Raw genomic sequence first — 56,145 nt, 5'->3', positions numbered from 1 at the left:
CACTGGTCGAAATACAGGTTGCCGCCTGCCCATTCGGCTTCGCCGCGTTGCAGGTCGACGGTTTCGGAACGTGCGAAGCGCTTGGCTGGCACCAATGGCCGGCCGAAGTCGTCATTGAATGCGACGCGGTAGCCGTCCAGGCCACCGAGGTAGAACCCGGCAACCGCCGGATCGGTGGCATCCAGCCGGCCAAAAGTCACATCCATCGGCATCCAGCCATACGGCGCGATGTACAACTGGCCCCAGTCGTGCAGATTCCAGTAGGACTGCACGCCACCGTTGTCGGCGAACATCATTCCCGACTGCCAACGCGCCGGGATGCCATTGAGGCGCAGCAAGGTCATCAGCAGCAGGGTCTGCTGGCCACAATCGGCATGACCGGCATGCAAGGCGTAATCGCTGATGTTGCTGATGGTCGAATACTCGCGCGCACCGGCCCACGGAATCTGGTCGACAGCCGCGAAGAGTTTTTGCGCGATGCGCCATGGATTGGTTTCATCGCCGACGGCACGTTTGGAGAACGCCTTGAGGTCGTCGGTGAACACAATATGCGGCGGGCGCTGCGCCACGAACGGCGCGAGTCCCGGCGTCACTTTGGTTGCCACGACTTTGTCGGCATCCACATCAAGATGGCGCGCGCTGATGGTGACGTCATAGGTCACCGAAAATGTCGTCGGCTGCCCGGCCACGGCGGGCTTCTCGAAATGTACCGTACGCTGCACGGCGGACACTGGGGCGATGACATGCGTGGCCGGTTCGCTGGACAGCAGGCGGATATCGTCCTGTTGGCCAGGAATCGAACGTGGGTATGGAATCCAGGCGCTGACCGTCTCGCCAGCGGGTACCGCGTCGGCATGCACGGTCAGTGTCTGGGTGATGCGCAGGCGCCGTGGCAGCACGTTGTCCGCATGGGCAACCCGCGTCGCTTCGATCACTGCGCGATGGTGCGGATTGATCGATTCCAGTGGGCTTTCGACGAAGGGTTTCGGATCGGCGCGACGTGCACGGGCTTCCGAACTCAGCCGGAACAAATTCGACGTAGCGCGGTTGAAATACAGCCGCTTGCCATCGATGTCCATTCGTTCCAGCAGGCCCTGCCCGTCCCAGCGCGCGAACTCGGCATCAGTGAGATCAGGAATCTGCCTGCGCAGGCGTTCGCGGACCTGGGCAGCATCCTGTTCGAAGTCCAGCCCGATCCGGCGCATGCGTTCGCGCTGGAATGCCAGCACCCGTGCATCCAGCGGCGTGGCCTTCGGCATCGCGGTTTCGATCGCGACGCGTGCACCGGAAAAGTCGCCATGGTCGATACGGGCGATCACCGCCTGCACGACGGGGCTTTCGGAATATTCCGCACCCACGGCTACGGGGTCCTGGTTCTGGTCGATCGCGGCAACCGCAAGCGTCGCCGTCATGCCGCAAGCCAACAGCAAAGCCAATGGCAGGGCGCGCCCATGCCGTTGACGCAGCGGTTGACGCGGCGATGGCCTGACGATGGCAACATGGCTTGGAACATCACGCACCAGACGCGTCCCCCGACGATCCGTGTAGTGATGCTTGTGTAGCACGCAGCCAAGGGCTGGTCAATAATTTATTCTTGGCGTATAAATTTACTGAATCAGTTATTCCGCACCACATAATCACCTGACACTCTGGCCGATCCGCGGCACGATTTCGGGCGCAGTCAATGAAGGAATGCGAGTCAACATGAGCAAGTCCAGCGCACGCATGCGATCCCCAAACGACACTACCCCGACACTGCGCGCGGGATTGCCTGCCTCAATGCTGCCTGCATCAATGCTGATCGCGACGATGTTGGCACTCGCCACGTTCGTCACTGGCTGTGCCAGCCAGCATGTCGCCGACACGCGCGCCGAAGCCTTGCCGCAAGCCACGCTGGGTGTGCCAGGCGTCGGCGAAGCGCAACTGGATCCCGGCTTCTGGATCCAGCGCCAACCGGCCGCGGACAAACCCCTGCTGGATGCCGAAACGGTTGCCGCACGCAACGCGGATTTGTTCGCGCGCGATGCATCGATGCATGGCCTCTCAGCGATGCCAGCCATGCTGACCGGCACGCAAGTGCGCGCATGGATCGAAGCGATGTCGTCGCGGCCGACGCGCACGCTCTATGACATGCAAGGCAAGGAAGTCCCGGCATCCACGCTGGATGCACTCTTCGCCAACATGGCGCTGGACACGATTCCCGCTAGCCAGTCCACCCGCTTCGGCCTGGTAGTCGCGCGCGCGCCGCTGCGAAGCTTTCCCACCCTGCAGCGCGCGTTCTCCAGGCAAGGCGACACAGACATCGACCGCTGGCAGGAGAGCGCCGAATTCCCCGGCACGCCGGTAGTGATCGCGCATGCCTCCGCTGATGGTCAGTGGCTGTTCGTGGTCAGCCCGCGCTATGCGGCGTGGACCCCTGCGAAATTCATCGCCGAAGGCACCCGCAAACAAGTGCTCGCCTATTACACCGATGAAGCACCGTATCGCGTGATCACCGGCGCGAAACCACGCTTGGTCTATACACCAGACAACGCGGCCCTGTCAGAACTGCAACTGGACATGGGCACGCGCCTGCCCGACATCGGCATGCTTCGCGTCGCCACCATTCAGAGCCAAGCGCCGGCCTTCCATTGGACCGTGAGCGTGCCGCTTCGGTTCGACGACGGAAACCTCGGGTTCGCATTGGCCCTGCTGCCGCGTACCGCCGACAGCCACCTTGGCCCGTTGCCGCTGTCCCGCGCCAACATCATCCGCCAGGCTTTCAAGTTCCTTGGCGAACGCTACGGCTGGGGCCACGACTACAACAGCCGCGACTGCAGTGGTTTCGTCTCCGAGGTCTACGCCAGCATGGGCTTGATCCTGCCACGCAATACCAGCGCGCAGGCAGTCAGTCCGGTGTTCCGGCGTACCCATTTCGAAATCACTGACGGACGCGGCGCTCGGATGGCGGCAATCAATGCGCTGGACGTGGGTGATCTGATCTACATCCCCGGCCATGTGATGATGTTCATTGGCCGCATCGGCGACACGCCCTACGTGATCCACGACACCAATGGCGGCACCGTGCTGGATGCCGATGGCACGCTGCACTCGCTGAAACTCAATGGTGTCTCGGTGACCCCGCTGACGGCGCTGCATTTCGATGCCGAAACCGACTACATCGACCGCATCACCAATATCGTGCGCGTGGTCCATACCCCATGAGCCGCATCCAATGAGCAATATCCTCATGAGTAGTAGCAAATGAAGATCACCGAAATCCACTTCGGCATGCTGCGGGTCCCGCTGAAGACCGCGTTCAAGACCGCGCTGCGCACCGTGGAACAGGTCGAGGACGTGGTGGTGATGGTACACACCGACACCGGCCATATCGGCTACGGCAGCGCACCGGCGACCGCGGTCATTACCGGCGATACCCACGGCTCGATCATGGACGCCGTGCGCCATTACATCGCGCCGCGCGTGATCGGTCTGGACATTGCCGACCTCAACCGGATCACCCACCTGGTGCAGTCGGCGATGGAGAAGAACACCAGCGCCAAGGCCGCAGTGGAGATCGCGGTCTACGACCTGTGGGGCCAGCTGTACGGCGCGCCGCTGTACCAGTTGCTGGGTGGTGGCGCTCCGGTGATCACCACCGACATCACCATCAGCGTGGACTACATCGACAAGATGGTGGCCGATTCGCTGGACGCGGTTGCACGCGGCTTCGAATCGCTGAAAATCAAGGTCGGCAAGGACATCGGCGTCGACATCGAACGTACCAAGGCGATCCACGCCGCGGTCGAGGGCCGCGCCCTGCTCCGGCTGGATGCCAACCAGGGCTGGACCGCCAAGCAGGCGGTGTTTGCCCTGCAAACGCTGGAAAACGCGGGGGTGAAACTCGAACTGGTCGAACAACCGGTCAAGGCGCATGACCTGGAAGGCCTGCGCTACGTGACCGAGCGCGTGCACACGCCGGTGATGGCGGACGAAAGCGTGTTCGGGCCGATGGAAGTGATCGAGCTGATCCGCATGCGTGCCGCCGACATCGTAAACATCAAGCTGATGAAGACCGGCGGCATTTCCAACGCGGTGCGGATCGCCGATATCTGCGGGTTGTACGGCGTGGACTGCATGATCGGCTGCATGCTGGAATCCAGCATCGGCGTGGCCGCTGCAGTGCACCTGGCCGTGGCGAAGTCGGACGTGATCAGCAAGGTCGACCTGGATGGCCCCTCCTTGTGCCGCTACGATCCGGTTGCCGGCGGGGTGATCTTCAACGAGTCCGAGATCAGCATCACCGATGCGCCGGGCCTGGGCATCCGTGGTATCGACGGCCTGATGCCGCTCGCCGAACGCGCAGCCTGAGGCTGGGCGATGTCGGCACTGGTCAAGATTCGCTCCGAACGCGACCGGATGTCGGCGATCGAACGCCGCATCGCCGACTTCGTGCTCGACAACGCCCACCTGCTGCGCGACTACTCCTCGCAGCAACTCGCCGATGCGGTTGGGATCAGCCAGTCGAGCGTGGTGAAGTTCTGCCAGAAACTCGGCTTCAAGGGCTATCCCGATCTCAAGCTGTCGATCAGCGAGGCGCTATTCCGCACCGACAACGGCAACACCGACACGCAACCGGTGCCGGCCAAGACCCAGGATCCTGCCCGCCTCGGCATCGACCTCTGGCGCTGTAAATCGCAGGCTGAAGAAGCGACGCGCCTGATCAACCCACCCAAGGCCCTCACCGCCGCCGCGGATGCGATCGGCAGTGCCAATACGGTGTTCATCATCGGGCTGGGCGAAGACGATATCCATGCGCGCGCCTTCGCATTGCGGCTGGCGCTGTTGGGCATCCTGACCGTGCACAACTTCGATCCTGCGCACATGACCGCCAGCCTGTCGGCAGCCAAGCCGGGCGACGTGCTGCTGATGTTCTCCGAACACGGCATGCAGCCGGCGCTATGCCAGCTGGGCCGTCATTTCCGCGAGCAACAGGGCCGCGTGGTCACGATTACCCGGCACAGTTCCAATGCGCTGCGCGCACATGCCGACGTGCCCCTGCTGGTGTCGGCGCATGACGAGCGCCCGCACATCGAGCCACTGCTGTACCACTCCGCGCTGAAGCACCTGCTGGATCGCGTGTTCATCCTGCTGTGCGAGGCCGATGGCCAGCGCCGTACGCGGCTGCAGGAAACCCTGGCACGCATCAAGCCCCTGCTGGAATCCTGACGGGTGACCGTATCGCGCGCATGCTTGCCGCCATTGCCTCTTCTCCACCATTCCTCTTCCATCCGGAACCTGACCATGCCGATCCGCCGGACCGCATCCTTCCTGTTGCCCATGTTGCTGGCAACGGCGTGCACTCACGTTCCAGCGAACCACGCAGACAGCGACGCGCACCATTGGGCCAATGCAAGCCAGATGGTGCTGGTCACCACCGCCGATTGGGACAGCACCAGTGGCGAACTGCGTCGCTATGAGCGCGACGCAAATGGCTGGAAGCAAGTAGGCGACGCCAGTTCCATTGTGGTCGGGCGCACCGGCGTTGCCTGGGGCATCGGCCTGAACGCCGAACACGGCGATGGACCGGTCAAGCGCGAGGGCGATGGCAAGGCGCCCGCAGGTGTGTTCGCGATCGGTCCCGCGTTCGGCTATGCGAACAATGCCCGCACCGGGCTGGACTACAAGGCGATGGGCATCAACGACTGGTGCATCGACGTGCCGGATTCGGCCTACTACAACCAGATCATCGATCGCGGTCTGGTAAAGGCCGCAGGGCTAGATCAGTCCACCGAGCCGATGCGCCGCGACATCCATGCCAATGGCGACCAGCGCTATCGCGAGGGCTTCGTGATCGAGCACAATGCCGCCAATATCCGCAATGCCGGCAGTTGCATCTTCGCCCATCTGTGGGCCGCGCCGGACAGCACCACTGCAGGTTGCACCGCGATGGCACCAGCCAGCATGGATGCCCTGCTGATGTGGCTGGACGAGAAGCGCAAGCCGGTGTTCGTGCAACTTCCGCAAGCCCAGTACACGCAGCTGCGCGACGCATGGAAGCTGCCACAGATCACCAGCACGGAGCACGCACGATGAGCCAGACCAAACGCGTGATGGCCGGCCTGGTCGCCGGCATCGTGCTCGGCATCCTGCTGGCATGGCTGGATACGCCACTGGCCATCCGCACTGCCGACATCGTGCAGCCGTTCGGCAAGCTCTGGCTCAACGCGTTGCAAATGACTGTGGTGCCGCTGGTGCTGGCACTTGTCATCGTCGGCGTGAACCAGGCCAGCGACGCCGCGCAGTCCGGACGGGTCGCGCGGCGCGCAATCCTCATCTTCATCATCTTGCTCACCGCCGCGGCGGTGATGACCGCGGTGCTGGCGCCACTGATCCTTTCGCAACTGCAGCCCGATCCCGCGGTGGCCGCGGCATTGCGTGGCCATGAAGCCGAACTTCCGGTCGTCACCGGTGGCTGGGCGGATGCGCTGACCGCGATCGTCCCCAGCAATGCGGTGGCTGCTGCCGCTGCGGGCGCGATGTTGCCTCTGGTGACTTTCGCGCTGTTCTTTGGTTTCGCGCTGACCCGCATCGATGCCGAACCGCGCGCACGCGTTGTCGGTTTCTTCCAGGCCGTCAGCGACGCGATGATCGTGATCGTGCGCTGGGTGCTGTGGGCCGCGCCGGTCGGCATCTTCGCGCTGGTGCTGGCACTGACCGCACGCTCCGGCATCGGCATGCTGCAGGCACTCGGAATTTACATACTGCTGGAATGCGCGCTGTACCTGCTCGCCATCGTGTTGCTAGTCATGGTGGCGGTAATGGTGGGCCGTCAGAACCTAGGCCATTTCATGTCCGGGCTGGCACCGGTGCAGGCCGTGGCGGCGAGCACGCAATCCTCGCTGGCCACATTGCCGGCAATGCTGGAAAACGCAGACGGGCGCATGCGCTGGCCGCAACGGGTGTCCGCGCTGGTGTTGCCGATGGCGGTCTCGCTGTTCCGGATCACATCGCCGATCCAGTACATCGCCACCGCAAGCTTCATCGCATGGACACTTGGCATCGACCTCACCACGACCCAGTTGATCACCGGCATCGCCCTGTCGGTGCTGGTCAGCATGGGCTCGGTCGGCCTGCCCGGCCAGGCGATCTTCATCGCCACCAACTTGCCGGTGTCACAGGCGATGGGCCTGCCGGTCGCACCCCTGGTGTTGCTGATGGCGGTAGATGCGATCCCCGACGTGCTGGCCACGGTGGGCAATGTCACTGCCGACATGACCGCGACTGCGCTGGTTGTTTCGCGTTCGGACGAGGCCGCTACCCCGCCCTCTTGACAGCCTTCGCTGCACTGCAGCACAGTGCAGCCATGCACATTCGCGTGACCATGACTACGACCATTACCACCGGTACAAGCCCGGTGCGGTCGGTCATGCGCGGATAAGACATCCACCCGGCCCCGCACCTCGACAGAGGCGGGCCGCTTCAAGCCCTCCCCTGATGCGATGCGGGGCCTCTTACGGAGGCTCGATGGACGCACCACCGTTGCAGGACACTCCCCAGGATTCGCCCGCCAGCACTGCAGGCGTGGATTGCCGCGTGCACAAGTTCGGCGGCAGTTCGCTGGCCGATGCCGGTCGCATCCGCCATGTCGGCGAGCTGATGCTGGCAGCCGATGAACCCCGGCACGCCGTCGTGGTTTCAGCCATGCATGGCGTGACCGATGCGTTTATTGCGATTGGCGATGCCGCCGCGTGCGGCGACGACTGGCAAGCGGCGCTTGCCAACTTGCGCCAACGCCACGTCGAAGCCGCTGAAGCCTTGCTCGAAGACAGCCACGCCACACGGCAATGGCTGGACCAGCAGTTCCAGGAACTCGACGACGTGTTGCGCGCGATCGCCCTGTTACGCCAGCCTGGCCATGCCGCGCTGGCGCGCATCCATGGCATGGGCGAAATCCTGTCCTCCCATCTGCTGCATGCCTGCCTGCGCGAGCGCGGTGGCGACTATGCGCGGCTGGATGCGCGCGAGGTCCTGCGCGTGCGCCATGGTGAACTCGGCGCGATCGTCGACTGGGACGCCAGCGCGGCACGGCTGGCCGAATGGCGCCAGGCGAATCCGCAACTTCGCGTGGTGGTAACCGGCTTCATCGCCAGCGATGCGGACGGGCAGCCAATGGTGCTCGGCCGTAATGGCAGCGATTTTTCCGCCGCGATTTTCGCATCACTGTTCGATGCCGACGAAGTGCATATCTGGACCGATGTCGATGGCGTGCTGTCGGCCGATCCACGACTGGTGCCGGAAGCAGTGTCGCTGCCTGCATTGAGCTACCAGGAAGCCTGCGAGCTGGCCTACTTCGGCGCCAAGGTGATCCACCCGCAGACCATGACCCCGGCGATGGCACGCGGCCTGCCGCTGTTGATCCGCAACACTTTCAACCCCGGTTTCGCAGGCACCAGGATTGATGCGGAAGGAGGTGCTGACAGTGATGCCAGCGGCCCGGTGAAGGGACTGACCCTGAATTCCGCGCTGGCCCTGGTCAGTCTGGAAGGCGCTGGCCTGATCGGTGTGCCGGGTACTGCCGAGCGCGTGTTCGCCGCCCTGCATGCGGCGCGCATTTCGGTGGTCATGATTTCGCAGGGTTCGTCGGAACATTCGATCTGCACCGTAGTGCGCGAGCCCGATTCCGCACGCGCGCACGCTGTGTTACTGGACGCATTCTCGCGCGAACTGGCCAGCGGCCAGGTGCAGGGCGTGCAGGTGGTCGATGGCATCTGCGTGCTGGCCGCGGTCGGTGATCGCATGGCCGGAACGCCGGGCGTGGCTGCGCAGTTGTTTGGCGCACTGGCGCGCGCACGGGTGAATATCCGTGCGATCGCGCAGGGCGCATCGGAACGCAACATCTCCGTCGCGATTGCAACAAGCGAGGCGACCCGCGCGCTGCGCGCCGCACATGCGGCGTTCTGGCTGTCGCCGCAGACCATTGCCCTGGCGGTAATCGGTCCAGGCAATGTGGGCGCCGCCCTGCTCGACCAGCTACAGGCCGCGCTGCCGCGACTGCGCCGGGATGCCAATCTCGACCTGCGTTTGCGCGCGCTGGCCACCAGCAGCAAGACCTGGCATTGCGAGTTTCGTGGCAGCGAGGAATGGCGCGTGCGCATGCAGGCCGAGCCCGTCACCACCGACTTGGCTGCCCTGGGTACGCACCTGCTCGACACCCACATGCCACACGCGGTCATCGTCGACTGCAGCGCCAGCAATACGGTGGCCGAGCACTATCCGGCATGGCTGGCGGCCGGCATTCACGTGATCACGCCCAACAAGCAGGCCGGCGCCGGACCGCTGGAACGCTACAGCGCGATCCGCGAGGCGCGCACGCATGGCGGCGCGCGATTCCGCTACGAAGCGACCGTAGGCGCGGGCTTGCCGGTGATCTCTACCTTGCGCGATCTGCTGGATACCGGCGATGAGCTCATTGCCATCGACGGCATTCTCTCCGGCACGCTGGCCTGGCTGTTCAACAAGTTCGATGGTAGCACGCCCTTCTCCGAACTAGTGCGCGAGGCACACGCTCTGGGCTATACCGAACCAGATCCGCGCGACGACCTGTCCGGCATGGACGTGGCTCGCAAACTTGTCATCCTGGCGCGCGAAGCTGGCCTGTCATTGTCATTGGCCGACGTACAGGTGCAGGGACTGGTCCCCGATACCCTGCGTGATGCCGACCGTGACGCGTTCATGGCCGGACTGGCTGCACTGGATGCACCGATGCAGGCTGCCCTGGATGCCGCGCGTGCCAAGGGCTGTGTACTTCGATACGTGGCGCGCCTGGAAGCCAATGGAAATGCCAAGGTTACACTGCAGGAATTGCCGAACGACCATGCCTTCGCCCACCTGCGACTGACCGACAACTGCGTGCAATTCACCACTCATCGCTATCGCGACAATCCGCTGGTCGTGCAGGGTCCCGGCGCCGGACCGGACGTAACCGCCGCTGGCGTGTTCTCCGACCTGCTGCGCTTGGCATCAAGCCTGGGAGCACGCCTGTGAGTGCAATGAATGGAGCCACCGCGCGTGCCTTCTCGCCCGGCTCGGTCGGCAACATCGGCGTCGGCTTCGACATCATCGGCCACAGCATCACCGGCATCGGCGATATCGCCACGGTGCGCCGCATCGACGAACCTACCGTGCGCATCACTGCGATTCGCGGCACGGTCACCGACCTGCCGCTGGAGGCCGAGCGCAACACCGCAGGCGCGGCGCTGATCTCGCTGCGCGCATTGCTGGAGCTGCCGTTCGGGTTCGAGGTCGAACTCGACAAGGGGATTCCACTGGGATCCGGCCTTGGTGGTTCTGCAGCCTCATGCGTCGCCGCACTGGTCGCCGCGAATGCATTGCTGGATGCGCCGCTGGATGTGCATGCGCTGTATCCGCACGCATTGGCCGGTGAAGCGGTCGCCAGTGGTGGCCTGCATGGCGACAACGTCGGCCCGATGCTGCTGGGCGGGCTGGTGTTGGCCACTGCCGAACGCATGACCCGCATCGATGTGCCGGCAAGTTGGCATTGCGTGGTCGTGCATCCGCATGCCGTGCTGGAAACGAGACGTGCGCGCGAAGCGCTGGCTGGTACGTATGCGCTGCGCGAATTCGTCGCGCAAAGCGCGCAGCTGGCGCAGGTACTACTGGGTTGCGAGCGTGGCGATGCAGCGCTGGTCCGCGCCGGGCTGGACGATGTATTGGTGGAACCGCGTCGCGCGCCACTGATCACAGGCTTCGCCGAAGTGAAAAAAGCAGCGCTGGATGCTGATGCGATGGGCGCCAGCATTTCCGGTGCTGGTCCCAGCGTGTTCGCCTGGTTCGAAGATCACGACGCTGCCGAACTGGCAGGCATATCGATGTCCGCCGCATTCACTGCTGCAGGATTTGCCAGCGACGTGCACGTCAGCCCGATCGCTGGTCCCGCCGCCAGCGTGCTCGCATGAGCCACGCCGTCCTGAAGCAGGTCAGCACGCGCGGCATCGCGCCGGCAGTGAACGTCAGCAGTGCAATTGCGGCAGGTCCCGCACCTGACGGCGGGCTGTATATGCCCGAAGCGTTCCCGACGTTCACGCCAGACGACTTCGCATCCGACAACACGCTGGTCGATGTCGCTCATCGACTGCTGCAACCATTCTTCGCTGGCGATGCACTCGAAGCGTCGTTGCATGACATCTGCCGCACCGCGTTCGCGGTCGAACCACCATTGCGCCCATTCGGCACGGCTGACGACTACATCCTTGAGCTGTTTCATGGCACCACCGCCGCGTTCAAGGACTACGGCGCGGGCTTCCTGGCCGCCTGCCTGGCGGCGCTGCCGCAGGGCGAAAAACCACTGACGATAATCGTTGCCACCTCGGGCGACACCGGTGCTGCAGTCGGCGCGGCCTTCCATGGCAAGCCGGGCGTGCGCGTCGCGATCCTGTATCCGGATGGCCGTGTATCTCCACGCCAAGCGCATCAGCTGGGCTGCTTCGGCGACAACGTGCGTGCGTTCCGGGTCGAGGGCAGTTTCGATGACTGCCAACGCCTGGCCAAGGACGTGTTGGGCGATGCCGGCTTCCGCCAAGAAATTCCACTCGGATCCGCCAATAGCATCAGCATCGGCCGCCTGCTGCCGCAGATGGCCTATTACGCGCACGCCGCGCTAAGCCACTGGCGTGCGACCGGCCGCCCACTCAATATCGTGGTGCCGACCGGAAACCTCGGCAATGCGGTCGCTTGCCTGCTCGCTAGACGCTGCGGCCTGCCGATTGGCGAGGTGGTGCTGGCCAACAACGCTAATGACGGTCTGGCACGGTTCTTCGCCGGTCACGATTATCAGCCACGTCCAACGGTAGCTACCTTGGCCAATGCCATGGACGTCGGCGCGCCCAACAACTTCGAGCGCCTGCAATGGCTGTATCCGGACGATGCCGCGTTGCGTGCGGCCGTCAGCGCCGACAGCGTCGACGATGCCGACATCCGCAAAACCATCGTAGATGCGTACGTGCGGTTTGGCGAAACCATCTGCCCGCATACCGCCTGCGCCCTCGCCGTGCTGCAGCGCCTGCGCCAACGCGGCGCTGATGGCGACTGGTGCGTTGTGGCCACCGCGCATCCGGCCAAGTTCCCGGAGGTCGTCGAGCCCTTGATTGGCACAGAGGTGCCATTGTCGGCTGCGCTTGCGGCAATGCTGGCACGCGATAGCCATGCAGAGCCATTGGCCAATGATGCTATCGAGCTTCGCCAATGCTTGCGCGATTGGTAATTTACGGAAAACCCGTCGATAGCGGGCCAATCCAGAGCTAACCTTCGGGACAGCAGGCGGCAATTGTTGTAATTACAGAGTTACAGGCTTGGGTGAGGTATTGCCGCTGCTGGCTGATCAGCCTTCGCAGTCGCCTTTTGCGCGCCATTCGTCGAGACGTCGGAGACTGCAGTCGAGACTTCGGAAACCGCACGTTTCTGCATGATCTTCTCAACCTGCGCGTCGGCGGCCACGCGATGCTGCAGCGACTTGCACAACTCGATGCCCGCGGTGGTGAGGCGCAGCCCGTCGACATCGTCTTCGATCAGTCCGCTTTCCACCATGCGCTGCCTGATGGCGGTGTCACCGTGCACCAACTCGACGCCTTGATCGATTCGTTTAAGTACGTCCAGAAGAGCCAGGTCCTCTAGCGAAATCTCGTCCATGGCCTGCCCTCCGGGCTGTTGATCGATTTAATGGTGCCGGAAATAGGAATCGAACCTACGACCTACGCATTACGAATGCGCCGCTCTACCAACTGAGCTATTCCGGCGTGGCGCGCAATTCTAGCCGCTAGCGGCTCAGTCCACCAGCTGCAGGCGCAACTCCTTGGGCAGGGCGAACACCATGTTCTCCGGCTCGCCATGCAATTCACGCACGCTTGCGGCGCCCAGCGCATGCAGGCGCGCCAGTACGCCCCGGACCAGCACGTCCGGTGCTGAAGCCCCGGCGGTGACCCCGATGCTGCGTTTCCCGGCCACCCAGGCAGGGTCGATCTCGTCGGCGCCGTCGATCAGGTAGGCCAGAACGCCCTCGCGCTCGGCGAGTTCGCGCAGGCGGTTGGAATTTGAACTGTTCGGCGAACCCACCACCAGCACCAGGTCGCACTGCGCGGTCAATTCGCGCACCGCGTCCTGGCGGTTCTGGGTGGCGTAGCAGATGTCGTCGTTCTTTGGCCCCTGCATCGCAGGATATTTCGCCTTGAGCGCGGCGATGATGTGGCGGGTGTCGTCCACTGACAGCGTGGTCTGGGTGGTGTAGGCAACATTGTCCGGCTGCGCGATTTCAATCGTGGCCACACCCTCGATGTCTTCGACCAGATAGATCTGTCCTGACTCGCCTTCACCCGGTTCCTTGAAGGTTCGCCACTGACCCATGGTGCCTTCGACTTCGGGATGCCCGGCATGGCCGATCAGCACCATGTCGCGGCCGTTGCGGCACTGGCGCGCGACTTCCAGGTGCACCTTGGTGACCAGCGGACAGGTCGCATCGAACACCTTCAATCCGCGCCGATCCGCCTCGTTGCGCACCGCCTGGGATACGCCATGTGCGCTGAAGATGACCGTCGCGCCATCCGGGACCTCATCGAGTTCTTCGACGAACACCGCGCCGCGCGCCTTCAGGTCATCGACCACGAAGCGGTTGTGCACGACTTCGTGACGCACGTAGATCGGTGCGCCGAGGGTTTCGAGCGCGCGCTTGACGATTTCGATCGCGCGGTCGACACCGGCGCAGAAACCACGAGGATTGGCGAGCAGGACGTCCATGCCGTGATTATCGACCCGAATGCTTGGGCTTGCCTGACAGCAGGCCGAACAAGCCAATCCCGATCGCACCGCAAACCACCGCAGAATCGGCGATGTTGAATGCCGGCCAGTAGTGTTCACCGACATACCACTGCACGAAATCGATCACATGCCCATGCACGATGCGGTCGATCACGTTACCGATTGCGCCACCGACCACGAGTGCCAGCGGGAATGCGGAACGCCAGTCGCGGCGCCGCGTGCGCGAAAGCATCCACGCCATCAGGCCGCTGATCGCGAACGCCAGTGTGACAAAGAACCACTTCTGCCAGCCACCGGCATCGGCCAGAAAACTGAAGGCCGCGCCGGTGTTGTATGTGCGATACCAGTTCCAGAAGCCGTCGATCACCGGCACCGGCACATGCTCGGGCAGCGTCTTGAGCACCCAGGCCTTGCTCCACTGGTCGAGTGCCAGCACCAATGCGGAAAGTCCGAGCCAGGGCAGTGCGTTAGGTTTAACGGGCGACATCAGAACCATCTCCGGTCTTCGCCCTGCCCCTCAATGTTTCCAATGCAACGTCCACATAGCTGCGGATGCTCGGCGTGCGTGCCCACGTCTTCGCGGTAGTGCCAGCAGCGCAGACACTTGGGCTTGGTGGTGGCCTTCGCGGACACGACAATCGTATTGGTGTTGGCATCCGGCACGATCCGCACATCGCCACTGATCAGCAGGAAGCGCAGCTCATCGACGAACGGCGCCAACCAGTTCTGGTCGGACACGCCGCAGCGCAATTCGATTTCCGCTTCCAGCGCAGCACCAATCTCGCCGGCCGCACGCATCGGCTCCAGCACCTTGGACATCTGCTCGCGCAGGGCCAGCAGGTTATCGAAGTCCTTGGCAGACAGCGCGGCATCATGGGGCAGTGGCGCCAGGCCGTCGTACCAGGTCGCGAACAGCACGTTGCCCGCGCGCGCGCCCGGGATATACGACCACATCTCGTCGGCGGTGAAGCTCAGCACCGGCGCGATCCAGCGCACGAAGGCCTCGGCGATTCGGTACATCGCCGACTGCGCACTGCGGCGCCCGCGCGAGTCAGCCGGCATCGTGTACAGGCGATCCTTGGTGACATCCAGATACAGCGAACCGAGGTCGACGCTGCAGAAGTTCATCAGCGCCTGCACCACCGCGGCGAAGTCGTAGTTCGCATATGCAGCCGCGATCTGTTCCTGCACCTGCCAAGCGCGATGCACGATCCAGCGATCCAGCACGACCATGTCATCAAGCGGGCGCAGGTCGCGCGTCGGATCGAAGCCGTGCAGGTTGCCGAGCAGAAAGCGCGCGGTATTGCGGATGCGGCGGTAGGCATCGGCGTTGCGCTTGAGGATTTCCTGCGACAGCGACATCTCGTTGCTGTAGTCGGCCGAAGCGATCCACAGGCGCAGGATATCCGCGCCCAGCGTCTTCATGATGTCCTGCGGCTCGATGCCATTGCCGAGTGACTTCGACATCTTGCGACCGTGTTCGTCCACGGTAAAACCGTGCGTCAGGCATTGCCGATAAGGCGCCGCCTTGTCCATCGCGACGCCGGTCAGCAAGGACGACTGGAACCAGCCACGATGCTGGTCGGAACCTTCCAGATAGAGATCTGCCGGCTTGCCGAGGCCACGTTCCACCAGCACGGTTTCATGGGTGACGCCGGAATCGAACCAGACATCGAGGATGTCGGTGATCTTGTCGTAACTGGATGCTTCGTCGCCAAGCAGTTCGGCGGCATCCAGCGAATACCAGACGTCCACGCCTTCGCGTTCGACGCGATCGGCCACTTCGCGCATCAGTTCGACACTGCGCGGATGCGGCTCGCCGGTTTCGCGATGCACGAACAAGGTAATCGGCACGCCCCAGGTACGTTGGCGACTGATGCACCAATCGGGTCGCCCCTCGATCATGCCGGCGATGCGCGCCTTGCCCCATGCGGGGTACCAGGTAACGGTTTCGATCGCTGCAATTGCATCGCGGCGCAGGTTCGCCTGGTCCATCGAGATGAACCACTGCGGCGTCGCGCGGAACGCCACCGGCGTCCGGTGCCGCCAGCAATGCGGATAGCTGTGGTTGAGTTTGGAGAACGCGAGCAGGTGGCCGTTGGCACGCAACGCGTCCACCAGCACATCGTTCGCCTTCCACACATGCAGGCCAGCGAGTTCAGTGTCGCCCGCAGGCGGCGTTGATGGCAGATAGACGCCACGCCCATCGACCGGATTGAGTTGCGCTGCGCTGTACTTTTCGACCAGTCCGTACTGCTGACTGACCGCGAAGTCTTCCTGGCCATGGCCGGGCGCGGTGTGTACGGCGCCGGTGCCGTCCTCGTCGCTGACGTGGTCGCCAAGCAGGATCGGGATATCGCGCTCGGCATAGAACGGATGCGCGAACAGCATGCCTTCGAGTTTCTCGCCCTGCGCACGCCCATGCACGACCACCTCCTCCACGCCGTAGCGCTGCAGTGCCTTCGCAGCCAATGCTTCCGCGATTACCAGCCAACGGCGGTGGCCGTTCTGTGCCGGTCCTTCAACCAGCACGTAATCGAGTTCGGCGCCCAGGCTAATCGCCAGCGATGCCGGCAGCGTCCACGGCGTGGTGGTCCAGATCGGCATCGCGACGTCGATGTCTTCCGGCAACTCACTGCCGAACGCACGCGTCACCGCCTGCGGGCTACGTGCGTTGTAGGCGACATCGACTGCGGGCGACAGCTTGTCCTGGTATTCGATCTCGGCTTCGGCCAGTGCCGAACTACAATCGAAGCACCAATGGACCGGCTTCACGCCACGCAGCAGATGGCCGTTGTCGACGATCCTGGCCAGCGCGCGGATCTCATCGGCCTCGAACTTGAAATCGAGTGTGCGATATGGATTTTCCCAATCGCCGAGCACGCCGAGCCGTTTGAAGTCGCGACGCTGCACGTCGATCTGCGCATTGGCGTAATCGCGGCATTGCTTGCGAAACTCGACTGCATCGAGCTTGACGCCCACTTTGCCGAATTTCTTTTCGATCGCGATCTCAATTGGCAGGCCGTGGCAATCCCAACCCGGGATATACGGCGCATCGAAACCGGCTACCGTCTTCGACTTGACGATGATGTCCTTGAGGATCTTGTTGACGGCATGACCGAGATGGATCGCGCCGTTGGCGTACGGCGGGCCGTCATGCAGCACGAACTGCGGGCGGCCTTTCGTCACTTCGCGAATCTGTGCGTACAGGCCATCGGCCTCCCAGCGCGCCAGCGCCTCCGGCTCGCGCTTGGGCAAGTCGCCGCGCATCGGGAAGGCTGTGTCCGGCAACAGGATCGTGGCCTTGTAGGGGTTATCACTGCTCTTTGTAGAACTAGATTCGGTCACGCGATGGCTCGCTGTGCTGTGTGTTGAAGGAGGATGCCACGCGCCTGCGCGTCATCAAGATGCATCTGCGCCACCAGCGCCGGCAGGCCGTCGAATTTTTCTTCATCGCGCAAGCGGGCGACGAATTCCACATCAATGCGCTGGCCGTACAGGTCCGCATCGAAATCGAATAGATGCGCTTCGAGCAGTGGCTCGATACCGTCGACCGTAGGCCGCGTGCCGAAGCTCGATACCGAAGGCCACGGCATGTCACCCACGCCATGCACCCAGGTTGCGTAGATGCCGCACAAGGCCGGGGTCTTGCCGCCGAAGCGCAGGTTGGCGGTCGGATAGCCCAGGGTGCGGCCGAGTTGCTTGCCATGCACCACGTGCCCGCCGATGGCATACGGCCGGCCCAGCAGACGTGTTGCAGTGTCGAAATTTCCGCTTGCCAGTGCAGCGCGGATGCGGGTGCTGGAGACACGTTCACCGTTGTTGAGTACAGGTTCGATCACGTGCGCGCTGAAGCCCAATTCGCGGCCCATCGTCTGCAACAGGTCGAGATCGCCGATGCGACCCTTGCCGAAGCGGAAGTCTGGACCCACCCACACTTCGCGCACATTCAATCGCTGCACCAGCAACTGGCGGACGAAATCCTCGGCCTGCATCGACGCCAGCCTGGCGTTGAAACGCAACAATCCGACCTGGTCGCAACCCAGTGCGAACAAGCCTTCGGCCTTTACGCGCGGCAACATCAGTCGTGGAGGCTTGGCATCGCGAGCGAAAAATTCGCGCGGCAGTGGTTCGAAGCTCACCGCCACTGAAGAAATATCCAGCTCACGCGCACGCGACACAGCGCGGCCGACCAATGCGCGATGACCCAGGTGCAGGCCATCGAAGGCACCGATGCAAGCCACGCTGCCTTGTGGGCACAGTGGCCCAGCACGCTCCGACGAGGAGCTGGCGTCGCGAAACAGGTTCTTCATGATGATCGCGCAGTATAGCTGCGGTGCAACATGGCCGCGTCGCGCGCGCTTGGTCAGTGGGCTGGCGTCAGTGTTCGCGGAAGTCACGCGGGCGGAAGCCCAGCCCCAGCATCGCGATGCCATAGACCAGGCCGCCGCCCGCCACCAGCACGCCCAGCCACACGATCCGCGTCCAGGCGCTGACCTCGGTGAAGCTGGGTGCCAGTTGCAGGCCCGCCAACAGCGCCGCAACCATCACCAGATTGGCGATCCCGGCGCGCACCAGAAAGCGCGTCCAACCCGGCTGCGGATCGTAGACATCTGCCTTGCGCAGCCAGCGCCACAGCAGCACGAGATTCAGGTAGCTGGACAGTGCACTGGCCAGGCCAAGCGCGAAATGCAGGCCGGGGACATGCGCCAACGCCGACATCGTGCCTTGCGCCTTGTCGGCCTCTGGCACCCATATCTGGAACAGCAAGGCGAGCAACAGCAGGTTGAACAGCATGTTGGCGATGAGCGCCGCCACACCGGCCCGCACCGGAGTTCGGGTGTCCTGGCGCGCGTAGAACGCCGGCAGCACGGTCTTCACCAAGGCGAACGCCGGCAGCCCGAAGCTGAGGCCGAATACCGACAACGCGGTCATGCGGGTGTCGAAGGCCTGGAACTTGCCATGCTGGAACACGGTGGCGACCAGCGGTTCGCTGAGCAGCATCAGCCCGAACATCGCCGGCACGATTATGATCAGGGTGGTGCGCAAGCCCCAGTCCAGCGAGCGCGAGAACGCGGCGCGGTCGGTATTGACGTGGTGGCGCGACAACGTTGGCAGGATCACAGTGCCCAAGGCTATGCCGAAAACGCCCAGCGGCAATTCCAGGAACCGATCAGCCTGCGACAGCCAGGTTTGCGAGCCCTGCACCAGCAGCGCAGCGATGAAGGTGTCGAACAGCAGGTTGATCTGTGCCACCGACGAGCCGAGCAGGGTCGGGACCATCAGTCGCATCACCTTGCGCACGCCGGCGTGGTTCCAACCCCAGCGCGGCAGTACCAGCAGGTCGAGTTTCGCCATTTGCGGCAGTTGGAACAGCAGTTGCAGCAAGCCTGCGATGAGGATCGCCCAGCCCATCGCCATGATCGGCGGATCGGTCAGGCGCGAGCCCCACCATGCCCCGGCAATCATGCACAGGTTGAGGATCACCGGTGTCAACGCTGGCAAGCCGAAGCGATGGAAGCTGTTCAGCGCACCCGCGGCGAGCGCGGTGAGCGAAACGAACATCAGGAACGGGAAGGTCAGTCGCAGCAGGTCGACGATGAGCTGGTGCTGGCCGGGTTCAGGTCGCACGTTGTTGGAGAACGCATCAGCCAGCCACGGCGCGCCGAGCATCCCCAGTGCGGTGATCAGCAAAAGGACGGCGGACAGGGTGCCGGCAGTGCGCGCGACCAGTTCACGCAATTGCGCGTGCGTGCCTTTTTCCTTGAGTTCGGTGAAAACCGGTACGAAGGCAGTCGAAAATGAGCCTTCCGCAAACAACCGGCGCATGAAATTGGGGATGCGGAACGCGACCCAGAACGCATCGGTCATCCAGCCAGCGCCGAATACGGTGCTGAAACTGATGTCGCGGACCAGGCCGAATACCCGGCTGAGCATGGTCATGCTGGCGAACGAGGCAATCCCGCGGGCCATGCTGCGCCCACCCTTGCCGGACGCCGAGTTGGTTGGCGGTGTGCCCGGCGGGGTGGTCGGCGCGGTCATGCCCGCCTACATCCGATGCAGTTGGAGTTGTTGACCCAAGCCATTGAATCCGCCATAATTTCGGGTCTACCAGACTCATTCGATTGTTGGCAGTCCTGCCAGCAGCCGTTCCTTTCAGCCCCAAGTACGACTGCTTTCAGCAGAATCAACCCAGGATTCCCGTAGTGGCCAATATCAAGTCCGCAAAGAAGCGCGCCAAGCAGACCGTCGTGCGCAATGCCCGCAACGTCGCCCAGCGCTCCATGCTGCGTACCGCCGTCAAGAAGGTGATCAAGGCGCTCGACGCCAATGACGCCACCGCTGCCACCGAAGCCTTCGCCAGCGCCCAGCCGCTGCTCGACAGGTTCGCTGCCCGCGGTCTGATCCACAAGAACAAGGCGGCTCGTCACAAGTCCCGCCTGACCGCACGCATCAAGGCCCTCGCGGCCGCCTGATCGCTCTCCCGCCTCGGCGGGATGTGCTTGAAGCCCGGCTCCGGCCGGGCTTTTCGTTGCGTCTGATTTTGTCGTGCCCGCTATCGGTAGGCGCGCATTCGTTACGTAGCGGATGCGGATGTTGGAAGCACGAAACCCGGCCATGGCCGGGTTTTTCGCGAACTGCATGCTTGCCTCAAGCATCGTTGCCAGCATCAAAAGGCTGTGCCGCCTGTTCGGCCTCCAGCGCTTCTTCACGCAATCGGTCGAAGAACGCCTGCACCGCCAGCATGATCGGCCAGGTGCCGTCGCGGCCGATCGCCGAAACCATGTACCAGGGCTGGTCCCAACCGAGCTCGCGGACCACCGCTTCAGCAGCTTCGCGCGCCTCGTCCTCGAACAGCAGATCTGCCTTGTTCAGCACCAGCCAGCGCGGCTTTTCGAGCATGCCCGGGTCGTACTTGCGCAGTTCATGCTCGATCGCACGCACCTGCTCGGCAGGCGATGCTTCGATGCCGCCTTCCATCGGTGCCAGATCCACCAGATGCAGCAGCAAACGCGTGCGCTGCACATGGCGCAGGAACTGGCTGCCCAGGCCGGCGCCATCCGCCGCGCCTTCTATCAGGCCGGGAATGTCGGCGATCACGAAACTGCGGCCCGGCTCCACGCTGACCACGCCAAGATTCGGATACAGCGTGGTGAACGGATAGTCGGCCACTTTTGGCGTTGCCGCCGATACCGCACGAACGAAAGTCGACTTGCCCGCGTTCGGGAAGCCGAGCAGGCCGACATCAGCCAGCAGCTTGAGTTCGAGCTTCAGCGTGCGCTCGTCGCCTTCCTCACCGGTCGTGGCTCGCCGCGGACTGCGGTTGACCGAGCTCTTGAAGTGCATGTTGCCGAGGCCGCCCTTGCCACCATGCGCAACCAGCATGCGCTCACCGTGGGCAGTCAGGTCGCCAATCACTTCGTCGGTATCGACATTGTGGATGACAGTGCCAATGGGCACCGTGATCACGTTGTCCTCGCCGGCCTTGCCGTACATCTGCCGACCCATGCCGTTCTCGCCCCGCTGCGCCTTGAAGTTACGCTGGTGGCGGAAGTCGACCAGGGTATTGAGATTCTCGTCGGCCTGCACCCAGACGTCACCGCCATTGCCGCCGTCACCGCCATCCGGGCCGCCGAGCGGGATGAATTTCTCGCGGCGGAAGCCAATGCAGCCATTGCCGCCATTGCCTGCGGTTACGGTAATTTCTGCTTCGTCGACGAGTTTCATGAGGGGATTGTCGCAGTGTTGGATGAAGTGAATAAGAAGCATGGGCCTCGCAAACGAAAAACCCCGCCGAAGCGGGGCTCTTCGCGATACGTCGTCCGGCGCTTACGCGGTGGTGACGACGTTGACCGTGCGGCGCTTCTTCGGACCCTTGACGGTGAACTCCACCTTGCCGGCGATCAGCGCGAACAGGGTGTGGTCGCGGCCAAGGCCGACACCCATGCCCGGGTGGAACTGGGTACCGCGCTGACGGATGATGATGTTGCCGGCTTCGATCGCCTGGCCGCCATAGATCTTCACGCCGAGGTATTTCGGGTTGGAGTCGCGGCCGTTACGGGACGAACCACCAGCTTTTTTATGTGCCATGACTGCGTCTCCTTAGTTCTTCTTTGAGTCGTTCTTGTCGCCGGAACCACTGATCCCGGTGATCTCGATTTCGGTGTAATGCTGCCGGTGGCCCATCTGCTTGCGATGATGCTTGCGGCGGCGGAACTTGACGATGCGGATCTTGTCCGCACGGCCATGACCAACAACCTTGGCGCCTACGGTCGCGCCCTTCAGCGCGTCGCCCAGCTTGATACCGTCGGAGTCGCCGAGCAGCAGGATGTTGTCAAAGGTGATCTCGCTGCCGGCATCGACTTCGAGCTTTTCGACACGGAGCTTTTCGCCCTGCATCACGCGGTATTGCTTACCGCCAGTCACTAGAACTGCGTACATGTTGGTGATTCCTGACTTGATGGATTCTGTAGTTATTCTTGTCCCTGCACGGCATCGAGGCCGGACAGGAGCGGAATTGTAGAGGATTCAGCGGGTTAGGGTCAACTGCCTCGATTTCATGACCGGCCGTCGTGGGTTGGGCATATGGCGCCGCCGCTTTATCCAGTCGTCCAGGACTGATGCAGCGGGCGCGGGCCATCCTTGGCCCGCTCGGCACCATATGCCCAACCCACGACGCCCTCCTGGAGCCCGCTGGCAATCCCGCCATTTGCCCCCAAATCAGCGGCTGGGTACCCTGCCCTGTTGCCCAGCCGAATGCCGGGCCCCTCACCCAATAGAGACACATTTCCGATGGCGATGGACACCATCCGCATCCGCGGTGCACGGACGCACAACCTCAAGAACATCGACCTCGACCTGCCACGCGACAAGTTGATCGTGATCACCGGCCTGTCCGGCTCCGGCAAGTCCTCGCTGGCGTTCGACACGATTTATGCCGAAGGCCAGCGCCGCTATGTCGAGTCGCTGTCGGCGTATGCGCGGCAGTTCCTGAGCGTGATGGACAAGCCCGACGTCGACCATATCGAAGGGCTCAGCCCGGCGATCTCGATCGAACAGAAATCGACCAGCCACAACCCGCGCTCGACCGTCGGCACCATCACCGAAATCTACGACTACCTGCGTTTGCTTTACGCGCGCGTCGGCACCCCGCGCTGTCCTGACCACCATTTCCCGCTGGAAGCGCAGATCGTCAGCCAGATGGTCGACCAGGTACTGGCGATGGAAGCCGACCCGGCGCTGGCCGAACAGCGCTGGATGCTGCTGTCGCCGGTGGTCCGCGAGCGCAAGGGCGAGCATGTGCAGGTATTCGACCAGCTGCGCGCGCAGGGCTATGTGCGCGTGCGCGTCAACGGCGTACTGCATGAGATCGACGCGGTGCCAACCCTGGCGCTGCGGCAGAAGCACACCATCGAAGCAGTGATCGACCGCTTCAAGCCGCGCGAAGAGATCAAGCAGCGCCTGGCCGAATCCTTCGAGACCGCGCTCAAGCTCGGCGACGGCATGGCGATCGTCCAGTCCATGGATCAATCCGAGCGCGCGCCACTGTTGTTCTCGTCCAAGTATTCCTGCCCGGTCTGCGACTACTCGCTGCCCGAACTCGAGCCGCGCCTGTTCTCGTTCAACTCGCCGGTTGGTGCTTGTCCCGAATGCGACGGTCTCGGCGTCTCGCAATTCTTCGACCCTTCGCGTGTGGTCGTGCATCCGGAACTGTCGCTGGCGGCCGGCGCGGTGCGCGGCTGGGATAGGCGCAACATCTACTACTTCCAGTTGATCCAGTCGCTGGCCAAGCACTATGGCTTCAGCCTGGACACGCCATGGCAGGACATGCTCGAGGCTGACCGGAAGCATGTGCTTTACGGCAGTAGTGGCGAACTGATCACCTTCAACTACGTCACCGAAGCCGGCGGCCGCAGCCAGCGCAAACACAAGTTCGAAGGCATCCTGCCGAACCTCGAGCGCCGCTACCGCGAAACAGAATCCTCGGCCGTGCGCGAGGAGCTGTCGAAATACGTCAGCGAGCGTCCTTGCGTGGAATGCGGTGGTGCGCGCCTGAACCGCGCGTCGCGCAATGTGTTCGTCGCCGACAAGCCGCTGCCCGAAATTTCCACGATGCCAATCGATGCCGCATTGTCATTCTTCGGCTCGATGACCCTGTCCGGCTGGCGCGGCGAAATCGCCAGCAAGATCGTCAAGGAAATCCGCCAACGGTTGAGTTTCCTGGTCGATGTCGGGCTCGACTACCTGACCCTGGAACGCAAGGCAGACAGCCTGTCCGGCGGCGAAGCACAGCGCATCCGGCTGGCATCGCAGATCGGCGCCGGCCTGGTCGGCGTGATGTACGTGCTCGACGAGCCCAGTATTGGCCTGCACCAGCGCGACAACGAACGCCTGCTCGGCACCCTCACCCGCCTGCGCGATCTCGGTAATACCGTGATCGTGGTCGAGCACGATGAGGAGGCGATCCGACTGGCCGACCACATCGTCGACATCGGCCCGGGTGCGGGCGTGCATGGTGGTGAAGTGGTGGCGCAAGGCCAGTTCGAGGATCTGCTGAACGCGCCGCGCTCACTGACAGGCGACTACCTGTCCGGCCGCAAGCAGATCGAAATTCCGGCGCACCGGCATCCAGTGAACCGGAAGATGTTGCTCACGCTCAAGGGCGCGCATGGCAACAATCTGAAAGATGTCGACCTCGAGATTCCGTCCGGCCTGTTTACCGCGATCACAGGCGTATCCGGTTCCGGCAAGTCGACCCTGATCAACGACACGCTGTACGCGCTGGCCGCAAACGAGATCAACGGCGCCTCGCATACGCCGGCACCATTTCGCGAGGTGCACGGACTGGATCTGTTCGACAAGGTGGTCGATATCAACCAGTCGCCGATCGGGCGCACACCGCGATCCAATCCCGCAACTTACACCGGCTTGTTCACCCCGCTGCGCGAGCTGTTCGCGCAAGTGCCTGAATCGCGCGCGCGCGGCTACGCGCCTGGTCGCTTCAGTTTCAACGTGCGTGGCGGCCGCTGCGAGGCCTGCCAGGGCGATGGCCTGATCAAGGTCGAGATGCATTTCCTGCCCGACATGTACGTGCCCTGCGACGTCTGCCATGGCAAGCGCTACAACCGCGAGACGCTGGACATCCGCTACAAGGGATACAACATCCACGAAGTGCTGGACATGACTGTGGAAGATGCACTGGAGCTGTTCCAGCCAGTGCCAAGCATCGCCCGCAAGCTCGAAACACTGATGGATGTCGGCCTGAGCTACATCAAGCTGGGCCAGTCGGCGACCACGCTGTCCGGCGGTGAGGCGCAGCGCGTGAAGCTGTCGAAGGAACTCAGCCGTCGCGATACCGGGCGCACCCTGTACATCCTCGACGAGCCCACTACCGGCCTGCATTTCCACGACATCGAGCATCTGCTGGCCGTGCTGCACAAACTGCGCGACGACGGCAACACGATTGTCGTCATCGAACACAACCTGGATGTGATCAAGACTGCGGACTGGGTCATCGATCTGGGCCCTGAAGGCGGCCATCGCGGCGGCGAGATCATCGCCCAGGGTACGCCTGAGGATCTGGCGAAAGAGCCGCGCTCGCATACCGGGCAATTCCTGGCACGCGTGCTCGGCATCTCCAAGCCAGACGCAAAAACCAGCAAGCCCGTCACCAAGCCCGGCAAGACCTCGAAGACCTCGAAGACTGCCAAATTACCCCGCCTGAAGGTCGAGCCATGAGCGATGCCGACAAGGATCCAAGCGTACTGTTCCAGCACGCCATCGAACCGCGCTGGCGCGACCTGGACGCATTCGGCCACGTCAACAATTCCAACTTCCTGACCTATCTCGAGGAAGCCCGAATCTGCTGGTTTGAGACCTTTGACGGGCAGTGGGTCAACGATGCCATCGCGCCATTGCTGGCCGCGGTGCAGCTCAACTATCGCGCGCCGATCGACTATCCGGCATCGATCATCGTGGAGCTGTTCGCGCAGCACATCGGTACTACCAGCCTCACTGTTGGCCACCGCATCCGGTCCACGGATGGCAGCGTGCTACACGCCGACGGGCATGTGGTGACGGTGTGGATTGATCGTGCGACGGGCCGGCCGATTGCTTTGCCGGACTTGGTGTTGAAGGCGTTGCGGTAGCAACGAGGCCAAAAAAGGGGACCGAGGTAGTTAAGGCGCACCTTAATTACCTCCGTCCCCTTTTTTCGTTCACAGCGCCGGCTTGCGCACCTCGAACTCGCCCAGCACGGTTCGACCGTCCTTGAGCTTGAACTCGATCGCCACCCGGCTGCCTTCCTTTAGTGTTGCTTTCGGCTGCATCAGCATCAGGTGCATGCCGCCCGGCTTGAGTACGGCCGCGCCTTCAGGGGCAATCCGCAGTTCCGGCAGCTGGCGCATGCGGTTGATGCCATCGACCACCTTCGATTCGTGCAACTCCACACTACCGTAAGCCGGACTGCTGGCACTGATGATCGTGGCTGGCATCGGGCAGGCATTGTCGATGCGGCCGAAGCCGGCGTGCATCGGCATGCCGCCTGGGACCAGGCGGATCCAGCCATCCTTCACCTGCGGTGCGCAATCGCGCGCGCAGGCGGACAATGACAGGGACAACAGCAGTAGCGCAATTCCGGTACGAATGTTCATGCGCCTATGATAACGATTGTCCATCCCCACCGGAATACACGCATGCCACTCGTCGAAACCACCATCCATGGCGATATTCACGAACTGCGCCTGGCGCGTGCGCCGGTCAATGCGCTGGATCCATCGCTGTGCCAGGCATTGACCTCGGCTATCGCGGACGCGGTTGCCAACGGCGCACGCGGCATCGTGCTGGCCGGCGGACCCAAGGTGTTTTCGGCGGGGCTCGATGTGCCTTTTCTGCTCTCGCTGGGCAACGACCACGACGCGCTGCTGTCGGCGTGGAATGACTTCTTTGGCGCTGCACGCGCGCTCGCCAACTGCCCGGTGCCGGTGGCGGCGGCGCTTGCCGGGCACTCGCCCGCCGGCGGCTGCGTGCTGGCGCTTTGTTGCGACTACCGGGTGATGGCCGATGGGCCGTATCGGATCGGTTTGAACGAGACCCAGGTCGGCCTGGTGGCGCCGGAAGGCATCCAGTCGCTGCTCGCCCGCGTGGTCGGCCCGCATCGTGCCGAGCGCCTGTTGGTCAGCGGTGCACTTGTAGAGGCGACCGAAGCACTTGCGATCGGCCTGGTGGATGAACTGACCGGCATAGACGAGGTTGCCACCCGCGCGCGGGTCTGGCTGGAAGGCTTGCTGCAACTGCCACGCGGACCGGTGCTGGAAACCCGGCGTATCGCCCGCCGTGACGTGGTCGCCGCGTTGCAGCCCGAGCGCATCGACCTGTCGCGCTTCGTGGCGGCATGGATGCAGCCGGACACACAGGCCGGGCTGCGCGCGATGCTGGCGCGGATCGGAAAGTAGCGGTCAGCGAGTTCACGGCCGCCATCCTTGGCGACACATATAGGCTTGATGACACACCGGCCCGGCCCTCCATGGTCGTGCGTTCGGAGCCGCAGCCGATGCCGATAGGGCATCGACTAGCGCGGCTCCTCACCCTTGGCGAAGGGTGTTTCGCATGGCGGCAGAATCTCCAGCACCAGCGACGAATCAGGCCGGCACAAACGTGTACCAAGTGGCGTGAACACGAACGGCCGGTTGATCAGAACCGGCGTAGCGAGCATGGCACCGAGTAACCGGTCGTCGGATAACGACATGTCGTCCAATCCCTGCGCCACGTATTCCGGTTGCTTGCTGCGGATCGCATCACGCACGGACAGACCGGCATCGTGAATTGCCTGGCGCAGGCGCGCCATGTCGGGTGGCGACTGCAGGTAGTCGACGATCACCGGTTCGATCCCGGCATGGCGGATCAAGGCAAGCGTGTTGCGCGAGGTCCCACAGGCCGGGTTGTGCCAGATTTCAGCATGCATGCAATGCCTCCCTGTTCAGGCGCCGGTCGCGACCGATCGCGAGACATCGCTGATCCAGCCGCTCCATGATCCCGTGTAAAGACCTGCGCCCTTCAAGCCGGCGCGCTCCATCGCCAGCAAGTTGTGGCAGGCAGTGACGCCTGAACCGCACATCGCAACAACATCGGTGGGCGAATTCGACCCGAGTAGCGCACGGAACTCCTCGGCAAGCAGCATCGGCGACTTGAAACGGCCATCGACCAGGTTCTGCGCATACGGGCGGTTGACCGCGCCCGGCACATGGCCGGCGACCCGGTCCAGCGGTTCCTCTTCGCCACGGAAACGTGGTGCGGAACGCGCATCGACCAGCATGCCGCCAGTGTGCAGGTGGGCTTCCACGTCATCGGCGTCGAACAGGCGCACGCTGTCGAATGCCAGCTGCGTGGCATCGTACTGCGCGCGAAACTGCGCCGCAGTCGTGGGTGGCGACGACGAGACCGGCAAGCCGAGCGCAGTCCAGCGCGCCCAACCGCCATCGAGCACCGCCACTTTTTCGTGGCCCAGCATGCGCAGCAGGAACCACAGGCGCGCGGCGATCGCGCCGTCGCCGTCGTCGTAAGCGATGACCTGCGTGGTCGGCCCGATGCCCCAGCGCGACAGCCTGTTGGCCAATTGCGTGGCTGATGGCCATGGGTGCCGGCCGTCGCCAGGCGGCGTCATGTCCGACAGGTCGCGCTCCAGGTGCGCATAGGTCGCGCCCGGCAGGTGTGAAGCCCGGTAGGTATTCTCGCCGGCATTCGGATCGAGCAGGCTATAGCGGCAGTCAACGACCGCCAGGTCGTTGCGATTGAGCGCCATCGCAAGCGTTTCGGCCTGCACCAGGGTTGTCCATCCGGTCATCATGTCCTCCTTGGGGTTGCGTTCGCGAGGCGTTCGCGGAGGTTGAACAGGATCGAGGCGGTCACGCCCCAGATCCGTTGCTGCTCATAACGGTATTGGAGCACGTGACGCAGCCGTCCGCCGAACTGCAACTGCTTTTCTTCCAGCTGCCGTGGATCCAGCAACAGGTCCAGCGACACTTCGAAGGCTTCGGCAACCTCCTCGGGATCGGGCACGGCCACGAAAGCAGGGGCGATCAGGCCTATCAAGGGCACGACCCGGAACCCGGTGATCGTCAGCAGCGGATCCAGGTAGCCCAACGGCGTGAACTGCGCCGGCTGCAGGCCCACTTCTTCGTGCGCCTCGCGCAGTGCAGCTGCCGCTGGACTGGCGTCATCCAGCTCAATGCGTCCACCGGGGAAACTGACCTGGCCGGCATGATTACGAAGGCCATCATGCCGGCGGGTCAACAGAACAGTCGGGGCCTGCTCATGCGCCACGATCCCGACCAGGACGGCCGCGGCGCGTGGTTCACCCGCGGGCAACAACCCTTCGAGTTCATGCAGGTTCCACGCCACGCCATCCGGTGGCACGTCCAGAGGGCGCGCCGCCTGGCGCAACCACCCAGCGAGCATTTCGCCATCCATCAGCCCTTCCCGTGTCGCGCTGCCCCGCGTTGCGTTTCTCGCTGCGGCAGCACCTCATCCATCATCCGCAGGCGGGCATTGTCGTTCATCACCGGCCAATTCGCGATTTCCGCGCCGGTCCGGTGGCAGCCTGCGCACAAGCCGTCATCGTCGATATTGCAGATGCCTATGCACGGACTGAGCACTGCGCGGTACTGGTCGGTCATGGCGGTCAGGTTACGGACTTGGGCTCATTCGAACAAACCCATGCCTAGATGTGCGATGCGCCGGCAGGGCCGGCGCATCGGATAAACGATTACTGCGAGCGTTGGCTTACTTGACGGAGCCGAGCTCGACCTGGATCGCGATCGCCTGCTGCGCAAGCTGGGGATTCTGCTGGCCCACGCCCTTGCCCGGCGGCACCACCACTTCCCACACAGCGCCCTGCTGCATCAAGGTCAGGGTTTCCTTCAGTGCCGGGATCGGCGCATCGGAGACCTTGAACGCGGGCGGCGTATCCACACCGCTCAATGGCACGCCAACCGCAGCGAGGAAGCTGCGCAGGGCAATCTGGACCTCGCTGTTCTGGGTGACCTTGGCGCCCGTACCGGCCTTGGCGACGCGATACATGATGCCGCTGGGCAGGGTGACCACGCCCTGCTGCGTCTTGAATTTGGCGACGAAATCCGCAGACTGGGCCTGGTTGTCGGCCAGTGCCTTGCGGAAAGCCTCCTCGCGCTTCTGCTGCACATGCGCCTGGAAACCGCTGTAAGCCTGGCCCAACTGCTCCTGGGTATAGGCGGGATCTTTCTTCGCGTAGGCATCCTGCAGGCCGCGAATCGCCGCCGCGAGATCGACCGGCTCACCCGAGCTCACAAGGTCGGAGCCCAGCGTCCAGCCAAACGCATAGCTGGCATGGGTTTTGTCGACTGCCTGCAGGGCGGTTGCGGTTGAAGCCGCAGCGGGTCTGGCAGTAGCCGGCTTGGCTGCAGGCTTGGTTTGTGCCGAAGCGATGCCGGCGGTCAGGGTCAGGGCCAACAGGGTGGCGGAGAGCACGCGCAACTTCATTCAAACCTCGCATCAGCATCAAAATTAGGGGCGGCAGCGCCGCCCTTGGTGCCGCGCCGGCCAGGCCGTCGCGGTGCTTCATGCCATCGACCCGTACTGGCCATGGATGACACGCTAGGATAACGGCCACAGGGCTTAACCGCCACTGAGGCAGTCTTCGGACACCTCCCGGGCCCGGAAGTTCCAGCCAGCCAACCCTTTCCTGCAACTTGTTTCAACGAGGCCCCATGACGACGAACGAGCCCCTGCTGCTGATTGACGATGCCAATGCTGTGCGCACCATCCATGTGAACCGCCCCGACAAGCTGAACGCGTTGAATGCCGCGACCATCGATGCGCTGGATGCTGCCTTCGCCGATGCCGGCTTTGATCCCAGCGTGCGCGTGGTGGTGCTCACCGGCAGCGGACCGAAGGCATTCGTGGCCGGCGCCGACATTTCGGAAATGAACACACTGACACCCGTGCAAGGCCGCGATTTCTCCCTGCGCGGCACCCGGATGATGCGTCGGGTGGAAAAACTCACCAAGCCGGTCATCGCGATGGTCAATGGCTACGCCTTCGGCGGCGGCCTGGAACTGGCGATGTGCTGCCACCTGCGCATTGCTGCCGACACCGCCAAGATGGGTCAGCCGGAAATCAACCTGGGATTGATCCCCGGCTTCGGTGGCACCCAGCGCCTGCTGCGCCTGGCCGGACGCGCCGCGACGCTGGAACTGTGCCTCACGGGCGCCCCGATAACCGCCGAGCGCGCCCTGCAGTTGGGAATCGTCAATCGCGTGGTGCCGACCGCCGAACTTGAATCGGACACCATGAAGCTTGCCGCGCAACTGGCCAATGCTGCGCCGCTGGCCCTGCGCGGCATGCTGGACTGCGTGAACATCGGAGGGGAATGCGCGATCGAGGAAGGCCTGGAATACGAATCGGCGCAGTTCGGCCTGGTGTTCGCGACCGACGACATGCGCGAAGGTACTTCGGCGTTCCTCGAGAAGCGCAAGCCTGCATTCAACGGGCGCTGAGCCGCTGGCAATGACCTCCAGCTGCCCGCATTGCATCTGTTCTTCGGCAGACGGGATGCGGGCGCATGCCGTGCTGGAGTTGCTTGCGGTGGACGACTTCGATGCAGCGCTGACTGCTGGGTTGCTGGATGCACCCGCCTGCGTGACTTGTGAGCCGCGCTGCAATGCGCTGCTTGCCGCTGCGCGCGATGCCCAGCTGACTGCGCTTGCCGCACGTGATCGCCATCGTGCGCGCGATGCACGCCTGCGTCGACGCAAGGCCGAACGTGAAGCAGCACGCGTGCCCAAGGCCTTGCCGACGCAAACTCCTGCCCTGCCCGCGGCTGCCGCGGATGTGCTGGCGCGCGCGCTGGCCAAGGCGCGCACGCCGCGATGAGTGACACGATGGATGAACCAAGGATTGGTGCGATGCGACGCCCCGTGCGCGGCAGCAAACTGACCCGCGAGGAAATCACCGAACTGTTCACGCGGCTGCGCGAACTGAATCCGAAACCAGTCACCGAACTGCTCTACAACTCATCGTTCGAGTTGCTGGTGGCGGTGATCCTGTCGGCGCAGGCCACCGATGTCGGCGTCAACAAGGCCACGCGCCGGCTGTATCCGGTTGCCAATACACCAAAGACGATCCTCGCGCTCGGCGAAGACGGGCTGAAGCGCTACATCAATAGTATTGGTCTATACAACGCGAAGGCTGCCAACGTGATCGCGATGTGCCGGTTGCTGCTGGAGCATCACGAGGGTGAAGTACCGCGCACCCGCGAGGCACTGGAAGCGTTGCCCGGCGTGGGCCGCAAGACCGCGAATGTCGTGCTCAACACTGCCTTCGGCGAACCAACGATGGCCGTCGACACGCATATCTTCCGCGTCGCCAACCGCACCGGGCTGGCGCCCGGCAAAAGCGTGCGCGCGGTCGAAGACAAGCTGGTCAAATTCGTGCCAGACGAATTCCTGCTCGACGCACATCACTGGCTGATCCTGCACGGGCGCTACGTGTGCAAGGCGCGTTCACCGCTGTGCGGGCCCTGCCCGATTCGCGACCTGTGCCGCTGGCCGGACAAAGCCATCGAATGACACATGCAGAAGCGGCGGACCGAAGTCCGCCGCCAGCTCACATGTTGATGGGCGTCACGATCAGAAGCGGAATTCGCCCCAGACGCCGAGTTCCTTGGCTTCAAGGTTGATGCTGGTGTTGTTCTGGCGGTGGGTCTGCTTGTAGACAGTCGCCAGCTTGACGCCCTTGATGATCGGGAACTCGACGCCGAGGTTGAAGTAGCTCTCCCGCAGGCTCGGATCCAACGCCTTGCTCAGGTCTGCATTGTCATAGCGACCAAACAGGGTGATGCCGCCATTGGTCAGGCCCACGCTGCCCCACAACGAGTAGCCAGCGGCCTTGTCGGACGCCGCTGTCAGCACGTTGTTCCAGTTGTTGGCCTGGAAGTATTCGACGCCGAACCGGGTATTTCCGGACGTATAAGCCGCCAGGAAGTCCACGCGGTTGGCAGTGTGCAACGCATTGACCGTCTGTGTTTCCTTGCCCAGCGTGCCGGTATACGCACCCACGCCAACCACGATGTTCTCGGTCGGGGCGTAGCTCACGCGGCCCTCGAAGTCCACGCCCTTGCTGCGGCTTGGATTCTTGTAGCCCGCCCCGTTGAGCATAGCGCCGGCGTACTCGAATGCACCACCGGCCAGCTTGCCGCTGGCGTGCAGGCCCCAGTCGGCCGAGGTGCCGTACTTCAGGCGGTCGACCATGGTGTTCTCGACATAACGCATGCCATTGGCACCCTCTGAGAACGGCACCCAGGGCAGATCTGTCGAACCGGCGCGCGCCACGAACGCGTCGCTGTACTTGTACTGCACGTAGGCCTTCTTGATGTACAGCTCGGTTGAGGAGATCGCCGACGAGTACTGGAAGTCCGTAGTCAGGTTCATCGACCATTTGTCGTTGAACGTGTGGTCGACGCCGAGGTAGAAGCGCTTGATATCGAAGCCAAAACCGGACTTGGCGGTCTTGCTGCCGTTATTGGTGTCGTTGATGTTGGTGCCGTCAAAATACATACGGCCGCTGAGCTTGGTGTCGTTGACGAGTTTCTTCAAAGAGGCGACGTCATCGAGCGCCTCATTGGTCTTGGCCTGGGCCACGTTGACGTCCGACTGCGCATTGGTGCGCTCTTCCAGGTTCTCGACCTGCACCTGCAACGCGGCGATCTGCGCCTTCAGCCCGGCGATGTCCTGGGCACTCGGGGCACTCTGGGCGGCCGCATTGAAGCTGAGGCTGCCGACTACCAGCGCGATCGCGGTAGCCAAATGGGTGGGGCGCATGGCACGACTCCTTGAAATTGGACGGTGTTTGTTGATGACGGTTGCGCGCTCGCTAGTCGAGCCCTACATGTCAGATCGACATTTGACCTGTTATAGATTTCAGTTTTATGTCCGTATTGACGTTTTCTTAACTCGTGGTTGCGCTCGCTCGGCTCGAAGCGAATCCGCGAGATCACGCAAGCACGTGCGGTGATGTCATCAAAGTGTCACTCGAAGGACGCGGAAACGTCATTGAATCACTGTGCAATGCGCTGCGAGACGGGTCGGTCCCGTCGCTTCAGCATCCAGGAGTCCACCCGTGTTCAAGTCCCTCAAGTTCCGCGTTGCCGCGCTCGCGCTGGCGACGAGTTTTGCCGCCAATGCATTCGCGTCCGACGTCACCGGCGCTGGCGCATCCTTCGTGTATCCGGCGATGTCCAAGTGGTCGTCGGACTACAAGGCGGCCACCGGCAAGGAAGTCAATTACCAGTCGATCGGTTCCGGCGGCGGCATTGCCCAGATCAAGGCCGGCACGGTGGATTTCGGCTCCTCAGACAAGCCGCTTCCGCCGGAAGAGCTGAGCCGATCGGGCCTGGCCCAGTTCCCGTCGGTGATCGGCGGCATTGTCCCCGCTTTCAACCTGCCTGGCATCGCTGCCGGCTCGATGAAGATGGATCCGGATGTGCTGGCGGACATCTTCCTCGGCAACATCACGATGTGGAACGATCCGCGGATCGTCGCGATCAACCGCAGCCTCAACCTGCCAGAGCAGAAGATCACCGTCGTGCATCGTTCTGACGGCTCGGGCACCAGCTTCAACTTCACCAATTACCTGTCCAAGGTCAGCCCGGAGTGGAAGGTCAAGGTCGGCGAAGGCACTGCAGTCAAGTGGCCAGTCGGGATCGGCGGCAAGGGCAACGAGGGTGTGTCTGCTTACGTCAAGCAGATCAAGGGCAGCATTGGTTACGTCGAACTGGCCTATGCGCTGCAGAACAAGGTGGCGTATTCGCGCCTGAAGAATGCCTCCGGCAACTACGTCAACCCGAGCGACGACTCGTTCGCCGAGGCTGCCTCCAGCGCCGACTGGGCGTCCGCCAAGGACTTCTACCTGATCATCACCAACGCACCGGGCAAGAACGCCTGGCCGATCACTGCGACCAACTTCATGCTGGTCCACAAGAACGGCAAGCCCGGCACCAAGGCCGCTCTCGAATTCTTCCGCTGGGTATACGCGAACGGCGATGGCGCTGCCGCCTCGCTCGGATATGTGCCCCTGCCCGACTCGCTGGTTAAGCAGATCGAGGGTTACTGGGCGAAGACGCTCAAGTAAGCCTCCAGGTAAGAACCCCGAGTACCAGCCCTGACCAGGGTGAATTTTGATGCGGGCCTTCGGGCCCGCTTTTTTTGCTGGCACGCATTCGCAGAAATACTGCGCCATGTCATCGGGTTGTCACAAAATCATCATTTCATGGCGGAACCTCATCAATGCGTCGCGCACTGCGCGCGCCAGGAGTCCTCAATGAACCGCAATCTTCCCCGTATCGCCGCCTTGGGCCTGTGCCTGATCACCTCTTTGAGCGCCTGCAAGAATGAGAACACGCCCGCCACCGGCAACTCGGCGGGCACCACCGCAGCCGCCGAGTCCGGCAACAAGGTCGCCGCGCAGATCACCGGCGCCGGCGCCAGCTTCGTGTACCCATTGATGTCCAAATGGTCCGCCGACTATGCGGCCGCCACCGGCAACAAGGTCAACTATCAGTCGATCGGCTCTGGCGGAGGCATCGCCCAGATCAAGGCCGGCACGGTTGATTTCGGTTCGTCCGACAAACCGCTACCACCGGAAGAGCTAGCGCAGGACAGCCTGGTGCAGTTCCCCTCGACGATTGGCGGCGTAGTCCCGGTGATCAACCTGCCCGGGATTCAAGCCGGCACGCTGCGGCTGACCGGCGCGCTGCTGGCCGACATCTACCTGGGCAAGGTCACGACGTGGAACGACGCCGCGATCGCCACCTTGAATCCGGGCGTAGCCTTGCCGGCGGACAAGATCCATGTGGTGCGCCGCTCGGATGGCTCGGGTACGACCTTCAATTTCACCAACTACCTGTCCAAGGTCAGCCCGGCATGGAATGACGGCATCGGTGAAGGCACCAGCGTGAACTGGGCCGGCAGCACGGTCGGCGGCAAGGGCAACGAGGGCGTGGCCTCATACGTCCAGCAGCTCAAGGGTTCGATCGGTTATGTCGAACTGTCTTATGCGCTGCAGAACAAGATGGCTTATGCATCGATGCAGAACGCCGCGGGCAACTGGATGCAGCCGAATGCCGAATCGTTCGCCGCGGCCGCTGCCAGCGCCGACTGGGTGAATGCCAAGGACTTCAGTCTGGTGATCACCAATGCACCAGGCGCACAGGCATGGCCGATCACCGCCACCAATTTCATCCTGATGCGCAAGCAGCCGCGCGATGCCGCCGCCGCACGCGCCGCACTGGACTTCTTCCGCTGGGCGTACGCCAGTGGCACCGAACAGGCCAAGTCACTGGACTACGTGCCGTTGCCGGCCGAACTCGTCACGCAGATCGAAGCGTACTGGGCCGCGCAACTCAAGTAAGCAACGATCGATCACACCGACCGAAGGCCACGCGCACGCATGAATGCTGCAGTCGTTTCAATTTCGCCACGTGACAGCAAGGACACGCGTAACGACGCGCGATTCCGCTGGCTGCTCACTGCCGCCGCATTGTTCGTACTGATCAGCCTGGCCGGGGCCGCCCTGTCGATGTTGTGGGGCGGCCGCAGCGTGCTCGCCAGCGAAGGCCTGAACTTCTTCTTCTCCACCGACTGGAATCCGGTCGAAAACAAGTACGGCGCGCTGGTCCCGATCTACGGCACGGTCGTCACCGCCTTCATCGCGATGCTGATTGCGGTGCCGGTGAGTTTCGGCATCGCGTTCTTCCTCACCGAAGTGGCACCGCGCTGGATGCGCGCGCCGGTCGGCACCGCCATCGAACTGCTGGCCGGCATCCCGTCGATTATCTATGGCATGTGGGGCTTCTTCGTGCTGATGCCGGTGATGCGCGAGTCACTGATCCCGTGGCTGGACGAACACGTGGGCCCGCTGCCAGTCATCGGCGCCCTGTTCCGCGGCCCGCCGATCGGCGCCGGCATGCTGACGTCCGGCATCGTGCTATCGATCATGGTGATTCCGTTCATCGCCTCGGTGATGCGCGAGGTGTTCATGACCGTGCCAGCACGCCTGAAGGAATCTGCGTACGCGCTGGGCGCGACAAAGTGGGAAGTGAGCTGGGACATCATGCTGCCGTACACGCGGTCGGCGGTGATCGGTGGCGTGTTCCTGGGCCTCGGCCGCGCGCTGGGCGAGACCATGGCGGTCACCTTCGTGATCGGCAACAGCGTGAACTTCACCGCATCGCTGCTGGAACCGTCAACCACCATTGCCGCATTGATCGCCAACGATTTTGGCGAGGCCACCGAGGAATATCGCGCAGCCCTTCTGCTGCTTGGCTTCGTGCTGTTCATCGTGACGTTCATCGTGCTGGCATTGGCTCGGTTGATGCTCAACAACCTGGCGCGCAAGGAAGGCAATTGATGAGCGCTGCGATCACGCCCGTTGCCCGACGCGATAACGCGGGACTCTATCGTCGACGCCGCATCACCAATGCCGTGGCAATCGTGATGGCCTGTGCCGCCGCACTGTTTGGCCTGGCCTTTCTCGGCTGGATCCTGTGGACATTGCTGGCCAAGGGATTGGCGCATCTGAACCTGGCGCTGTTGACCCAGGACCAGCCGCCGCCGCTGGAAGCCGGCGGCTTGCGCAACGCGATCGTAGGTAGCCTGATGATGTGCGGCATGGGCGTGCTGGTCGGTGCGCCACTGGGTATTGCTGCCGGCACTTGGCTGGCCGAATACGGCCAGCACGGCAAGCTGGGAACCACGGTGCGTTTCGTCAACGACATCCTGTTGTCGGCGCCTTCCATCGTGCTGGGCCTGTTCGTATATGCGGCTTTCATCATGCAGACCGGCGGCAACTTTTCGGCATTTGGCGGCGCGCTGGCGCTGGCCTTCATCGTGCTCCCGGTCGTCGTGCGCACCACGGACGAAATGCTGCGACTGGTGCCGGTGCAGATGCGCGAAGCCGCGCTGTCACTTGGCGTGCCGCAGTGGAAAGTGACGATGCAGGTGCTCTACCGCTCCGCCCTGCCCGGAATCATCACCGGCATCCTGCTTGCGATCGCTCGGATCAGCGGCGAAACCGCGCCACTGCTGTTCACCGCATTCGGCAACGAATTCTTCAGCCTGGACCCTACCGGCGCGATGAGCGCGCTGCCGCTGGTGATATACAAGTTCGCCGGCAGCGGTTACGAGAACTGGGAACAACTGGCCTGGTCCGGCGCATTGCTGGTCACCCTGTTCGTGCTCGCCATCAGCCTGGCCGCTCGTGCCATTCTGCTACGCAACAAGATTACCCATGACTGACTTTTCGCGGATTCTGTCGATGAACGATGCTCGCTTCACCGTTGGTACACCGATGCGCGACACCATCGTGGCTGCCGCGCCACCGGTGAAGATCGCCGCGCGCAACCTGAACTTCTGGTACGACAAATTCCTTGCGGTGAAGGACATCAACCTGGACATCCCGGAGAAGCGTGTCACCGCGCTGATCGGCCCGTCTGGCTGCGGCAAGTCGACACTCCTGCGCGTGTTCAACCGCATTTACGCGCTGTACCCGAAGCAGGAAGCCAAAGGCGATGTCCTGCTGGACGGGGAAAACATCCTCGATCCCAGATACCCGATGAACCGGTTGCGAAGCAAGGTCGGCATGGTGTTCCAGAAGCCGGTGCCATTCCCGATGACGATCTACGAAAACGTCGCCTACGGCATCCGCCACCATGAGCGCCTTGGCAAGGCGGAGATGGACGTACGAGTGGAAGAAGCGCTGCGCCAGTCGGCGTTGTGGGATGAGGTCAAGGACAAGCTGAAGACCAGTGGCCTGGGGCTGTCCGGCGGCCAGCAACAACGCCTGTGCATCGCCCGCGCGATCGCGCTTCGGCCCGACGTGCTGCTGCTGGACGAACCAACCTCGGCGCTCGACCCGATCTCCACCAGCCGCATCGAGCAATTGGTGGAGGAACTCAAGCAGTCCTTCACGATCATGATCGTCACCCACAACATGCAGCAAGCCGCGCGCGTGTCCGACTTCACCGCCTTCATGTATCTGGGCGACATGGTCGAGCACGGCGCCACCGACCATATCTTCTCCAACCCCGGCAAGCAACAGACCGAGGACTACATCACAGGACGCTTCGGCTGATGAACGAGAACAACCACATCGTCAAGAGCTACGACCAGGAGCAGCAAGGCTTGATGGACGAGCTGATCCGCATGGGCCAGATGTCGGCGGCGCAGCTTGAAGCCGCACTGGACGTAGTCGAGCGCCGCGACGACAAGGCCGCCGAGCGCGTGATCGGCAACGATGAGGCGATCGATGCACTTGAACAGCAGGTCAACCATGACGTGATCCACCTGATCCGGCGCGGTCCGCTGGCTGGCGACTTGCGCATGATCCTGGCCGCCCTGCGAGTGGCCTCGGACATCGAACGCATCGGCGATTACGCAGCCAACATCGCCAAGCGCTCGATGGCACTGAATCAATCACCGCCGCTGCCGCATACCCGCGGGCTGGACGCGCTTGGCCGGATGGCAGTGCGCCAGGTGCGCGACGTGCTGGAGGCCTACGTCAACCGTGATGGCGAGGCCGCGCTGCGGGTGCGAGCGCGCGATGCCGAACTGGACACGCACTACACCGGCCTGTTCCGCGAGCTGCTGACCTACATGATGGAGGACGCACGCGCGATCACCCCATGCACGCACCTGCTGTTCATGGCCAAGAACCTGGAGCGGATCGGCGACCACGCCACGAATATCGCGGAGAACATCTGGTTCCTCCTGCATGGCGAGGAACTTATGCCGCCGCGCGACAAACGCGACGAAACCAACACGTCCGTGATTTGAAGACGGTCTGAACCGCGGATTGATGCCCGCACTGCATATTTGAACGGGGCGAGCGGCGCGCTAGGATGGTGGAGTCGCGCCGACCGGCGCATCCACCATGGGTGACCTGATGTCAAATTCGAAGCGTTTCGCATCCCCGATCCTGACCGCCATGTTCGTCGCTACCTGCCTCGCCTGCGGTTCCACTGCCGCCCAGAATGCTGCTCTTTCCAAGGCAAGCCAGGACGCGACGCCAGCAGCCCGCGAAGCGGTTTCCGGCATTGCCACCGGCAAGCGAATGCACAAGCCCATGACCATGACCATGGAGCTGGACAAGCAGGCCCAGCCCCACACCATGGCCGACATGGACACCGACAAGGACGGGCGTCTCTCGCGCAGTGAATTCGCCGCCGCCCACGGTGGCAAGACCGATGAATTCGCCGCCCATGACAGCAATGGCGATGGCTTCATCACCCAGGCCGAAATGGACGCCCACCATGCGGCGATGAAGGCGGAGCCTGAAGCCGCGCATACAGTGCAGCAGGAAGCCGGCAAGCCTCACCACTGATTGCGAATGAGCGCGCAGCATGGACGCTGCGCAAATCGATCAGCAGCAGCTCGAGTCGTGAGGCTGCTCTGCTAGGCTGTCACGATGCCTGACATTTTCGACATCGCGCCCGCCTTCGTACCACCCACTTTCAAGCCTATGGCCGAGCGTTTCCGTGGCTACCTGCCAGTGGTGGTGGACGTGGAAACCGGCGGTTTCGACTGGAACCGCAATGCGCTGCTTGAAATCGCGGCGGTGCCGATCGAACTCGATGCCAACGGTCGCTACATTCCCGGCGAGGTGTGCAGTGCGCATATCCAACCCGCACCCGGCACCACGATCGATCCCAAGTCGCTGGAGATCACAGGTATCCAGGTCGACAACCCGTTACGCGGGGCACTGCCCGAGCGCGAAGGACTGGATGCGGTGTTCACCCCGGTGCGTGCAGCGGCCAAGCGACACGGCTGCCAGCGCGCGATCCTGGTCGGCCACAACGCGCACTTCGACCTCAACTTCGTCAATGCCGCGGTTGCACGGGTCGCGCACAAACGCAATCCGTTCCATCCGTTTTCGGTATTCGACACGGTGACCATGGCCGGCATGGCCTACGGGCAAACAGTATTGGCACGTGCGATACACACCGCAGGCCTTGACTGGGATCAGCGCGAAGCGCATTCAGCGATATACGACGCGTTGCAGACGGCCAAGCTGTTCTGCATCATCGCCAATGCTTGGCCTGTGCCGATGGCACCCACTGCGTAGAAGCGCCTTTCAGGGCGCGATCACAGTATCGTGGGGGAATCATTGCGCCTTGAAAGGCGCTCCTACGCTGGAATCCTGCTCTCCGTAGGAGCGCCCGTTCGGGCGCGATATGGATCGCGCCGCAAACGGCGAAGACAGTTGCTCCTACAAACGCATAGCCGCCGCATCCCGCTTCAGCCTGAGCGAGCGAGCAATGCCGTAAATGCTCACGACCATCCAGGCAGCTTCGAGCAGGAATACCGGCAAATTGAACTTGCCAGTCAGCGACACCAGGATGCCAGCAGCGCCGAACAGATTGATCAACTGATAGATCAAACCCGTGCCCGCCAGACGACCTGCCTGCAGCAGGAAATATCCAAGCAGGATGATCACTGTTCCCAGCAAGCCCACCAAGTCGTACCACGCGAGTTCCCATGCCATTCCCGCGCCCTCCTCAGGCTTGCCGCTGACGCACGGCTTCGAACAGCGCCACGCCAGTGGCAACCGACACATTCAGGCTCTCGAAATCACCCGGCATCGGGATCTTGACCAGTTGGTCGCAGTTCTCGCGCGTAAGCCGTCGCAGGCCGTCGCCTTCGCTGCCTAACACCAGCGCCACGTTACCTTTCAAGTCGATTGCATAAAGTGACGCTTCGGCATCGCCGGCCAGCCCATAAATCCACACACCGATCTTCTGCAGGTCACGCAGGGTGCGTGAGAGATTGGTGACACTGAACACCGGTATCGTGTCCGCGGCACCGGCCGAGGTCTTGCGCACTGTGGCATTGAGCTGCACCGCCTTGTCCTTCGGGAACACCACTGCGGTCACGCCCGCCGCCGCTGCGCTGCGCAGGCAGGCGCCAAGGTTATGCGGATCCTGCACGCCGTCCAGCACCAGCACCAGCGCCTTGCCTTCGGCGGCTTCGATCAGTTCGGGCAGGTCGTGCTCATCCCAGGTCCTGGCCGCGGCATAGCGCGCGACCGCGCCCTGGTGGCGCAGGCCACCGGCCACGCCGTCCAGCGCATTCTGGGCGACCCGACGCACCTCGATGCCCATGCGTCGCGCCTGTTGCTCAAGGTCGGTGATACGCGAGTTCTTGCCGCCGGCTTCAAGCAGGATTTCGCGGACGTTGTCGGCGTCGTGCTCCACGGCGGAGGCCACGGCGTTGAGTCCGACGATCCATTGGGCGGCTTTGTTCATGGCGCTATTGTGCCGGAAATGCGCATGAACACCTCGCCCTGCAGGAGCGCCCTTCAGGGCGCGATCCGCCTTCCGCAACGATGTGATCGCACCCTTGTAGGAGCGCCCATCTGGGCGTGAACCGCCATTCGCATCGATGTTTTCGCGCCCTGAAGGGCGCTCCTACGAGAGCAACACCTCAATACTTCTTCTTTTTCCGCTTCGCCGGCTTGCCGCGCTCCGGCAGCGGCTTGGCGCCGCTGACGCCCTCGTCGACCAGACGGAAGTCGATCTTGCGATCTTCGACGCTGGCTTTCAGCACCACCACGCGCACACGATCACCAAGGCGGTACTCGCGTCCGCGACGTTCGCCGGTAAGCGTCTTGCGCACCGCATCGAAGTGGTAGAAATCATTGGACAGCTGGGTCACGTGGACCAGACCATTGACCTTGGAATCGTCGAGTTCGACGAACAGGCCGAAGCTGGTCACGCCACTGATGGTGCCATCGAATTCCTCGCCGACGTGGGTTTCCATCCATGCCGCGCGATAGCGGTCGTCGACTTCGCGCTGGGCGTCGTCGGCCCTGCGCGAGCGTTCCGAACACTGCAGCGACAGGCTGGCCATGCGGTGTGGCGAATATTCGTAGGTCTCAGGCTTGCCGTCGGTCAGCGCATATTTGATCGCGCGATGCACCAGAAGGTCGGGATAGCGACGGATCGGAGAGGTGAAGTGCGCATAGGCCTCCAGCGCCAGCCCGAAATGGCCGATGTTCTCGGGTGAATACACCGCCATCGCCTGGCTGCGCAAAATCACCGATTCCAGCAAGGTCGCGTCCGGGCGGTCGCGAATTTTTTCCAGAAGATTGCGGAAATCCATCGGCCGCACTTTCGCCCATGGCGGCATCCGCAACTGGAATTCCTTGAGGAATTCACCGAGGTCGGCGTACTTGGATTCCGGCGGCCTGTCGTGGTCGCGGTACGGCGCCGGGATGTGTTTTTCCAGCAGGTATAGCGCGGCCTGCACGTTGGCCGCGATCATGCATTCCTCGATCAGCTTGTGTGCGTCGTTGCGCTGGATCATGCCGGCCTGACTGACCGCGCCCTTGGCATCCAGCATGAAGCGTACTTCGCTGCTCTCGAACTCGATCGCGCCGCGCTTCGCCCGCGCGCGATCCAGCACCCTGAAAAGCTGATGCAGGCTCTTGATCTGCGGCAGCTGGTCGCCAACCTTGGCCAGCGCAGCGGCGTGGTCGTCCTCGGGAATGCCCTCGCCGATCACGTTCCAGACATCGGTATAGGTCAGGCGCTTGTGCGAAAACATTACCGCTTCGTGGAAGCTTGCGCCGCTGACCACGCCATCGCGGCCGACCTGCATATCACACGCGAAGCACAGCCGGTCGACCTTCGGCATCAGCGAGCAGATACCGTTGCTGAGTGTCTCCGGCAGCATCGGCACCACGAAGCCTGGAAAATACACTGACGTCGCGCGCAGCTGGGCTTCATCGTCCAGTGGCGTACCCGGCAGCACGTAATGCGAGACATCGGCGATCGCCACGATCAGGCGGAAGCCGTCCGCATTCGGCTCGCACCAGACCGCGTCGTCGAAATCCTTGGCATCTTCGCCATCGATCGTGACCAGTGGCAGGCCGCGCAGGTCCAGTCGCTTCTGGATGTCGGACTGCTGCACCTCGAGTGGGACTGCGGCGGCCTGCGCCAGCACTTCCGGAGAAAATTCGTTCGGGATCTCGTGGCCGTGGATCGCCGCTTCCACTGCCAGCGACGCGGTCAGCTTGTCGCCAAGCACGGCCAGCACCTTGCCAATCGGCGGACGATGCTGGTCTTGCGCCTGGGTGATCTCGACTACTACCAGTTGCCCGTGTTTCGCGTCGTTGCGCGCGTCTTGCGGGATCATCACGTTGCGCTGGATGCGTTTGTCATCCGGCACCACATAGGCGATGCCGGCATCTTCGGTGTAGCGGCCAAGCAAGCGGTTGAGACGGCGCTCAAGCACCTCGACGATCGCGCCTTCGCGGCGCCCCTGGCGATCCACGCCGGTGACGCTGGCCAGTACGCGGTCGCCGTGGGTGACCTTGCGCATTTCGTTGGGCGCCAGGAACAGGTCGTCGCCTGCGCCTGTATCCGGGCGCAGGAAACCAAAGCCGTTCGGATTGGCAATCACCGTGCCCGGAATCAGGTCGGCGCGTTCAACAGGCACGAAGCCACCCCGGCGGTTCTGCAGCAACTGACCATCGCGCAACATCGCCTGCAAGCGCTTTTCCAGTGCCTCGAAACGATCAGGCTCGGTCAGTGCCAGCTTGCGCGACAAGCCTTCGGCATCCATTGGTCCGTCATGCTCGGCCAATACCTGCAGGATCATCTCGCGACTGGCGATGGGCTGTGCGTAGCGCTGGGCCTCGCGTTCGGCGTGCGGGTCATGGCCATCGGACTGCGTACGCACCGGCACCGAGGGACGCATCGCGCGGGCCAGGCCAGGATCCGGCAACCAGCCCGGACGCTTGGGTCCGGTATTGACAGCACCTGGTCGCTTGCCGCTGCCGGCAGGTTTTGCGCCGCGCGGGCCCTTGGCTGCGGAGCCCGGGCTGCCCGGCTTGCCGGATGATGTCTTCTTGCCGCGGCCAGTGCCGCGCTTGCTGGGTGGTTTGCTCATGGCACGATGGTACAGCCCGCATGTCGACGGAGTATGCAGAAGGCGTTGACATCGCGGCCGCCCGCACCCAGAATGCGCGGCTTCAACCGGCCCGGATGGCGGAATTGGTAGACGCACTAGCTTCAGGTGCTAGCGGGGGCAACCTCGTGGAGGTTCGAGTCCTCTTCCGGGCACCAGGTTGAAGAATCCGAAGTTCTCAAGACTTCCAGCAACACGTCGAAACCCGCCCCAGTGGCGGGTTTTGTCGTTTCGGGGCTTTCCAATTCCTCCATTGCATCCTGAGTCGGTTGGGATACGTCAAGGGATACGGGATCCAAGCCTTGTTTGCTGTGACAGGCAATCAGGACCCGCGCATTCGTGCCCAGGCCTGACCCGAGACGACAGACGGAAAGGTACTGGAAAGATCCCACCCTTAACCTCTTCGCCAACGCCTTCACGGAGTAGCGTCGTTGGTCACATCCAATTGGACAATCCTGTGCGATTTCGATGGCACGGTCACACGCGAAGATGTCACCGACGCCCTGCTGGTCAAGCTCGGTCGCCCTGGCTGGGAATTCCTGGAAGCGCAATGGCGCAGCGGCACGATCGGGTCGCGTGAATGCATGACCGGTCAAGTATCCCTGCTTGGAAGCGACGCATCCGATCTTGATGCAGTCATCGATGGCATCGGCATCGATCCTGGCTTTCCTGCTTTTGTAAAAGCAGCACGCGCCGTGGGCATGCAAGTCATCATCCTCAGCGACGGCCTTGACTACGCCATCGAACGCATCCTGGCGACCCACGGGATCGATCCACCGTTGCAGGTCGTTGCCAATCACCTGCTGCGCACGCAGGCCCACAACTGGCAACTCGAGTTCCCGCACGCACAGGTGAATTGCCGCAGCGGCAATTGCAAGTGCGCGTGCGCGCAACGCCAGCAATTGCTGGGTCGTTCGACCCTGCTTATCGGCGATGGGCAATCGGACGTCTGCGTCGCTGGCCGCGCCGACTTCGTATTCGCCAAGGATCGCCTGCTCGAGCATTGCCGCAGCACCGGCATCGAACACCATCCAATCACCGGGTTCGCGGAAGCGGCGGCGCTGCTGCCTGCATTGCTGGCCGGCGAACTCACGCCTGACACCCGCTCCATCCCCCTCCCCTTGCCACGAATCCAATACGCATGAACAAGTTCGCACTGGCACAACCACTGACCAACCCCGTAACCACCATCGACGACGAAGCCCTGCTCGCCGACGAGGCGCGCTACTGCTCCTTCGGCGACACCGTGCATTACAGCGAGCCACCCAAGATCTTCACTAGTTGCAGTGGCAGCTACCTCTACGACGGGGCCGGGATGCCGTTCCTGGATCTGCAGATGTGGTATTCGGCAGTCAACTTCGGTTACGCCAACCCGCGTTTGAACGACGTGCTCAAGCGCCAGATCGACACCCTGCCGCAAGTCGCCAGCCAGTACCTGCACCCGACCAAAATCGAACTGGCAAAAGTCATAGCGCAGGATGCGGAGCGCAAGTGGGGTCACGCCGGCCGCGTTCATTTCAACGTTGGCGGTTCATCCTCAATCGAGGATTCGATGAAGATCGTGCGCAATGCATCTGGCGGCAAGAGCCTGGTGTTCGCGTTCGAGGGCGGCTATCACGGTCGCACGCTGGGTGCGTCGGCGATCACTTCGTCATACCGATACCGCCGCCGCTACGGGCACTTCGACAGGGCGCAGTTCATCGAATTCCCGTATCACTTCCGTGGCCCGAAGGGCATGTCGAAAGAGGAGTACGGCGAACAGTGCGTGGCAAAGTTCGCACGCCTTTTCGAGACCGAATACAACGGCGTCTGGGATCCCAAGGCCGGACAGTGCGAGTACGCGGCATTTTACGTCGAACCAATCCAGGGCACCGGCGGCTACGTGATCCCGCCGCCGAACTTTTTCACCGGCCTGAAGAAGGTGCTCGACCAGTACGGCGTCCTGCTGGTGGTCGACGAGATCCAGATGGGGTTCTTCCGTACCGGCAAGCTGTGGGCGATCGAGCACTTCGGCGTGAAGCCCGACGTGCTGGTGTTTGGCAAGGCACTGACCAACGGACTCAACCCGCTGGCCGGCATCTGGGCGCGCGAGGAGCTGATCAGCCCAACCGTGTTCCCGCCCGGCTCAACGCATTCCACGTTTGCCTCCAATCCGCTCGGCACTGCGGTCGGGCTGGAAACCATGCGAATGCTGGCTGAGTACGACTACGAAACCATGGTGATGGCCAAGGGCGCGCACTTCCTCGATGGCCTGCGCGATCTGCAAAAGCGCCATCCGGAAATCGGCGATGTCGACGGCCTCGGCTTGGCGCTGCGCGCGGAGATCTGTGAAGCCGACGGCTTCACCCCCAACCGCAAGCTACTTGACCACATGGTCGACATGGGTCTGGCCGGCGACCTGCGCCACAACGGCAAGCCGATCGGCCTGGTACTCGACGTCGGCGGCTACCACAAGAACGTCATTACGCTTGCACCCTCGCTGCACATCAGCAGCGAGGAAATCGACCTCGGGCTGGCGCTGCTGGACCAGTTGCTGACGCGGGCGAAGGCAACGGTTTGAAGGCGACCGGGCCCGCTTTCGTGGAAGCCACGCACGAATCCCCGCGAAAGCGAGGATTCGTTGAGTTGAAGCTATCGAGGCTCGCCCTTGAGAAGACCACCGTCCGTGGAGTTCTGCCTGCGTGGCAATGACGGGCAAGGGCGGGAAGAGCGCGTGATCACGGCGTATCGCAACCACCGCGAAAACAGATCAGCCAGCCTGCCTCAGCGCCAGCACCGCGTTCAGGCCACCGAAGGCGAAGGAGTTGCTCAGCACCGCATGCACCGGCATCGTGCGCGCGGCATTGGGCACGTAATCCAGGTCGCACTCCGGATCGGGATCGATGAAATTGGCGGTAGGCGGCACCACCTGATCGCGCAATGCGCCAATCGCGGCGACCAGTTCCAACGCGCCAGCGGCACCGAGCGCATGCCCATGGACACCCTTGGTGGACGACACCGCCAACGCCCCGGCATGGCCGCCGAAAGCCAGGTGTATCGCGCGCGTTTCGGTCGAATCATTGAGTTGCGTGCCGGTGCCGTGGGCATTGATGTAGTCGATGTCTGCGGGATCCAGACGTGCATCACGCAACGCCATACGCATCGCATCGGCCGCGCCATTGGCGGATGGCGCGACGATGTCGCCGGCATCCGAGGTCATCCCGAAGCCGGCGAGTTCGGCAAGGATGACGGCGCCGCGTGCCCGGGCATGCTCTATCTCCTCCAGCACGAACATGCCCGCGCCCTCGCCCAGCACCAGCCCGCGTCGCTGTACGCAGAACGGGCGGCAGCTATCGTCTGCAACCACCCGCATCGCCTCCCAGGCACGGATTCCCGGCAAGCTGAAGCAGGCCTCGGTGCCACCGGCCAGTGCGACATCGGCAAGTCCGTGGCGCAGCATCAGCGCGGCCTGTGCGATTGCATGATTGGACGAGGCGCAGGCACTGGACACGGCGAACCCTGGCCCCTTCAATCCGAAACGTATGCCGACCTGGCTGGCTGGCGCGCTGGGCATGATGCGTACGATCGACATCGGGTGTACGCGCTCGGCGTTGTCGCGGTAAAGCCGGCGCGACTGCTCGTCACGCGCGACTTCGCCACCGACACCAGTGCCAATGACTACGGCCGCGCGACCAGCATTTGCCTCGTCGAACACCAGTCCAGACTGAGCAACGGCTTCGTCGGCGGCCAGCAACGCGAACTGCGAAACCCGGTCCAGCAGCGCCAACTGCGCCGACGAGAAGTGTGCCGCCGGATCAAATCCGCGCACCTGCGCGGCGACCTTCATGCGGATGCCTGCCTCGCTGCCACCTGCTCCATTGGTGGGCGGCACCAGTGGCGCAATCGCGCTGCGTGCATCGCGCATGCCCTGCCAGAGTGCATTGGCGCCGATGCCCAGGGCGCTGATCGCACCCATTCCGGTAATCGCGATCCTTCGGACCGGCCTGCCTTCACTGCCCGCCATGCCGATGCCTCAGTGCGTAGCCGCGACAATAGCGTCAGTGGTGACAGTCGCCTTCTCGCTGAGCAGCCGTTCCACGGCGCTGATCAGCCCGGCGATCGTGCCGTCGTCGAGATTGGGGTCGCGGTCGGGGAAGTTGATGTCGAAATGCTCCTCGATATCGAAGATGGTTTCAATGGCTTCGAGCGAATCCACGCCCAGGTCCTTGAGCGTGCCTTCGGGAGTGAGCGTGGCGCGGTCGGCATCGACATGCTTGGCGACGATGTCCAGCACCTGATCGGCAATCTCTTGGCTCATGGTGGATCTCCATTGGTAGGGGCCGGGCCTGAGGCTCCGGTTGCGAGTACCACCCTAACCGGCGAATCTTGCGCATGCCTTTCGTGAGCCAGCTCGAACCCGAAGCGCTGGTACGGCATTTCCTTGCCCATCCACCGCGCGACTTCAGCGCCGAGCGCCTGGCGTCCAGCGTCACCGCTTTCAGCGCCCCGTTCGACGTGCTGACCACGGCTGAACCCGAACTGCGACGCCGGGTGCAGCACTGGCCGCTGTACCGCCAGTGGCGTCGCTGGCTGCGCCCACAGGCGCGCTTCATCGGCAGCACGGTGACCGAGTACGCCTTGCTTCCCGGTGACGTGGACCCCGCCGAGCTGGCCTCGACGCTGCGGCGCACCCAGTCGGCCGCGTGCCCGCTGCTGATCGTCAAGGACATCCCGCAGCAATCGCCACTACTCGATCCCGCCGGCAATGCCTGGTGCGACGCCTTTGCCGATGCCTGCGCGCGCGCGGGCTTCGTGCTGCTGCAAGGCCAGGCGCTGGCCTGGCTGCCGATCGATTTCACCTCGGCCGATGACTACCTGTCGCGGCTGTCCAAAAGCCGACGCCGCAACATCCGCCGCAAACTGCGCTCACGCGCGGCGCTTGACGTGGAGATCGTGCCGACCGGGAGCGCGTTCGCCGACGATGCCGCCATCGATGCCTTCTACGCGCTTTACTGCAATGTGTACGCGCAGAGTGAAGTCCATTTCGACTTGCTCGAACGTTCGTTCTTCCACGCCTTGCTGCGCGATGCCGACAGCGGCGGTATCGTCTTCGTGTACCGGCATGCCGGGCAGATGATCGGCTGGAACCTGTGCTTCGAGCACCGTGGCATGCTGGTGGACAAATACATGGGGCTGGCCTATCCCGAGGCCCGCGAGCACAACCTGTACGCGGTCAGCTGGATGGAAAACCTGGACTACGCACGCCGCCGCGGCCTTAGGCATTACGTCGCCGGCTGGACCGATCCCGAGGTCAAGGCCGAACTCGGTGCGCGTTTCACCTTCACCCGCCACGCGGTCTATCCGCGCAACCCCATGCTGCGCTGGCTGCTGCGGCGCATCGCCGGGCGCTTCGAGGGTGACCGTGCCTGGCACGAAGGGAATGACTGAAATGCCGGCATACATCCTTGACCTCGATGGCTCGGTCGGCGCACTGCCCGGTGCGGAGCGCATCGACCTGCGCCATTGGCACGACCAGCTCCGCTTCGCGTGCTCGAATGGGCGACTACAGTCGTTCGGCCAAGCGCTGCGCAACCTGTTGCCAGTGACCTCTGGCCCGGTGTTCTTCGGCAGCGGCGACTTCCACCATCTGAGCTTGCCATTGATCGCCGCCGCGGTGGCGCGGCAACAGGTGCCGGTGCGCGTCGTGGTACTGGACAACCATCCCGACAACATGCGCTTCCCGTTCGGCGTGCATTGCGGGTCCTGGGTGTCGCGGGTTGCGGCGTTGCCCACCGTCGCCCGGGTGGACGTGGCCGGCATCACCTCGCACGACATCGCGGCGGCGCATGCCTGGGAAAACCGGTTGCGGCCGCTGTACCGGCGCAAGCTGCACTACTGGTCGATCGGCGTGGATGTGCGCTGGGCTGCGCGGGTTGGCCTGGGCCACGCATTCCATGATTTCGACAATGCCGATGCAATGTGCGCGGCGCTGTCCGAAGATCTTGCCGCCGACACCGCGCCGGCCTACCTGTCGATCGACAAGGATGTCCTGCATTCCGATGTCGCCCGCAGCAACTGGGACCAGGGCTGCCTGCATGCTGAGCATGTACTGGCGATCATTGCAGCGCTGCGCCCGCGATTGATCGCCAGCGATGTCAACGGCGAGGTTTCGCTGGCGCGTTATCCGCAATGGTGGAAGCGCGCCCTGTCCGCCATCGATCAGCAACCGCTACCCGATCCGGCGCAACTGGCGACGTGGCAGTCGCAGCAGCACGCCGTCAACCTGGCGTTGCTGCACGCTCTCGAATAGGCGCGAACGAGAGTCCGGTCGCCTGAACTGTCAGGCCTGCCCGATGACTTCGACGATCCGCATGAACGTCGCGTAGTCCAGCCATGGCGTGTTGCTGATGGCGAGTACGCGCGCAGCGAAATCACGCGCATTCGGCACCGCTGCCTTCGGGATCACGTCCTGCAACGCCGCGTAATCGGGCAATGCATGTGCAAACGGAATGCCCAGACCCACGCCTGCACCCCAGAGCCGCGCCAATACGGCGTCACGACTGGATCCGTGGCGCATGCGCAACATCAGCAACGGCCACACGCCCTGCGCGCCGGGTGCGTCGCCAATCACTTCCACCCCCGGAATCCGCTGCAGTTGCGCGATTCGCCGCCTTGCCTGTTGCTCCAGTGCCGACAGGTGCGCCGGCAAGCGCAGGGCCGCGCGTGCGGCAACCGCCCGCCGCCAGTGGCCGACGCGATGCAGCGGGATGCGCGTCGGGTAGCTGTCGCCGGCCGCTGCTTCGAAGTCCTGCCTGCTCAGCGCACGGCGCAGTGGCATGCCATAGACCCACTGCAGCTGTCGCGGCCGATAGAACGCCGCATATCCCAACAACTCGATGCTGCGACGCAGTTCCCACAGGTGCTGCGTAGGGGCAAGTTCGTTCGCGACAACACGCATCTGCTCCCGCAATTCGGGATGTCGAGAGACCAACAGGCCGCCTTCGTACATCGTCAGTCCCTTGCCGGCGGCAAGGCTATAGAACCCGATATCGCCGAGCATGCCGACCGGCGTGCCGTCAGCGTGGCGCGCACCCAGCGCCTGCGCCGCGTCCTCGATCACCCATGCACCACTGCGCGCCGCGCACTTGATTGCGGCACCGATGTCGACCACGCGCCCGCCGAGATGGGTGGGCACTATCGCCAGCGTCCGCGGGCCGCACAACGAGGACAGCATGTCAGGATCCAGTTCCAGGCCATCGCGCTGCAAGTCGCATACACGCAACCTGAGACCGCAATGGGACACTGCCATCGCCACCAGCGGACAGGTATAGGCGGGCACGATCACCTCGCTGCAGGGGCTGTTGCGCGACAGCGTCGTCAACGCGATCACCAGTGCCGCCGTGCCCGAGCAGGTGACCTGCAGGTCGTCGATGCCCAGAACCGGGTGCAAGCGGGCTTCAAGGTCGGCATCACCGCGCCGCGGCAGCAGGTCACGCCAGTGCAAGGGCAACCCGGCGGTGGGCGGCAGCTCACGCATCGCGAAGATGCACATCGCGTTCGCCCAATCCAATGCAGACGATCCCGCCCACAATCAATAGTGCGCCCAGCGTTTTCACCACGCCGATCTGCTCATCGAACAGCAGTGCCGACAGCAGCATCACGCTGACCACTTCCAGGTGCGAAGCAGCGAATGCCGGGCCGATCGGTGCGCGCTCTAGCAGTCGCATCCATGTGAAGAATGCGCCCACGTAGCCGACGACCGCACCGTAAATCCACGGTGCCAACATCAGCCGCATCACCCAGTCCACGCTGAACTGTGGCGGGAAGGCGTGCATCCCGGCCAGCTTGAAACTGACCTGGGCCAGCGTATCGAAGGCCATCAGCAGGGCAAAGCCGAACAGGTAGCCGTGGCGATCCTTGCTCATGTGCCCACTCATGTGCCCAGCCCGACCACCGCGACGCCGACCGAAACCAGGCCGATGCCGAGCATGTGCATCGGCATCAGCCGCTCGCGGAACAGATATCGCCCTGCCAAGGTGATCACCGCGATGTTGATCGAACCGAGCAACACTCCGCGTCCAAGCGGCACCAGCGACAGGAAGGCGGTCCACGCCAGGAACTCGAACACGTAGCAGCCGATGCCAAGCCACAGCCACGGACGCCGCGCCATGTAACGCCAGCGCGCGAAGCCGTGTCCGGCCATCGGATCGGCCGCGACCGACTTGAAGGCAAGCTGGCCGACCGTATCGAGCACGACAGTCAACAACCAGATCGGCAGCACGGAAATGAGCACTAGGCTTCCAGGACAGGCTGTGTACCGTTAGCCACAGCGGTGATACGCGAGAAAAATCCGGCCAGGCAGTCCGCGAGCCGGCGACGCTCGCAATCCAGCGTGATCATGTGATAGCTGTTGTGTAGCAAGAGCAGTTCGACCGGGCTGCGGACTTGCGCGACGACCAGGTAGGCGTTGCGTACATTGGCGATGTCGTCTTCGGCGGCGTGCGCGACCAGACACGGCGCACGGACGTGTTTCAGCCGGCGCCGCACGCGCGCCGAAAGCAGCTGCAGGTCGGCCAGCGAATGCCATGGGTTACCCGGCAATCCGGCCAGAGTACTGTCGCCACTCTGCATCGCGCTGATGACTTGGCCGCGGATGCGCTGGTCGCGCAGGCCGTAGGGTGGCTCTTCCATGAAAACCCGCTTGCGTGCGAACCCCAGCCACTTGACCAACGGCAGCAGGAACGACAGTCGCGCGATGGGCGGCATGTTCCAGCCGTCGTAGCGGAAAGTCGCCCCCAGCACGCCGACGCCGTCGACCAGTTCCGGGCGCTCGGCAGCCAGCAGCAATGCCAGCAGCGCTCCCATCGACAAGCCGGCAACGAACAGATGATCGACCTCGCCGCGCAGTTGTTCGGCCGCGAGCTCGACGCTTGCGTACCAGTCGCGCCAGCCGGTGGCGAGCAGGTCGTCCTCGTCGCCGCAATGCCCGGCCAGCTGCACGCCGTGCACGGTGAATCCATCGCGATGCAGCCGCTTGCCGAGCAGGCGCATTTCAGCTGGCGTCCCGGTCAGACCATGCACCAGCAACACACCGCGACGGTCACCCTCGAACTTGAAATCGACCTTCTGGATCATCATCGCCTGCAGTGGGCGCATCGAAGCATGCGTCCGCCACAGCTTGCAATCCACGGGTTTCGCCAGCCTTTCGTCGGTGACCGGCGTGCCACGGGATTCCCCCGCTACGTGCGCGCGTCAAGGCGTAACAGGCGAAGCTTTCGTTGCAGTGGCTGCCAAACGCACCAGTACGCGGCGACCGACCCGCAACAAGGTGGGCCCGTCGAGCGCCAGCACGCATTCGACGCTGCGCTCGTTGATCCTCTGTTGCGGATCCTCCTGCAGGGTCGATGGCCCGTAGACAGGGGCGATCCGCAACACATGCGCCGTGCCGAGTGGCGTCTGCCGGCCGTCGTCGCTCAATACCCTGGCGCTCTGGCCGATGGCGATATCGCTGATCGCGTCTTCGGACAACTCGGCACGGATGATCCGCGCCTTGTCGGGCAGCAGGGTCAGTAGCGACGCACCCTGCGCAGCAACATGCAGGCCCGGTTCGGCGGTCACCCGCAACACCTGGCCATCGGCAGGCGCATGCAGCACGTGCTGCGAGAGAACGTAGCGTGCGCGTTCGAGTTCCGCGCGTGCAGTGCGAACACCGGACTGCGCGCTGTCCAGTTCGCCGACCGCCTGTGCCAGTACCTCGCGTGAGTCGTCGGCGCTCTGGCCGTCACCGGCATCCATCTTCGCCGCCGTCATCAGCCGCGCGGCACGGGTTTTCGCCGCGGCCACGCGCGCCTGGCCGAGCCTGATTCGGGACTGCGCCCCGGACAGGTGCGCCTGCGCCAGTTCCTCGTCGATGCGCGCAGCGGTCGCGTCGATCATCACCAGCACCTGTCCCTTGGCGACATGCTCGCCTTCGTGCACGGCAACCCCCGCGATCACGCCATCGATCAATGTTGTCAACGAAACTTCGCCACCTTCGATGTCGATGCGCCCGCGCACAACCACCTCCGTCGACGACGGCATTGCGACGACGGCATCGGCTTGCGGGTGCCGTCGTCCGCAACCTGCAAGCGCCACCAGCAGCGGCAGGGTCACGGCCAGGATACGAGTTACGGATTTCATCGAGTGCTGCTCCAGGGTTCGGGTATAGCTGTCGCGGTGGACGCCGCAATGCGACGATCATCGAGGATGCGTCCGTCTTCCATGTGCAGCACGCGATCGGCGTGGGTCATAAGCCGCGGGTCGTGGCTGACGCACAGCACCGTGGTGCCGTGCCGACGCGCGATTCCATGCAGCATGTCGATCACGATTTGCCCGTTGGCGGCATCCAGCGAGCTGGTCGGCTCGTCGGCGAACAGCAATGCCGGCTGCTTGGCCAGCGCGCGCGCGATCGCCACGCGTTGTTTCTCGCCACCGGACAGCTCGATCGGGCGCAGGTGCCGGCGCGCCAGCATGCCAACCTCCTCCAGGGCCTCGTGCGAACGGAGCTTCGCCTCCACCGACGACACACCCATGTATTGCAACGGCAATTCCACCTGTTCGGAGACCTGCAACGCCGGAAACAGGTTGAAGCCCTGGAACACGAAGCCGGTATGACGCAGCCGGAAACGCTCCAGCGCGCGCAGGTCGAGCAGGCCAAGCTCCTCGGACAATGCGAATACACGTCCGCTGTCCGGACGCTGCAGCCCGCTCAGCACCGACAGCAGCGTGCTCTTGCCGCAACCCGACGGCCCGGCGATCAGGGTCAGTTCGCCGGCGTGGATCTGCAGCGAAATCCGCTCCAATGCCGAGGTCCGGATATTGCCGGATACGAAGGCCTTGCTGATCCCCTCCGCGACCAGTGCGGGCATCGTTTCGGCCACGATGGCAGCCGCGTTCATCGCAACAGTTCCGCTGGATCAGCGCGGCGCAGGGTGCGCAACGCGAACAGCCCGGACAGGATCGCCAAGGCCATGACCAGGATGAAACAGATCAGCCAGATCGACAGATCGAACGCCACCGGCACGTCTTTGAGGTGCGCGATCCAGATCAGCAACGCGCCGCCGAGACTGGCCACGACCAGTCCCACGGCACCGACCCAGAAGGCCTGCTCCAACACCACCCAGCGCAGGGCGCGCATGCCCACGCCCAAGGCATTGAGGGTCGCGTATTCGCGGATGGAACCGAACACCGCAGCGACCAGTGTCTGGCTGGTAATGGCCGCACCGACCAGGAACACCACCCCGGCAAGGAACAGCACGCCAGCACCGGCGCCGCTGTCGAACAACCAGAACAGGGTCGAGCGGCGCGCGAAATCCGCCGCGCT

56 protein-coding genes and 2 tRNA genes (2 of these 58 running past the window's edge) are annotated in these 56,145 nt (G+C 63.4%); 28 read left to right on the top strand and 30 right to left on the bottom strand.

Features of this window, described 5'->3' with window-relative positions; all coding sequences use genetic code 11:
• Positions 1-1,412, bottom strand: the 5' portion of a protein-coding gene (locus PSV05_RS06890; protein WP_300063493.1) for a transglutaminase domain-containing protein. The gene continues 34 nt to the left of window position 1, outside the view; the window shows 1,412 of its 1,446 coding nt (coding positions 1-1,412); the start codon lies at positions 1,410-1,412; its stop codon lies beyond the left edge, outside the window.
• 292 nt (positions 1,413-1,704) lie between these two features.
• Here PSV05_RS06890 and PSV05_RS06885 point away from each other — a divergent pair, with 292 nt between their 5' ends.
• The 8 genes from PSV05_RS06885 to thrC all read left to right on the top strand — a co-directional run bounded on the left by PSV05_RS06885 (position 1,705) and on the right by thrC (position 12,262).
• Positions 1,705-3,204 carry an SH3 domain-containing protein gene (locus PSV05_RS06885; RefSeq protein ID WP_300063489.1) on the top strand — a complete coding sequence of 500 codons (1,500 nt, stop codon included), beginning with the start codon at positions 1,705-1,707 and terminating at the stop codon, positions 3,202-3,204.
• A 39-nt stretch (positions 3,205-3,243) separates the two neighbouring features.
• On the top strand, positions 3,244-4,350 hold the full coding sequence (locus tag PSV05_RS06880) for a dipeptide epimerase (RefSeq protein ID WP_300063486.1): 1,107 nt from the start codon (positions 3,244-3,246) through the stop codon (positions 4,348-4,350).
• Positions 4,351-4,359: 9 nt separating this feature from the next.
• Positions 4,360-5,208, top strand: coding sequence for a MurR/RpiR family transcriptional regulator (locus tag PSV05_RS06875; protein WP_300063483.1), 849 nt, complete (start codon positions 4,360-4,362; stop codon positions 5,206-5,208).
• Between the two features lie 75 nt (positions 5,209-5,283).
• Positions 5,284-6,075 (top strand): hypothetical protein, encoded by a 792-nt coding sequence (locus PSV05_RS06870; RefSeq protein ID WP_300063480.1) that lies wholly within the window; start codon positions 5,284-5,286, stop codon positions 6,073-6,075.
• Entirely contained in the window at positions 6,072-7,313 is a 1,242-nt protein-coding gene (locus PSV05_RS06865) for a dicarboxylate/amino acid:cation symporter (protein ID WP_300063477.1), read from the top strand. The genes PSV05_RS06870 and PSV05_RS06865 overlap by 4 nt, the downstream gene beginning before the upstream one ends.
• Before the next feature lie 262 nt (positions 7,314-7,575).
• Positions 7,576-10,026 carry a bifunctional aspartate kinase/homoserine dehydrogenase I gene (gene thrA / locus PSV05_RS06860; RefSeq protein ID WP_300065370.1) on the top strand — a complete coding sequence of 817 codons (2,451 nt, stop codon included), beginning with the start codon at positions 7,576-7,578 and terminating at the stop codon, positions 10,024-10,026.
• 5 nt (positions 10,027-10,031) lie between these two features.
• Complete coding sequence (locus PSV05_RS06855; RefSeq protein ID WP_300063474.1) at positions 10,032-10,958, top strand: homoserine kinase; 927 nt, start codon at positions 10,032-10,034, stop codon at positions 10,956-10,958.
• 11 nt (positions 10,959-10,969) lie between these two features.
• Positions 10,970-12,262: a threonine synthase gene (thrC, locus tag PSV05_RS06850; RefSeq protein ID WP_300065368.1), complete on the top strand. Its 1,293-nt coding sequence runs from the start codon at positions 10,970-10,972 to the stop codon at positions 12,260-12,262.
• Between the two features lie 80 nt (positions 12,263-12,342).
• On the opposite strand, the gene PSV05_RS06845 is transcribed toward thrC, so the two are convergent.
• The 7 genes from PSV05_RS06845 to murJ form a co-directional block, all read right to left on the bottom strand.
• Entirely contained in the window at positions 12,343-12,687 is a 345-nt protein-coding gene (locus tag PSV05_RS06845) for a hypothetical protein (protein ID WP_300063471.1), read from the bottom strand.
• Between the two features lie 31 nt (positions 12,688-12,718).
• Positions 12,719-12,794: transfer RNA gene (locus PSV05_RS06840), tRNA-Thr, on the bottom strand.
• 28 nt (positions 12,795-12,822) lie between these two features.
• Positions 12,823-13,788 (bottom strand): 4-hydroxy-3-methylbut-2-enyl diphosphate reductase, encoded by a 966-nt coding sequence (gene ispH / locus PSV05_RS06835; protein ID WP_300063468.1) that lies wholly within the window; start codon positions 13,786-13,788, stop codon positions 12,823-12,825.
• Between the two features lie 7 nt (positions 13,789-13,795).
• Positions 13,796-14,296, bottom strand: coding sequence for a signal peptidase II (lspA, locus tag PSV05_RS06830; protein ID WP_300063465.1), 501 nt, complete (start codon positions 14,294-14,296; stop codon positions 13,796-13,798).
• Positions 14,296-17,079 carry an isoleucine--tRNA ligase gene (ileS, locus tag PSV05_RS06825; protein WP_300065366.1) on the bottom strand — a complete coding sequence of 928 codons (2,784 nt, stop codon included), beginning with the start codon at positions 17,077-17,079 and terminating at the stop codon, positions 14,296-14,298. The genes lspA and ileS overlap by 1 nt, the downstream gene beginning before the upstream one ends.
• A gap of 74 nt (positions 17,080-17,153) precedes the next feature.
• Positions 17,154-18,122 carry a bifunctional riboflavin kinase/FAD synthetase gene (locus PSV05_RS06820; protein ID WP_300063462.1) on the bottom strand — a complete coding sequence of 323 codons (969 nt, stop codon included), beginning with the start codon at positions 18,120-18,122 and terminating at the stop codon, positions 17,154-17,156.
• A 67-nt stretch (positions 18,123-18,189) separates the two neighbouring features.
• Positions 18,190-19,782: a murein biosynthesis integral membrane protein MurJ gene (gene murJ, locus PSV05_RS06815; RefSeq protein ID WP_300065364.1), complete on the bottom strand. Its 1,593-nt coding sequence runs from the start codon at positions 19,780-19,782 to the stop codon at positions 18,190-18,192.
• A gap of 233 nt (positions 19,783-20,015) precedes the next feature.
• Here murJ and rpsT point away from each other — a divergent pair, with 233 nt between their 5' ends.
• Positions 20,016-20,285 (top strand): 30S ribosomal protein S20, encoded by a 270-nt coding sequence (gene rpsT, locus PSV05_RS06810; protein WP_300063459.1) that lies wholly within the window; start codon positions 20,016-20,018, stop codon positions 20,283-20,285.
• A 175-nt stretch (positions 20,286-20,460) separates the two neighbouring features.
• Here rpsT and obgE read toward each other — a convergent pair whose 3' ends face one another.
• The 3 genes from obgE to rplU form a co-directional block, all read right to left on the bottom strand.
• A complete protein-coding gene (obgE, locus tag PSV05_RS06805; protein ID WP_300063456.1) occupies positions 20,461-21,537 on the bottom strand; it encodes a GTPase ObgE in 1,077 nt (358 codons plus the stop codon).
• A 102-nt stretch (positions 21,538-21,639) separates the two neighbouring features.
• Positions 21,640-21,900: a 50S ribosomal protein L27 gene (rpmA, locus tag PSV05_RS06800; protein WP_300063453.1), complete on the bottom strand. Its 261-nt coding sequence runs from the start codon at positions 21,898-21,900 to the stop codon at positions 21,640-21,642.
• A gap of 12 nt (positions 21,901-21,912) precedes the next feature.
• Positions 21,913-22,251 (bottom strand): 50S ribosomal protein L21, encoded by a 339-nt coding sequence (gene rplU / locus PSV05_RS06795; RefSeq protein ID WP_300063450.1) that lies wholly within the window; start codon positions 22,249-22,251, stop codon positions 21,913-21,915.
• Between the two features lie 351 nt (positions 22,252-22,602).
• On the opposite strand from rplU, the gene uvrA reads away from it, so the two are divergent.
• Together uvrA and PSV05_RS06785 are read left to right on the top strand one after the other, a co-directional pair.
• Positions 22,603-25,548 (top strand): excinuclease ABC subunit UvrA, encoded by a 2,946-nt coding sequence (gene uvrA / locus PSV05_RS06790; protein WP_300063447.1) that lies wholly within the window; start codon positions 22,603-22,605, stop codon positions 25,546-25,548.
• Positions 25,545-25,958 (top strand): thioesterase family protein, encoded by a 414-nt coding sequence (locus PSV05_RS06785; protein ID WP_300063444.1) that lies wholly within the window; start codon positions 25,545-25,547, stop codon positions 25,956-25,958. Before uvrA ends, PSV05_RS06785 begins: the two co-directional genes overlap by 4 nt.
• A 69-nt stretch (positions 25,959-26,027) precedes the next feature.
• Here PSV05_RS06785 and PSV05_RS06780 read toward each other — a convergent pair whose 3' ends face one another.
• Entirely contained in the window at positions 26,028-26,462 is a 435-nt protein-coding gene (locus PSV05_RS06780) for a copper chaperone PCu(A)C (protein ID WP_300063441.1), read from the bottom strand.
• A 42-nt stretch (positions 26,463-26,504) separates the two neighbouring features.
• On the opposite strand from PSV05_RS06780, the gene PSV05_RS06775 reads away from it, so the two are divergent.
• The gene (locus tag PSV05_RS06775) at positions 26,505-27,263 is read left to right on the top strand and encodes an enoyl-CoA hydratase/isomerase family protein (protein WP_300063438.1); all 759 of its coding nucleotides are present in this window, start codon (positions 26,505-26,507) and stop codon (positions 27,261-27,263) included.
• A gap of 116 nt (positions 27,264-27,379) precedes the next feature.
• Here PSV05_RS06775 and arsC read toward each other — a convergent pair whose 3' ends face one another.
• The 5 genes from arsC to PSV05_RS06750 all read right to left on the bottom strand — a co-directional run bounded on the left by arsC (position 27,380) and on the right by PSV05_RS06750 (position 30,324).
• Complete coding sequence (gene arsC / locus PSV05_RS06770; protein WP_300063435.1) at positions 27,380-27,772, bottom strand: arsenate reductase (glutaredoxin); 393 nt, start codon at positions 27,770-27,772, stop codon at positions 27,380-27,382.
• A 15-nt stretch (positions 27,773-27,787) separates the two neighbouring features.
• Entirely contained in the window at positions 27,788-28,651 is an 864-nt protein-coding gene (locus PSV05_RS06765) for a sulfurtransferase (protein ID WP_300063432.1), read from the bottom strand.
• A complete protein-coding gene (locus tag PSV05_RS06760; RefSeq protein ID WP_300063429.1) occupies positions 28,651-29,277 on the bottom strand; it encodes a CoA pyrophosphatase in 627 nt (208 codons plus the stop codon). Before PSV05_RS06760 ends, PSV05_RS06765 begins: the two co-directional genes overlap by 1 nt.
• Positions 29,277-29,483 (bottom strand): DUF1289 domain-containing protein, encoded by a 207-nt coding sequence (locus PSV05_RS06755; protein WP_300063427.1) that lies wholly within the window; start codon positions 29,481-29,483, stop codon positions 29,277-29,279. Before PSV05_RS06755 ends, PSV05_RS06760 begins: the two co-directional genes overlap by 1 nt.
• A gap of 106 nt (positions 29,484-29,589) precedes the next feature.
• The gene (locus PSV05_RS06750; RefSeq protein WP_300063425.1) at positions 29,590-30,324 is read right to left on the bottom strand and encodes an FKBP-type peptidyl-prolyl cis-trans isomerase N-terminal domain-containing protein; all 735 of its coding nucleotides are present in this window, start codon (positions 30,322-30,324) and stop codon (positions 29,590-29,592) included.
• Between the two features lie 227 nt (positions 30,325-30,551).
• Between PSV05_RS06750 and PSV05_RS06745 the strand changes: the two genes are divergently transcribed.
• From PSV05_RS06745 to nth, 3 genes are read left to right on the top strand one after another with little or no spacing between them, the layout of a single operon-like run.
• Positions 30,552-31,340 carry an enoyl-CoA hydratase-related protein gene (locus PSV05_RS06745; protein WP_300063422.1) on the top strand — a complete coding sequence of 263 codons (789 nt, stop codon included), beginning with the start codon at positions 30,552-30,554 and terminating at the stop codon, positions 31,338-31,340.
• Positions 31,341-31,395: 55 nt separating this feature from the next.
• Positions 31,396-31,716 (top strand): hypothetical protein, encoded by a 321-nt coding sequence (locus tag PSV05_RS06740; RefSeq protein WP_300063419.1) that lies wholly within the window; start codon positions 31,396-31,398, stop codon positions 31,714-31,716.
• Positions 31,717-31,748: 32 nt separating this feature from the next.
• Positions 31,749-32,411: an endonuclease III gene (gene nth / locus PSV05_RS06735; protein WP_300063416.1), complete on the top strand. Its 663-nt coding sequence runs from the start codon at positions 31,749-31,751 to the stop codon at positions 32,409-32,411.
• 60 nt (positions 32,412-32,471) lie between these two features.
• Here the strand turns inward: nth and PSV05_RS06730 are convergent, their stop codons facing one another.
• Positions 32,472-33,662: a porin gene (locus tag PSV05_RS06730; RefSeq protein ID WP_300063413.1), complete on the bottom strand. Its 1,191-nt coding sequence runs from the start codon at positions 33,660-33,662 to the stop codon at positions 32,472-32,474.
• A gap of 298 nt (positions 33,663-33,960) precedes the next feature.
• On the opposite strand from PSV05_RS06730, the gene pstS (PSV05_RS06725) reads away from it, so the two are divergent.
• The 8 genes from pstS (PSV05_RS06725) (at position 33,961) to rnt (ending at position 40,959) form a co-directional block, all read left to right on the top strand.
• A complete protein-coding gene (gene pstS / locus PSV05_RS06725; protein WP_300063411.1) occupies positions 33,961-34,971 on the top strand; it encodes a phosphate ABC transporter substrate-binding protein PstS in 1,011 nt (336 codons plus the stop codon).
• Between the two features lie 189 nt (positions 34,972-35,160).
• Positions 35,161-36,249 carry a phosphate ABC transporter substrate-binding protein PstS gene (pstS, locus tag PSV05_RS06720; RefSeq protein ID WP_300063408.1) on the top strand — a complete coding sequence of 363 codons (1,089 nt, stop codon included), beginning with the start codon at positions 35,161-35,163 and terminating at the stop codon, positions 36,247-36,249.
• Between the two features lie 39 nt (positions 36,250-36,288).
• A complete protein-coding gene (gene pstC / locus PSV05_RS06715; RefSeq protein ID WP_300063405.1) occupies positions 36,289-37,248 on the top strand; it encodes a phosphate ABC transporter permease subunit PstC in 960 nt (319 codons plus the stop codon).
• Positions 37,248-38,135, top strand: coding sequence for a phosphate ABC transporter permease PstA (gene pstA / locus PSV05_RS06710; protein WP_300063402.1), 888 nt, complete (start codon positions 37,248-37,250; stop codon positions 38,133-38,135). Before pstC ends, pstA begins: the two co-directional genes overlap by 1 nt.
• Positions 38,136-38,187: 52 nt before the next feature.
• Entirely contained in the window at positions 38,188-38,970 is a 783-nt protein-coding gene (pstB, locus tag PSV05_RS06705) for a phosphate ABC transporter ATP-binding protein PstB (RefSeq protein WP_300065362.1), read from the top strand.
• Positions 38,970-39,671, top strand: coding sequence for a phosphate signaling complex protein PhoU (phoU, locus tag PSV05_RS06700; RefSeq protein ID WP_300063399.1), 702 nt, complete (start codon positions 38,970-38,972; stop codon positions 39,669-39,671). The genes pstB and phoU overlap by 1 nt, the downstream gene beginning before the upstream one ends.
• A 109-nt stretch (positions 39,672-39,780) precedes the next feature.
• Positions 39,781-40,218 carry an EF-hand domain-containing protein gene (locus PSV05_RS06695; protein WP_300063396.1) on the top strand — a complete coding sequence of 146 codons (438 nt, stop codon included), beginning with the start codon at positions 39,781-39,783 and terminating at the stop codon, positions 40,216-40,218.
• Positions 40,219-40,302: 84 nt separating this feature from the next.
• Positions 40,303-40,959 (top strand): ribonuclease T, encoded by a 657-nt coding sequence (gene rnt, locus PSV05_RS06690; protein ID WP_300063393.1) that lies wholly within the window; start codon positions 40,303-40,305, stop codon positions 40,957-40,959.
• A 144-nt stretch (positions 40,960-41,103) separates the two neighbouring features.
• Here the strand turns inward: rnt and PSV05_RS06685 are convergent, their stop codons facing one another.
• From PSV05_RS06685 to rnr, 3 genes are all read right to left on the bottom strand, one after another.
• Complete coding sequence (locus PSV05_RS06685; protein ID WP_300063390.1) at positions 41,104-41,379, bottom strand: hypothetical protein; 276 nt, start codon at positions 41,377-41,379, stop codon at positions 41,104-41,106.
• Positions 41,380-41,392: 13 nt separating this feature from the next.
• Positions 41,393-42,139 carry a 23S rRNA (guanosine(2251)-2'-O)-methyltransferase RlmB gene (rlmB, locus tag PSV05_RS06680; RefSeq protein ID WP_300063387.1) on the bottom strand — a complete coding sequence of 249 codons (747 nt, stop codon included), beginning with the start codon at positions 42,137-42,139 and terminating at the stop codon, positions 41,393-41,395.
• 178 nt (positions 42,140-42,317) lie between these two features.
• Positions 42,318-44,594 (bottom strand): ribonuclease R, encoded by a 2,277-nt coding sequence (gene rnr / locus PSV05_RS06675; protein WP_300065360.1) that lies wholly within the window; start codon positions 44,592-44,594, stop codon positions 42,318-42,320.
• Positions 44,595-44,875: 281 nt separating this feature from the next.
• Between rnr and PSV05_RS06670 the strand changes: the two genes are divergently transcribed.
• The 3 genes from PSV05_RS06670 to PSV05_RS06660 all read left to right on the top strand — a co-directional run bounded on the left by PSV05_RS06670 (position 44,876) and on the right by PSV05_RS06660 (position 47,364).
• Positions 44,876-44,962: transfer RNA gene (locus PSV05_RS06670), tRNA-Leu, on the top strand.
• Between the two features lie 273 nt (positions 44,963-45,235).
• On the top strand, positions 45,236-45,949 hold the full coding sequence (locus tag PSV05_RS06665; RefSeq protein ID WP_300063384.1) for an MtnX-like HAD-IB family phosphatase: 714 nt from the start codon (positions 45,236-45,238) through the stop codon (positions 45,947-45,949).
• Complete coding sequence (locus PSV05_RS06660) at positions 45,946-47,364, top strand: aminotransferase class III-fold pyridoxal phosphate-dependent enzyme (protein WP_300063381.1); 1,419 nt, start codon at positions 45,946-45,948, stop codon at positions 47,362-47,364. Before PSV05_RS06665 ends, PSV05_RS06660 begins: the two co-directional genes overlap by 4 nt.
• 189 nt (positions 47,365-47,553) lie before the next feature.
• Here PSV05_RS06660 and PSV05_RS06655 read toward each other — a convergent pair whose 3' ends face one another.
• Complete coding sequence (locus PSV05_RS06655) at positions 47,554-48,807, bottom strand: beta-ketoacyl-[acyl-carrier-protein] synthase family protein (RefSeq protein WP_300063378.1); 1,254 nt, start codon at positions 48,805-48,807, stop codon at positions 47,554-47,556.
• Positions 48,808-48,816: 9 nt separating this feature from the next.
• A complete protein-coding gene (locus PSV05_RS06650; RefSeq protein WP_300063375.1) occupies positions 48,817-49,101 on the bottom strand; it encodes a phosphopantetheine-binding protein in 285 nt (94 codons plus the stop codon).
• Between the two features lie 74 nt (positions 49,102-49,175).
• Between PSV05_RS06650 and PSV05_RS06645 the strand changes: the two genes are divergently transcribed.
• Both PSV05_RS06645 and PSV05_RS06640 read left to right on the top strand, forming a co-directional pair.
• Entirely contained in the window at positions 49,176-50,231 is a 1,056-nt protein-coding gene (locus PSV05_RS06645; protein WP_300063373.1) for a GNAT family N-acetyltransferase, read from the top strand.
• 1 nt (position 50,232) lies between these two features.
• Positions 50,233-51,093 carry an arginase family protein gene (locus PSV05_RS06640; RefSeq protein WP_300063371.1) on the top strand — a complete coding sequence of 287 codons (861 nt, stop codon included), beginning with the start codon at positions 50,233-50,235 and terminating at the stop codon, positions 51,091-51,093.
• Between the two features lie 30 nt (positions 51,094-51,123).
• On the opposite strand, the gene PSV05_RS06635 is transcribed toward PSV05_RS06640, so the two are convergent.
• The 7 genes from PSV05_RS06635 to PSV05_RS06605 all read right to left on the bottom strand — a co-directional run.
• On the bottom strand, positions 51,124-52,335 hold the full coding sequence (locus tag PSV05_RS06635) for a DegT/DnrJ/EryC1/StrS family aminotransferase (protein ID WP_300065359.1): 1,212 nt from the start codon (positions 52,333-52,335) through the stop codon (positions 51,124-51,126).
• Positions 52,313-52,708 carry an EamA family transporter gene (locus PSV05_RS06630; RefSeq protein WP_300063368.1) on the bottom strand — a complete coding sequence of 132 codons (396 nt, stop codon included), beginning with the start codon at positions 52,706-52,708 and terminating at the stop codon, positions 52,313-52,315. The genes PSV05_RS06635 and PSV05_RS06630 overlap by 23 nt, the downstream gene beginning before the upstream one ends.
• Positions 52,709-52,716: 8 nt before the next feature.
• Complete coding sequence (locus PSV05_RS06625; RefSeq protein WP_300063366.1) at positions 52,717-53,076, bottom strand: EamA family transporter; 360 nt, start codon at positions 53,074-53,076, stop codon at positions 52,717-52,719.
• Complete coding sequence (locus tag PSV05_RS06620; protein WP_300065357.1) at positions 53,076-53,918, bottom strand: alpha/beta fold hydrolase; 843 nt, start codon at positions 53,916-53,918, stop codon at positions 53,076-53,078. The genes PSV05_RS06625 and PSV05_RS06620 overlap by 1 nt, the downstream gene beginning before the upstream one ends.
• 117 nt (positions 53,919-54,035) lie before the next feature.
• Positions 54,036-54,962: an HlyD family efflux transporter periplasmic adaptor subunit gene (locus PSV05_RS06615; protein ID WP_300063363.1), complete on the bottom strand. Its 927-nt coding sequence runs from the start codon at positions 54,960-54,962 to the stop codon at positions 54,036-54,038.
• Positions 54,959-55,720 carry an ABC transporter ATP-binding protein gene (locus PSV05_RS06610; protein WP_300063360.1) on the bottom strand — a complete coding sequence of 254 codons (762 nt, stop codon included), beginning with the start codon at positions 55,718-55,720 and terminating at the stop codon, positions 54,959-54,961. The genes PSV05_RS06615 and PSV05_RS06610 overlap by 4 nt, the downstream gene beginning before the upstream one ends.
• Positions 55,717-56,145, bottom strand: the 3' end of a protein-coding gene (locus PSV05_RS06605; protein ID WP_300063357.1) for an ABC transporter permease. 705 nt of this gene lie beyond the right edge of the window; 429 of the gene's 1,134 nt are visible here — the last part of the coding sequence; its start codon lies off the right edge, out of view — the gene reads right to left on this strand; the stop codon is at positions 55,717-55,719. Before PSV05_RS06605 ends, PSV05_RS06610 begins: the two co-directional genes overlap by 4 nt.

The organism is Thermomonas sp. (assembly GCF_029945965.1).
Taxonomy (GTDB): domain Bacteria; phylum Pseudomonadota; class Gammaproteobacteria; order Xanthomonadales; family Xanthomonadaceae; genus Thermomonas.
Note: the sequence above shows the minus strand (reverse complement) of the source record. Positions and strands in the feature narration are given on the sequence as shown.

What these genes read in the sequence shown, in the direction of transcription:
- nth (WP_300063416.1), top strand. Translation starts at nt 31,749, where the DNA reads ATGCGACGCCCCGTGCGCGGCAGCAAACTGACCCGCGAGGAAATCACC.
- murJ (WP_300065364.1), bottom strand. Translation starts at nt 19,782, where the DNA reads ATGGCCCGCGGGATTGCCTCGTTCGCCAGCATGACCATGCTCAGCCGG.
- PSV05_RS06650 (WP_300063375.1), bottom strand. Translation starts at nt 49,101, where the DNA reads ATGAGCCAAGAGATTGCCGATCAGGTGCTGGACATCGTCGCCAAGCAT.
- pstB (WP_300065362.1), top strand. Translation starts at nt 38,188, where the DNA reads ATGCGCGACACCATCGTGGCTGCCGCGCCACCGGTGAAGATCGCCGCG.
- ispH (WP_300063468.1), bottom strand. Translation starts at nt 13,788, where the DNA reads ATGGACGTCCTGCTCGCCAATCCTCGTGGTTTCTGCGCCGGTGTCGAC.
- uvrA (WP_300063447.1), top strand. Translation starts at nt 22,603, where the DNA reads ATGGCGATGGACACCATCCGCATCCGCGGTGCACGGACGCACAACCTC.
- rplU (WP_300063450.1), bottom strand. Translation starts at nt 22,251, where the DNA reads ATGTACGCAGTTCTAGTGACTGGCGGTAAGCAATACCGCGTGATGCAG.
- PSV05_RS06885 (WP_300063489.1), top strand. Translation starts at nt 1,705, where the DNA reads ATGAGCAAGTCCAGCGCACGCATGCGATCCCCAAACGACACTACCCCG.
- PSV05_RS06775 (WP_300063438.1), top strand. Translation starts at nt 26,505, where the DNA reads ATGCCACTCGTCGAAACCACCATCCATGGCGATATTCACGAACTGCGC.
- rnr (WP_300065360.1), bottom strand. Translation starts at nt 44,594, where the DNA reads ATGCGTCCCTCGGTGCCGGTGCGTACGCAGTCCGATGGCCATGACCCG.
- PSV05_RS06685 (WP_300063390.1), bottom strand. Translation starts at nt 41,379, where the DNA reads ATGGCATGGGAACTCGCGTGGTACGACTTGGTGGGCTTGCTGGGAACA.
- PSV05_RS06755 (WP_300063427.1), bottom strand. Translation starts at nt 29,483, where the DNA reads ATGACCGACCAGTACCGCGCAGTGCTCAGTCCGTGCATAGGCATCTGC.
- PSV05_RS06880 (WP_300063486.1), top strand. Translation starts at nt 3,244, where the DNA reads ATGAAGATCACCGAAATCCACTTCGGCATGCTGCGGGTCCCGCTGAAG.
- obgE (WP_300063456.1), bottom strand. Translation starts at nt 21,537, where the DNA reads ATGAAACTCGTCGACGAAGCAGAAATTACCGTAACCGCAGGCAATGGC.
- PSV05_RS06610 (WP_300063360.1), bottom strand. Translation starts at nt 55,720, where the DNA reads ATGAACGCGGCTGCCATCGTGGCCGAAACGATGCCCGCACTGGTCGCG.
- PSV05_RS06695 (WP_300063396.1), top strand. Translation starts at nt 39,781, where the DNA reads ATGTCAAATTCGAAGCGTTTCGCATCCCCGATCCTGACCGCCATGTTC.
- phoU (WP_300063399.1), top strand. Translation starts at nt 38,970, where the DNA reads ATGAACGAGAACAACCACATCGTCAAGAGCTACGACCAGGAGCAGCAA.
- PSV05_RS06785 (WP_300063444.1), top strand. Translation starts at nt 25,545, where the DNA reads ATGAGCGATGCCGACAAGGATCCAAGCGTACTGTTCCAGCACGCCATC.
- rlmB (WP_300063387.1), bottom strand. Translation starts at nt 42,139, where the DNA reads ATGAACAAAGCCGCCCAATGGATCGTCGGACTCAACGCCGTGGCCTCC.
- PSV05_RS06855 (WP_300063474.1), top strand. Translation starts at nt 10,032, where the DNA reads ATGAATGGAGCCACCGCGCGTGCCTTCTCGCCCGGCTCGGTCGGCAAC.
- PSV05_RS06760 (WP_300063429.1), bottom strand. Translation starts at nt 29,277, where the DNA reads ATGGATGGCGAAATGCTCGCTGGGTGGTTGCGCCAGGCGGCGCGCCCT.
- PSV05_RS06635 (WP_300065359.1), bottom strand. Translation starts at nt 52,335, where the DNA reads ATGTGCATCTTCGCGATGCGTGAGCTGCCGCCCACCGCCGGGTTGCCC.
- PSV05_RS06865 (WP_300063477.1), top strand. Translation starts at nt 6,072, where the DNA reads ATGAGCCAGACCAAACGCGTGATGGCCGGCCTGGTCGCCGGCATCGTG.
- PSV05_RS06820 (WP_300063462.1), bottom strand. Translation starts at nt 18,122, where the DNA reads ATGAAGAACCTGTTTCGCGACGCCAGCTCCTCGTCGGAGCGTGCTGGG.
- PSV05_RS06730 (WP_300063413.1), bottom strand. Translation starts at nt 33,662, where the DNA reads ATGCGCCCCACCCATTTGGCTACCGCGATCGCGCTGGTAGTCGGCAGC.
- arsC (WP_300063435.1), bottom strand. Translation starts at nt 27,772, where the DNA reads ATGCATGCTGAAATCTGGCACAACCCGGCCTGTGGGACCTCGCGCAAC.
- pstS (WP_300063408.1), top strand. Translation starts at nt 35,161, where the DNA reads ATGAACCGCAATCTTCCCCGTATCGCCGCCTTGGGCCTGTGCCTGATC.
- PSV05_RS06870 (WP_300063480.1), top strand. Translation starts at nt 5,284, where the DNA reads ATGCCGATCCGCCGGACCGCATCCTTCCTGTTGCCCATGTTGCTGGCA.
- PSV05_RS06780 (WP_300063441.1), bottom strand. Translation starts at nt 26,462, where the DNA reads ATGAACATTCGTACCGGAATTGCGCTACTGCTGTTGTCCCTGTCATTG.
- rpmA (WP_300063453.1), bottom strand. Translation starts at nt 21,900, where the DNA reads ATGGCACATAAAAAAGCTGGTGGTTCGTCCCGTAACGGCCGCGACTCC.
- PSV05_RS06640 (WP_300063371.1), top strand. Translation starts at nt 50,233, where the DNA reads ATGCCGGCATACATCCTTGACCTCGATGGCTCGGTCGGCGCACTGCCC.
- pstC (WP_300063405.1), top strand. Translation starts at nt 36,289, where the DNA reads ATGAATGCTGCAGTCGTTTCAATTTCGCCACGTGACAGCAAGGACACG.
- PSV05_RS06645 (WP_300063373.1), top strand. Translation starts at nt 49,176, where the DNA reads ATGCCTTTCGTGAGCCAGCTCGAACCCGAAGCGCTGGTACGGCATTTC.
- rnt (WP_300063393.1), top strand. Translation starts at nt 40,303, where the DNA reads ATGCCTGACATTTTCGACATCGCGCCCGCCTTCGTACCACCCACTTTC.
- PSV05_RS06630 (WP_300063368.1), bottom strand. Translation starts at nt 52,708, where the DNA reads ATGAGCAAGGATCGCCACGGCTACCTGTTCGGCTTTGCCCTGCTGATG.
- PSV05_RS06615 (WP_300063363.1), bottom strand. Translation starts at nt 54,962, where the DNA reads ATGAAATCCGTAACTCGTATCCTGGCCGTGACCCTGCCGCTGCTGGTG.
- PSV05_RS06660 (WP_300063381.1), top strand. Translation starts at nt 45,946, where the DNA reads ATGAACAAGTTCGCACTGGCACAACCACTGACCAACCCCGTAACCACC.
- PSV05_RS06845 (WP_300063471.1), bottom strand. Translation starts at nt 12,687, where the DNA reads ATGGACGAGATTTCGCTAGAGGACCTGGCTCTTCTGGACGTACTTAAA.
- ileS (WP_300065366.1), bottom strand. Translation starts at nt 17,079, where the DNA reads ATGCGCGGCGACTTGCCCAAGCGCGAGCCGGAGGCGCTGGCGCGCTGG.
- PSV05_RS06750 (WP_300063425.1), bottom strand. Translation starts at nt 30,324, where the DNA reads ATGAAGTTGCGCGTGCTCTCCGCCACCCTGTTGGCCCTGACCCTGACC.
- PSV05_RS06655 (WP_300063378.1), bottom strand. Translation starts at nt 48,807, where the DNA reads ATGGCGGGCAGTGAAGGCAGGCCGGTCCGAAGGATCGCGATTACCGGA.
- lspA (WP_300063465.1), bottom strand. Translation starts at nt 14,296, where the DNA reads ATGTCGCCCGTTAAACCTAACGCACTGCCCTGGCTCGGACTTTCCGCA.
- PSV05_RS06620 (WP_300065357.1), bottom strand. Translation starts at nt 53,918, where the DNA reads ATGATCCAGAAGGTCGATTTCAAGTTCGAGGGTGACCGTCGCGGTGTG.
- PSV05_RS06875 (WP_300063483.1), top strand. Translation starts at nt 4,360, where the DNA reads ATGTCGGCACTGGTCAAGATTCGCTCCGAACGCGACCGGATGTCGGCG.
- pstA (WP_300063402.1), top strand. Translation starts at nt 37,248, where the DNA reads ATGAGCGCTGCGATCACGCCCGTTGCCCGACGCGATAACGCGGGACTC.
- PSV05_RS06765 (WP_300063432.1), bottom strand. Translation starts at nt 28,651, where the DNA reads ATGACCGGATGGACAACCCTGGTGCAGGCCGAAACGCTTGCGATGGCG.
- PSV05_RS06740 (WP_300063419.1), top strand. Translation starts at nt 31,396, where the DNA reads ATGCGGGCGCATGCCGTGCTGGAGTTGCTTGCGGTGGACGACTTCGAT.
- PSV05_RS06745 (WP_300063422.1), top strand. Translation starts at nt 30,552, where the DNA reads ATGACGACGAACGAGCCCCTGCTGCTGATTGACGATGCCAATGCTGTG.